Origin of the sequence: Dactylosporangium sp. NPDC006015 (assembly GCF_040614215.1) — a bacterium.
In the GTDB taxonomy this organism is placed as follows: Bacteria; Actinomycetota; Actinomycetes; order Mycobacteriales; family Micromonosporaceae; genus Dactylosporangium; species Dactylosporangium maewongense.
The window spans coordinates 75,082-120,862 of sequence record NZ_JBEXUD010000037.1 but is presented as its reverse complement, the minus strand read 5'-3'; the positions used below and the strand labels follow the sequence as shown (position 1 = coordinate 120,862).

27 protein-coding genes and 1 tRNA gene are annotated in these 45,781 nt (G+C 71.2%); 13 read left to right on the top strand and 15 right to left on the bottom strand.

What is annotated here, in order from left to right:
• Nucleotides 1-339 precede the first annotated feature (339 nt).
• From ABZ321_RS42970 to rpsD, 3 genes are read right to left on the bottom strand one after another with little or no spacing between them, the layout of a single operon-like run.
• Nucleotides 340-768 carry a hypothetical protein gene (locus ABZ321_RS42970; protein WP_344512259.1) on the bottom strand — a complete coding sequence of 143 codons (429 nt, stop codon included), beginning with the start codon at nt 766-768 and terminating at the stop codon, nt 340-342.
• Nucleotides 755-1,903 (bottom strand): N-methyl-L-tryptophan oxidase, encoded by a 1,149-nt coding sequence (gene solA, locus ABZ321_RS42965; RefSeq protein WP_354901504.1) that lies wholly within the window; start codon nt 1,901-1,903, stop codon nt 755-757. The genes ABZ321_RS42970 and solA overlap by 14 nt, the downstream gene beginning before the upstream one ends.
• 12 nt (nt 1,904-1,915) lie before the next feature.
• Complete coding sequence (gene rpsD / locus ABZ321_RS42960) at nt 1,916-2,524, bottom strand: 30S ribosomal protein S4 (RefSeq protein ID WP_344512255.1); 609 nt, start codon at nt 2,522-2,524, stop codon at nt 1,916-1,918.
• Nucleotides 2,525-2,568: 44 nt separating this feature from the next.
• Here rpsD and ABZ321_RS42955 point away from each other — a divergent pair, with 44 nt between their 5' ends.
• From ABZ321_RS42955 to ABZ321_RS42940, 4 genes are all read left to right on the top strand, one after another.
• A complete protein-coding gene (locus tag ABZ321_RS42955; RefSeq protein WP_354901502.1) occupies nt 2,569-3,258 on the top strand; it encodes a DUF2470 domain-containing protein in 690 nt (229 codons plus the stop codon).
• Nucleotides 3,259-3,305: 47 nt separating this feature from the next.
• Nucleotides 3,306-4,112: a S1 family peptidase gene (locus ABZ321_RS42950; RefSeq protein WP_344512252.1), complete on the top strand. Its 807-nt coding sequence runs from the start codon at nt 3,306-3,308 to the stop codon at nt 4,110-4,112.
• 60 nt (nt 4,113-4,172) lie between these two features.
• On the top strand, nt 4,173-5,087 hold the full coding sequence (locus ABZ321_RS42945; protein ID WP_344512250.1) for a TIGR03619 family F420-dependent LLM class oxidoreductase: 915 nt from the start codon (nt 4,173-4,175) through the stop codon (nt 5,085-5,087).
• 67 nt (nt 5,088-5,154) lie between these two features.
• A complete protein-coding gene (locus ABZ321_RS42940) occupies nt 5,155-6,135 on the top strand; it encodes an NAD(P)-dependent alcohol dehydrogenase (RefSeq protein ID WP_354901500.1) in 981 nt (326 codons plus the stop codon).
• A gap of 3 nt (nt 6,136-6,138) precedes the next feature.
• Here the strand turns inward: ABZ321_RS42940 and ABZ321_RS42935 are convergent, their stop codons facing one another.
• The 4 genes from ABZ321_RS42935 to ABZ321_RS42920 all read right to left on the bottom strand — a co-directional run bounded on the left by ABZ321_RS42935 (nt 6,139) and on the right by ABZ321_RS42920 (nt 9,782).
• Nucleotides 6,139-6,966, bottom strand: a complete 828-nt coding sequence (locus tag ABZ321_RS42935; RefSeq protein WP_354901498.1) for a metallophosphoesterase — start codon at nt 6,964-6,966, stop codon at nt 6,139-6,141.
• A 103-nt stretch (nt 6,967-7,069) separates the two neighbouring features.
• Nucleotides 7,070-7,909, bottom strand: coding sequence for a hypothetical protein (locus tag ABZ321_RS42930; RefSeq protein WP_354901496.1), 840 nt, complete (start codon nt 7,907-7,909; stop codon nt 7,070-7,072).
• Nucleotides 7,876-8,988 carry a fibronectin type III domain-containing protein gene (locus ABZ321_RS42925; protein WP_354901494.1) on the bottom strand — a complete coding sequence of 371 codons (1,113 nt, stop codon included), beginning with the start codon at nt 8,986-8,988 and terminating at the stop codon, nt 7,876-7,878. Before ABZ321_RS42925 ends, ABZ321_RS42930 begins: the two co-directional genes overlap by 34 nt.
• Entirely contained in the window at nt 8,985-9,782 is a 798-nt protein-coding gene (locus ABZ321_RS42920) for a fibronectin type III domain-containing protein (protein WP_354901492.1), read from the bottom strand. The genes ABZ321_RS42925 and ABZ321_RS42920 overlap by 4 nt, the downstream gene beginning before the upstream one ends.
• 25 nt (nt 9,783-9,807) lie before the next feature.
• Between ABZ321_RS42920 and ABZ321_RS42915 the strand changes: the two genes are divergently transcribed.
• Complete coding sequence (locus ABZ321_RS42915; RefSeq protein WP_344512240.1) at nt 9,808-10,113, top strand: hypothetical protein; 306 nt, start codon at nt 9,808-9,810, stop codon at nt 10,111-10,113.
• 361 nt (nt 10,114-10,474) lie between these two features.
• On the top strand, nt 10,475-13,285 hold the full coding sequence (locus tag ABZ321_RS42910; protein WP_354901490.1) for a GH92 family glycosyl hydrolase: 2,811 nt from the start codon (nt 10,475-10,477) through the stop codon (nt 13,283-13,285).
• Between the two features lie 129 nt (nt 13,286-13,414).
• Here the strand turns inward: ABZ321_RS42910 and ABZ321_RS42905 are convergent, their stop codons facing one another.
• Complete coding sequence (locus tag ABZ321_RS42905) at nt 13,415-13,645, bottom strand: hypothetical protein (RefSeq protein ID WP_354901488.1); 231 nt, start codon at nt 13,643-13,645, stop codon at nt 13,415-13,417.
• Nucleotides 13,646-13,684: 39 nt separating this feature from the next.
• Nucleotides 13,685-20,596: a polymorphic toxin-type HINT domain-containing protein gene (locus tag ABZ321_RS42900; RefSeq protein ID WP_354901487.1), complete on the bottom strand. Its 6,912-nt coding sequence runs from the start codon at nt 20,594-20,596 to the stop codon at nt 13,685-13,687.
• 430 nt (nt 20,597-21,026) lie between these two features.
• Here ABZ321_RS42900 and ABZ321_RS42895 point away from each other — a divergent pair, with 430 nt between their 5' ends.
• Entirely contained in the window at nt 21,027-25,925 is a 4,899-nt protein-coding gene (locus ABZ321_RS42895; RefSeq protein ID WP_354901485.1) for a LamG-like jellyroll fold domain-containing protein, read from the top strand.
• Nucleotides 25,926-26,162: 237 nt separating this feature from the next.
• Nucleotides 26,163-27,011, top strand: coding sequence for an alpha/beta hydrolase (locus ABZ321_RS42890; protein ID WP_344512230.1), 849 nt, complete (start codon nt 26,163-26,165; stop codon nt 27,009-27,011).
• A gap of 20 nt (nt 27,012-27,031) precedes the next feature.
• Here the strand turns inward: ABZ321_RS42890 and fxsT (ABZ321_RS42885) are convergent, their stop codons facing one another.
• From fxsT (ABZ321_RS42885) to ABZ321_RS42860, 6 genes are all read right to left on the bottom strand, one after another.
• Nucleotides 27,032-30,940 carry an FxSxx-COOH system tetratricopeptide repeat protein gene (gene fxsT / locus ABZ321_RS42885; RefSeq protein WP_354901483.1) on the bottom strand — a complete coding sequence of 1,303 codons (3,909 nt, stop codon included), beginning with the start codon at nt 30,938-30,940 and terminating at the stop codon, nt 27,032-27,034.
• Complete coding sequence (locus ABZ321_RS42880; protein WP_344512226.1) at nt 30,937-32,166, bottom strand: TIR-like protein FxsC; 1,230 nt, start codon at nt 32,164-32,166, stop codon at nt 30,937-30,939. The genes fxsT (ABZ321_RS42885) and ABZ321_RS42880 overlap by 4 nt, the downstream gene beginning before the upstream one ends.
• A 323-nt stretch (nt 32,167-32,489) precedes the next feature.
• Entirely contained in the window at nt 32,490-34,433 is a 1,944-nt protein-coding gene (gene fxsT / locus ABZ321_RS42875) for an FxSxx-COOH system tetratricopeptide repeat protein (RefSeq protein ID WP_354901481.1), read from the bottom strand.
• 226 nt (nt 34,434-34,659) lie between these two features.
• Nucleotides 34,660-34,732, bottom strand: a tRNA-Arg gene (locus ABZ321_RS42870).
• 29 nt (nt 34,733-34,761) lie between these two features.
• Nucleotides 34,762-35,292, bottom strand: coding sequence for a DinB family protein (locus ABZ321_RS42865; protein ID WP_344512222.1), 531 nt, complete (start codon nt 35,290-35,292; stop codon nt 34,762-34,764).
• Between the two features lie 67 nt (nt 35,293-35,359).
• A complete protein-coding gene (locus tag ABZ321_RS42860; protein WP_354901479.1) occupies nt 35,360-35,848 on the bottom strand; it encodes an NUDIX domain-containing protein in 489 nt (162 codons plus the stop codon).
• Between the two features lie 77 nt (nt 35,849-35,925).
• On the opposite strand from ABZ321_RS42860, the gene ABZ321_RS42855 reads away from it, so the two are divergent.
• The 5 genes from ABZ321_RS42855 (at nt 35,926) to ABZ321_RS42835 (ending at nt 45,524) form a co-directional block, all read left to right on the top strand.
• On the top strand, nt 35,926-36,465 hold the full coding sequence (locus ABZ321_RS42855; protein ID WP_354901477.1) for a hypothetical protein: 540 nt from the start codon (nt 35,926-35,928) through the stop codon (nt 36,463-36,465).
• A gap of 122 nt (nt 36,466-36,587) precedes the next feature.
• Complete coding sequence (locus tag ABZ321_RS42850; protein WP_354901475.1) at nt 36,588-41,426, top strand: trypsin-like peptidase domain-containing protein; 4,839 nt, start codon at nt 36,588-36,590, stop codon at nt 41,424-41,426.
• Nucleotides 41,427-41,711: 285 nt separating this feature from the next.
• Complete coding sequence (locus ABZ321_RS42845; RefSeq protein WP_344512216.1) at nt 41,712-41,888, top strand: hypothetical protein; 177 nt, start codon at nt 41,712-41,714, stop codon at nt 41,886-41,888.
• A gap of 8 nt (nt 41,889-41,896) precedes the next feature.
• A complete protein-coding gene (locus ABZ321_RS42840) occupies nt 41,897-44,218 on the top strand; it encodes an FxsB family cyclophane-forming radical SAM/SPASM peptide maturase (RefSeq protein WP_354901473.1) in 2,322 nt (773 codons plus the stop codon).
• Nucleotides 44,219-45,248: 1,030 nt separating this feature from the next.
• On the top strand, nt 45,249-45,524 hold the full coding sequence (locus ABZ321_RS42835; RefSeq protein WP_354901472.1) for a hypothetical protein: 276 nt from the start codon (nt 45,249-45,251) through the stop codon (nt 45,522-45,524).
• Nucleotides 45,525-45,781 lie beyond the last annotated feature (257 nt).

Sequence of the window (45,781 nt, the reverse complement as noted above, 5' to 3'; positions counted from 1 at the left end):
CCTCGGACACGACAACAAAGCCATGTCACGGGGTCAATCAATTGGCACTGGCTTAACAAGCACCCTGTTGAGTTCTCAAACAACCAACACACACCTTGAAACCGCCTCTTTGTTGAGGCGCTCTCTCGGGGCCTTCGTAACTGTAGAGCGTCTCGGTCGATTTCGCCAAATCGCGATTCCCAGGGGATTCGCTAGCATCGCCCGATCACACCCGCGCTGACGCACACCGAAAGGTGAGTGAAATTGCGGATGGCCTCGCACACCGGCCGATGATCGCGTTGCGACACATCCGCCCGGCTCGTGCTGGCTGTGCAAACTTACTCTCCCCCGCCAGCCCTGTCAACATCCACCCAGGACCCTGCGCATCGCAGGCACAATTTCCGCAGGTGAGAACCGGGTTGCGGCGAGCGCCTCGGCCCTCGCGACGGTCTCACCGAGCGCGGCGGCGGGCGCCGAACGGACCACCGCGAGCAGCCACGCCTCCAGCAGCGTCCCGTCCGAGGGAAGTTCCAGCTCAGGTGGCGGGACCGGAGCAACCGGGGAGGTCAGGGGCTCGCCCGCGGACGCGTACAGGCCGGGCATGACGCCGACCCGGAACGGATGCACGCACGTCGGCACCCCTGTGTCGGCCGTCACCCGATAGCCGAGGGAAGCCGAGAACGGGACGGTGGGCGACGGCCGCGCGGCGACGTCGAAGGCACCCAGCGGCAGGCGCTGCCCCGGACATGCGACGCACGTCTCGTCCCGGAGCTCCTCAGGGGTGAGCATCGGAGAAGCGCCGGGGGTCGAAGAGGCCGAGTGGATGCCGGGTCGCGCCGGTGAGCGCCAGGTCCGCCAGGATCTCGCCCACCACGGGGACGAACTTGAACCCGTGGCCTGAGAAGCCGCACGCGACGGTCACGTTCGCGTGCCCGGGATGCCGCCCGATGACGAAGTGCGCGTCCAGGGTGTTGGTGTACATGCAGGTCTTGCCGCGCAGGTAGGTGCCGGCGACACCGGGCACCCGGTCGGCGAGGTGCGCGGCGACGGCTGCGATCTCGTCGGGGCGGATCGACCGGTCGATCGTCTCGGGCGTGGTCACCTCGCCGCCGCGGAAGAACGCGACCTTCACCCCGCCGGAGGGGCCGTCCAGCGCCGGGAAGCCGTAGACCTGCGTTTCCGGCGGCCCCTCCCAGATGAAGATCGGCTGGCGGTCCGGCAGGTACGCCGAGACCCCGCCGACGGGCTGGAAGAAGAACTGCACCTGCCGCTCCACGGAGAACGGGATGCCCAGATCCGCGAGCAGCGAGGGCGCCCACGGCCCCGGACAGATCACCAGGGCTCCGGCCGAGTAGGTGCCGCGAGCCGTCCGCACCTGCACCGCGGAGGACGATGACGTCCACTCGGTGACCGGCTCCTCGAAGCGCAGCGATGCGCCCAGCGCCGAGGCCCGGTCGAGGTTGGCGCGGACCGTCTCCTCGGGGCGGACGAGTCCCGCCTTCCGCTCGTACAGGCCGACCTCGTGCGGCTGAGGTCGCAGGTTGGGGAACCGCCGGCGGATCTCGGCCGCGTCGAGCATCTCGTGCGGCAGCCCCCACTGCTCCGAGCTGCGCCGGCTGCCGGCGACCGTGAGGCTGTCGGGCGAGCCGATCATGATACCGCCGCACAGGTCCATCAGGTCCCGCCCGGAGTCCCGCTCGAGCGCCGCCCACAGCTCGTACGAGCGCAGCAGCAGCGGCACGTAGGCCGGGTCCTCGAAGTAGGTCTGCCGGGTGATCCGGGACCCGCCGTGGCTGGCGCCCTGGTCGTGGGCGGGCCCGAAGCGCTCCAGGCCGAGGACGCGCCGGCCGCGGGCGGCGAGATGGTGCGCCGCGGCGCTGCCCATCCCGCCGAGCCCGATCACGATGACGTCATAGGTCTCCACTGGTCGTCGAGACTACCGGCTGTAGAACTCCACGATGAGCTGCTCGTCACACAGGACGGGCACCTCCCGGCGCAGCGGCAGGCGGATCAGCGTCGCGGTCAGCCCGGAGATGTCGACACTGAGGTACGGCGCCGTCCGCTCGCCCACGTGCGCGCCCGCGGCGGCCACCACGAACGGCGTCTTCTGCCGGCTCCGCTCGGCCACCTGGATGACGTCACCGGGGCGCAGCCGCGCGGACGGGCGGTCGACCCGGCGGCCGTTCACGGTGAGGTGCTGGTGGGTGACGACCTGACGGGCCTGGTAGATCGTGCGGGCGAAGCCGGCCCGCAGGACCAGCGCGTCGAGGCGGGTCTCCAGGTCGACGATCAGCTCCTCGCCGGTCTTGCCGGGCCGGCCGGCCGCCCGTTCGAAGGCGTGCCGCAGCTGGCTCTCCCGCAGGTTGTACTGCGCCTTCAGCCGCTGCTTCTCCAGCAGCCGGACCTTGTAGTCGCTGTGCTTCGGGCGGCTGCGTCCGTGCTGGCCGGGCGGGAACGGGCGACGCTCGAAGTACTTGACGCACTTGGGGGTCAGCGGCATACCGAGCGCCCGGGACAGACGGACCTTCGGCCGAGACTGGTTCATTTGCAACCTCTCTACTAAGGTAAGCCTAACCTTAGGAGGTCTCCTTGCCCGGGATCAAGCTCCCCACCGCCGCGGAACGGCTCCGCACGCTGCTGGCCGCCGCGTCATCCCTGACGCTGCACGTCCCCGGTCACCGCTGCGACCTCATCGGCCGCCATCACGTCGACGAGACCGGCCGGGTGATCGTGGAGCTGCCCGCCGGCAGCCACGTCGCCCTGCTCGTCGAGGCCGAGCGTGACGTCGCCGCGGTGATCGAGATCACCGACGTGGCACCGACGCCCGTCAAGGGAAGGGTGCGGTCCAGGGCCGTCTATCAAGGGTGGCTCCAGCACGACGGAGACCTGCGGGCCGTGCTGGAGCTCGTTGAGGCGACCCTCGCCGATCCGCTCCTCGGCGAGGTCCGGGTCGACGCCGGCGAGTTCGCCGCCGCACGCCCCGACCCCCTCGCGACGGATGAGGCGGACCTGCTGTGCCACCTGACCGGCGCGCACCCGGAGGCGATCGAGCACCTGTCGCGGCTGATCCCGCCGCACCACCTGCACGGCGTGCGCCGCATCGTGCCCATCCGGATGGACCGCTTCGGCGTGGTGCTCCGGCTGGAGTTCGCCGCCCGCCACCGCGACGTGCAGCTGCCGTTCAGCGCGCCGCTGCGCACCGCCGAGGAGGCCGCGCCGCGCATGCACGAGCTGCTCGCCCGGGCCCGCTGCTGCCAGCGCAACCACTCCGGACACTGAGGCACTACCATCTATAGATTTATATCTCTGGATGGAGGCCCAAACCCATGCGCCGAATCCTGCTCAGCACCCTGGCGGCCGCGGCGATCCTGCTGCCGTCCCCGGAAGCATCGGCCGCGCCCGTCACCAGCTGGACCAGCACCCCGGGCACGGCGTGGTGGACCGACGCGACGCTCACGGTCAGCATCGACGACTCGGTCCGCCCGTCCGTCGCGGCCGCGCTGACCAGGGCCGTCACGCTCAAGGGCGGCACGGTCCTGCGTGAGCCGGGCACGTTGCGGCCGCACATCGCCGGCGGCGACTGGTTCAACACGACGAGCGGTCGTTGCCTGCTCGGCTTCAACGCCAAGGCCGGCGCGACGTACTACTTCCTGGCGTCGGCGCACTGCGTCCCGGCGGTCGGCGCGACCGTCTACGCCGGCACCGGGACCGGCACGGTCCTCGGCGTCGTCGCGGCCCGGGACCCGAGCTACGACTACGCGCTCGTGCGGTACACCAACACCACCATCGCCAAGCCCAGCGCGGTGAACCTGTTCGCGGGCGGCCTGCAGCCGATCACCTCGTTCGGCTCCGGCACGGTGGGCCAGGCCGTGCGCCGCACCGGACCGAACGGGGTCCGCACCGGCACGATCACCTCGCTGAACGTGACCATCAACTACGCCGGCGGCACGCTGTACAACATGATCCGCACCACGGTGTGCAGCGAACCCGGCGAGAGCGGTGGCCCCCTCTTCGCCGGATCCGTGGGCATCGGCATGAACTGGGGCGGCAGCGGCAACTGCGCGACGGGCGGCACGAGCTACTACTCCTCGGCCCGGCGCGCGGCGACGACATACGGCGTTGCCCCTTACTAAAGTCCCGACCCCGTGCCACGTTTGAGCGGAAGGATTTCGATCTACGAATAGGGGAAGCGGATGCGGCTCGGCGTCCAGTTACCAACCTCCGGCGCCCTCGCGGGGCCCGCGAACATCGCGCGGGTCGCGAAGGAGGCCGAACGCCTCGGGTACGACTCGGTGTGGACCTACGAGCGGCTGCTGCGGCCGATGGCGGAGATCTCGATGTTCGGCGCACCGCCGGCGCGCATCCCCGAGACCTACCGGCTGACCTACGAGCCCCTGGAGACGCTGAGCTACGTCGCCGGGATGACCGAGACCGTCAAGCTCGGCACCAGCGTGATCGACGCGCTGCTGCACCCGCCGATCGTCCTCGCCCGCCGCTTCGCCACGCTCGACCAGCTCAGCGGCGGGCGGGTGATCGCCGGCCTCGGTCAGGGCTGGATGCCTCAGGAGTTCGAGGCGGCCAATGTACCGATGAAGCGCATGGGCGCCGGGATGGACGAGGTCGTCGCGGCGATGCGGGCCTGCTGGGGGCCCGACCCGGCGGAGTACCAGGGCCGCTTCTACAAGATCGAGGCCTCGGAGGTGAACCCGAAGCCGGTGCAGCAGCCGATCCCGGTCCTGTTCGGCTCCACCACCCCGGCCGGGATCGCGCGGGCCGCCCGGATCGCCGACGGCTTCAACCCGATCGCGTTCTCGCCGGAGCAGCTGACCGAGACGGTCGCCACGTTCCGCCGGCTCGCCACCGAGGCCGGCCGGGACGCCGCCGCGCTCACCGTCGTCGCCCGCGCCAACGTGCCGCTGACCGACGACCCGATCGGTGAAGGCAGGCCGTTCCTCGGCGGCTCACCCGAGCAGGTCGCCGAGGACGTCGCCCGCCTCGAGGGCAGCGGCGTCGACGAGATCCTCGTCGCCAGCATCCGGCAGACGGACATCGACCTTGAGCTCCGCCTCCTCGACCGGCTCCGGAAGGCGGTCGACAGCTCCGCCTGATGCCAGTCCTTGCTTTCGCGTGTAAGAATTCTCTTACAGGTGTCGAGCAAGGATGAGAGGTGGCGTCGTGAAGGCGTTGGTCCAGGACGCGTACGGGCTCCCGCGGGACGTCCTGCGGCTGCGGGAGGCCGACCCGCCGGAGCCGGGCCCGCGGCAGGTGCTCGTGCGGGTCGCGGCCGCGTCGGTCAACCCGGCCGACGTGTTCCTCAGCACCGGCAGGCCGTGGCTGGTGCGGCTCGGCGCCGGGCTGCGCCGGCCGCGGCGCACCATCCCCGGCGGTGACGTCGCGGGGGTGGTCGAGGCGGCCGGGGCGGAGGTGACCCGCTTCCGCCCCGGCGACGCCGTCTTCGGCCGGTGCGTGGGCGCCTTCGCCGAGCTGGCCGTCGCTGCCGAGGACGACGTGGCCGCGAAGCCGGCGGCGATGTCGTTCGAGGCGGCGGCCGCGGTACCCCTCGCGGGCACGACGGCACTGCAGGCGCTCCGCGACGTCGCCCGGGTGCGGCCCGGGCAGCGGGTCCTGGTCGTCGGCGCGGGCGGTGGGATCGGCGGGTTCGCCGTCCAGCTCGCCAGGCACTTCGGCGCCGAGGTCACCGGGGTCTGCGGCACCGCGAGCGTGGACCGCGTCCGGTCGCTGGGGGCCGGCCGCGTCATCGACCACACGCGCGAGGACTTCACGGCCGGCGACGACCGCTACGACGTCATCCTCGACAACGTCGCGGCCCGGCCGCTGTCGCGGGTCCGGCGGGTCCTCGCACCGGCGGGCGTGCTGATCCCCAACAGCGGCCGCGGGCGGCTCGCCGGCCTGGACCGGATCGTCGCCGCCCGGCTCACCGGCCTCGTCGTCCGGCAGCGCATGGCGACGTTCATCGCCCGGGACAGCCGCGACGACCTGGTCACGCTCGCCGGGCTCGTCGAGGCGGGCGCGCTCGTGCCACCCGTCGGCGCCACTTACCCCCTGGCGGCCGCGGCCGACGCCCTCGCCGAGGTCGCCGCCGGCCACGCCCGCGGGAAGCTGATCGTCAGTGCCCTGAGGGGCAGCGTTCCGTGAAGGTCAGCGCTCCAGGACGGGGACGAGGCGCCCCGGCGGCGTCGCGCGGCGGCTCCACTCCCTCGGGTAGCCGACCGAGACCTCCTGGTGCCGCACCCCGTCCTGCCAGGTGGTGCGGGGGATGTGGAGATGGCCGTACACGACCTCCCGCGCCCTGAACCGGGTCGGCCACTCCGCGGTGAGGTCGGTGCCGCACCACAGCGCGAACTCCGGGTAGCGCAGCACGTCCGTGGGGTGCCGCACGAGCGGGAAGTGGTTGACCAGCACGGTCGGCAGCTCGGCGGCGGCGGCCTCCAGGCGCGGCTCGGTCTGCTCGACCCTGGCGCGGCACCAGGCGTCGCGGCCGCTGTACGGGTCGAAGTGCAGCAGCACCTCGTCGGTGCCGACGATGCCCGCGGCCTGCGCGGTCGCCATGGCCTCCTCGGTGCTCGACGTGCCCGCGGGCCACCACGAGTAGTCGTAGAGCACGAACAGCGGTGCCACGATCACTGGCCCGCCCTCGCCGTCCCACACCGGATACGGGTCCTCGGGCGTGACGACCCCGAGGTTGCGGGCCATCGCCACCAGCCGCTGGTAGCGCTCCTCGCCGCGCGACTGGTCCGGGTCGTCGCGGGTCGTCCACAGCTCGTGGTTGCCCGGCACCCAGATCACGTTGGCGAAGCGCTCCCGCAGCGTCCGGAGCACCCACCGGACATCGGCGACCTTCTCCCCCACGTCGCCGGCCACGATCAGCCAGTCGCCGTCGTCCGTCGGCTTCAGCTGCTCGACGATCTCCCTGTTCTCCTGATACGACACATGCAGATCACTGATCGCCAGCAGTCGTCCGGTCACGATTGGACCTTAGCCGCTGGCATCGCCCGGTGACGATCTCGTGCGTGCGGGACACGACGCGGGGCCCGCACCGGTGCGGGCCCCGCGGGTGGTCGACGACCGGTCAGCCCACGGTCGGGATCGGCACCACGGTGTCCGTCGGGACGGGCACCACATCGGTCGGCACAGGCACCACGGTGTCGGTCGGGACGGGCACCACGGTGTCGGTCGGCACGGGCACCACGGTGTCCGTCGGGATGGGCACCGGGACGCTGGCGCACGACGGCGTCGAGCCGGGCACCGGGGTCGCGCCGGTGGTGTCCCCCGGCGACGGCGTCGCGCTGGTGTCACCGGGCAGCGGGGTCGAGTTGATCCCCGGCAGCCCCGTCGAGGTGTCGCCGGGCAGCGGCCACGGGTTGGTGCCGGGCTGCACCGACGTGGTGTCGGCGGGCAGCGGCACCGTGCCGGCGGCACCACCGGTCGGCACCGTGCCGTCGCCGGGCGTCGGCATCCCGGTGTCGCCGGGCAGCGGCACCGTGGTGTCGCCCGGCGTCGCGATCGGCGTCGACCCGTCCATCCCGGGCGGGATGATGATCGGCGCGCCGGTGTCGGACGGCGCCGTGGTGGGTCCGCCGGGCAGGTTCGGGTCGGGCGTCGCGCCCAGGCCGCCGGGCGTCGTCCCCGGGTAGACCGGTGGCAGGCCCGGGTCGACGGTGCCGCCGGGCGTCGGGGTGCCGAACGTGCCGGCGCCCGGGCTCGTGGCACACGGATCCGGGACCGTGAACGGGCCCCCGTTCGGGTCGGTGGTCATGGATGGGTCCGGCGGCTGCGCGATGCTTGGGTCGGTCCACGGCGGCATGGTCTCCGCGACCCGCGCCATGCCGTCGCCCGTCGCTTCGTGCGCGCCCGCCGTCTGTACGATCCCGCCGGTCAGCGCGACGAGGAACCCCGCCGCTCCGACCACGACCGGAATCCGGAGCCGGCCGCCTTTCGGGCGCTGTCGTGTCTGAGACATCTCGTAGAAACCCCCGTTGGTCTCGCTCGATTGCCCTTCACCCTACGTAGTTGGCCAACTACGGATCGCTGAAACGCGGGATCTTTGTCGTATCTCGCGACGCGCCGTAGCGCCACGCCGGCGAAGAGCAGCAGGAGGCCGGTGACCAGGGACGAGCCGACCGGTGGTCCCGTGGTGGCGAGCCCGCCGGTCCGGGCCCGGCGCACCGGGGGCGCGGCCGCCGGGCCGGTGCCGGGGCCGCCGGTCACGGGGGCGGTCACCGGTTCGGGCTCCGGTCCCGGCAGCGGCCCGATGTCCGGCGCCGAGCCCGGCAGGTCCGCCCACAGCAGGAGGCTCCGCACCGTCCCGTCGGGAGCGACCCCGCGGGCCAGGAACGCCAGCCGCATCCCCGCGGTCGCCACGACCGCCGTCCCGTCCGTCGTGGCGGTGGGGGTGCCGAGCAGGTCCACCCGCACGTCGTCGGCGGCGCCGCCCGAGGTGTAGGCGGCGAACCGCACCGACGAGTTGGGCGCGAACCCGCCGCCGTCCAGCGTGATCGGGTCGCCCGGCTCCATCACATCGCGGGCGCCGCCGCGGCTGCTGTTCAGCGAGCCCGACGCGATCAGGTCCGTCGCCTGCGCCGGCATCTCCGGAAACGTCGGCGTGGTCCAGACGGCGGCCGGCACGGGCGGGGACTCGCCGCCGTACTCGCCGTGGGCGACGACGGAGACCTGGTAGTCGGCGCCGATCGGCACGAACATGGTGCACCGGTCGGCGGTGCCGTCGAGGGTGGCGCAGCGGCCGTTGCTCGTGGAGGTCGCGGAGTAGTGGCTGATGCCGGAGCCGGCGTCGGCGGGCGGCCGCCACGACACCATGAGCCCGCTGTCGCGGGCCACGGCCGTCACCGCGAGCGGCGCGCCCGGCGCCACACCCGGGTAGACGGCCGTGCTGGGCATGCTCGGCGGCGAGTCGGCCGGTCCGCTGCCCGGGGCGGCGTACGCGACGACGGTGAAGACGTGGGCGCGGCCGTTGGCGAGCCCGGTGATCACGCACGCGGCGCCGGTCGTGGTGCAGGTGAGCCCCCGGGCACGGCGGTGACGGTGAACCACGCGGCTGCCGCGCCGGTCGTGGCCGGCACCCAGCTCACGGTCGCCCGCCGGTCCACGGGCCCGCCGGACAGGATCGGGCCGAGCCAGCTGACCTGCGCGGAGTTGGGCAGCGCCACGACACCCACGCCGGGCGGCGGGCCGGGCGGGCCGAGCACTGTCAGCGCCGACAGGACGCTCGCCGGCGAGGTGCCGGCGCCGTTGATCGCGGTCGCGACGACGTTGAACGTGTAGCCGCCGCCCGCGGTCAGGCCGGTGACGGTGCAGCTGAGGCCGGTGGTGGTACAGGTCGCGCCGCCGGGGTAGGCGGTCACGGTGTAGCCGGCGATCCCGGCGCCCGGGTTGGCGGGCGCGGTCCACGACACGGTCGCCTGCCGCGCGCCGGCGGTCACGTTGATGCCGACCGGCTGGCTGGGCGGGTTCAGCGGATCGGTGACGGTGGCGGTGACCGGGCTCGACGCGACGGAGGTGCCGCCGAGCCCGGTGGCGGTGACGGTCACCGACCACGTGCCGGCGGGGACGGTCGGCATGGTGCAGTCGAGCAGCGCGGAGGTGCAGGTCCTGGTCAGGGCGCTGCTGGTCGCGGTCGCGGTGTAGCCGGTCGCGCCGCCCGATCCGAGCCAGCTGACGACGATGGTGTTCACGCCGCCGACCGCACCCACGCCGGTCGGGGCCGAGGGGGCCGCCTGGATGCCGGCGATGCCGTCGCCGGCGGACGGTTTGGCGGACGCCTTCACTGAGTCCTTCGCAGAGACGGACGCCGTGGGGGCGGGTGGCGCGCGCGAGCCGCTCGGCCTGACGGGGATCGACGAGGGTGGCACGCCTGCCGGCGTCGGCGGGGTCGTGGTCGCGACCGGGTGGGAGGCGGCCGCCCTGGCGGGGGCGGTCCGCGCCGCGGGCACGGCGCTGGTGGCGGGCGCGGACCGGCCCGACGGCGAGGGCCGCTGGGCCTCCTGCGCCCGGACGGGGGTCTTGCGCGGGATCCTCTTCGCGGGCGCCGGCGACGACCCGGCGGGCCCCGCGGGAGCACCGCCGGGAGCACCGCCGGCGGCGGCCGCCGGTCGCTGAGGTAAGGCTTCTCCGGTGGGCTGGGGCGCCTCGGCGGCGCCGGCCCGATACGCGAACGCGAGAACGGCCAGGCCGACGCCCGCGGCGACGCTCACGCCCAACATCACCAGTCGCGACACCTCGCGACCCCCGCAAGCAGGCAATGTGCACCTCCTCGAAGATCCACTTCGAGAATCGCCCACAAATCGTTGGTGTGCCTTGCGAATTCGTGACGTCTGATCTTTCGCCACCCGGGTCGCGCCGCCCGCTTTCGGGGTGAAGACGGTGCCCTCGTGAAAAGAATGTGCCAACGATGACAGCGCCGTTGACCAGCACCTACTGATGCTCATAGGTTTCACATCCTTGGATGGATGGAGGCACTATGAGGTTGAACAGAGGCGGGCGGGTGCTCGCCGCGGTCGCGACGCTGGTGGGGGCCGCGGCGGCTCCCCTGGTGGCGACCCCGCCGGCACTCGCGGTCACCAACCCGGCGAGTTATGTCAACACGCTCGTCGGCACCAACGGCGGCGAGACGTTCCCGGGCGCCGACACGCCCTACGGGATGGTGCAGTGGAGCCCGGAGAACACCGCCGGCAACCAGACCCGGACCGTGCGGCCCGGCGGCTACGGGTACAACGCCACCCGCGTCCGCGGGTTCAGCCTGACCCACATGTCCGGCACCGGCTGCGCCGGCGGCTCGGGTGACATCCCCTTCATGCCCTACGTCGGCGCCGTGAACTCGTCGCCGACGGCGGACACGACCGACGCCAAGTACGCGAGCAACTTCTCCCACGCCGACGAGACCGCCACCGCCGGCTACTACCGGGTGGGGCTCAGCTCCGGCGTCAACACCGAGCTGACCGCGACCACCCGCACCGGGTCGGGGCGCTTCACGTACCCCACCGGCAGCACCGCCTCGATGCTCATCCGCACGTCGAACTCCGAGGTCGGCAGCAGCGCCGCGACGGTGAACATCGACGCCGCCAACCGCACCATCAGCGGCTCGGTGACCAGCGGCAACTTCTGCGGCTACATCAACGCCGTCGGCCGGCGCAGCTACTACACGCTGCACTTCACGGCGGTCTTCGACAAGCCGTTCGCGAGCGTCGGCACCTGGCAGGACGGCACGCTGCGGGCCGGCACGACCAGCGCCTCCGGCGGCACGACCTACGGCACCGACGGCTGGCCGGTCGCCGGCCGGGGCTCCGGTGGCTACGTCACGTTCGACCTCAGCCAGGGCACGGCCGTCGGCGTGCGGGTCGGCATCTCGTACGTGAGCCAGGCCAACGCGCAGGCGAACCTCGCCGCCGAGAACCCGGCCGGCACCACCTTCGACACGGTGCGCCAGCGGGCCACCGACGCGTGGAACACCGAGCTCGGCCGCATCGACGTCACCGGTGGCACCACCGCCCAGCTGCAGACGTTCTACACCGCGCTCTACCACGCGCTGCTGCACCCGAACGTCTTCAGCGACACCAACGGCCAGTACGTCGGCATGGACCAGCAGGTGCACTCGGCGGCGAGCGGCCACGCGCAGTACGCGAACTTCTCCGGCTGGGACGTCTACCGCGGGCAGGTGCAGCTGATCACGCTGCTGCGTCCCGACGTCGGCGCCGACATCGCCCAGTCGCTGCTCAACCAGGCCACCCAGAACGGCGGCGTCTGGGACCGGTGGACACACAACCAGGGCGGCACCCACGTGATGACCGGCGACCCGGCGCACGCGGCCGTGCCGAGCATCTACGCGTTCGGCGGCACCGGCTTCGACGCGACCGGCGCGCTCAACTCCATGGTGCACGCCGCGACCACCGTCACCGCGGCGGACCTCAGCCGGGACGGCTGGAACGTCATGGTCGTCGGCGAGCGCCCCTCGCTGGACAAGTGGCTGTCCATCAACTACATCCCCGCCAACGGCAACGCCTGGGGCGGCGCCGGCGAGACCCTCGAGGACTCGGTCGCCGACTTCGGCGTGTCGCAGCTCGCCCAGCGGCTCGGCAGCACCACCACCGCTTCGCAGTTCCTGGCCCGCTCGCAGTACTGGAAGAACGTCTACAACCCCGGCAACGGCGGCTACATCCAGGACCGTAACGAGAACGGCACCTGGCCGTCCTTCAGTCCCGGCAGCTCCAACGGCTTCGCCGAGGGCAGCGCCGCGCAGTACACCTGGATGATCCCGCACAACGTCCGCGGCCTCTTCGACAAGATGGGCGGCAACGCCACCGCCGTCAGCCGGCTGGACAGCTTCTTCCACAACAGCGACGGCAGCTGGGCCCTGACCGGCGCCGGCGGCACCAAGTCCGAGATGGACAACGAGCCGTCGATCGGGGTGCCGTGGCTCTACAACTTCGCCGGCCGCGCGGACAAGGCGCAGCAGACGATCCGCCAGGTGCTCAACGCCCTGTGGACGCCGACCCCGTCCGGCATCCCCGGCCAGGACGACCTCGGCGCGATGTCCGCCTGGTACGTGTGGTCCGCCATGGGCATGCACCCGCTGACCCCCGGCCGCGCCGAGCTGCTCCTGTCCGCGCCGCTCTTCCCGGGCGTCACGGTCAAGCGCGGCAACGGCAAGACGATCACCATCACCGCACCCGGCGCCGCCACGTACGTGCAGAGCCTCACCGTCAACGGCACCGCCTCCACCCGGGCGTGGCTGCCGGAGTCCTTCGTCGCCAACGGCGGGACACTGGCGTTCACGGTCGGCACCACCGCCAACCCGTCGTGGGGCAGCGCTGTTGCTGACGCCCCGCCGTCGTTCGACACCACGGTCACGCCGCCTGCCACGAACCTGGCGCTGAACCGGCCCGCCACCGGCTCCGCCGCCTGCAACACCAACGAGGGCCCCGCCAAGGCCGTCAACGGCAGCGTCTCGGGCGGCACCAGCGACAAGTTCTGCTCGACCGCGGCGACGAAGTACCTCCAGGTCGACCTCGGCAGCGCCAAGGCGCTCACCTCGGTGACGGTCCGCCACGCCGGCGCCGGCGGCGAGAGCGCCACCTGGAACACCCGCGACTTCGACGTGCAGGTCTCCTCGGACGGGACCACGTGGACCACGGTCTCCCAGGTCCGCGGCAACACGGCAAGCGTCTCCACGCACCCCTTCACGGCGACCGCCCGCTACGTGAAGCTCAACATCATCACCGCCGAGCAGGGCTCCGGCGGCGCGACCCGCATCTACGAGTTCGAGGTGTACTGACAGCTCACCGGCCGGCCTCGCGCAACCGCGCGGGGCCGGCCGCCCGTCGCCGCTGCGAGACGAAGAGCCACGCACTCGCCTCGCCCGCTCCACGTTTGTCCCAATGCCGGACAGGAAAGTCCCGTTCAGCTACGTAGGCGTCCTGCGTTGGTGCGCCTCGAGCGTGGCTCGCTTGATGAAGATACGGTAACTGTCACTCCGGCGATCCGCATTCTGCATGGGGTCGACCCTGAATTCATCGTCCGCAATGTCCGAAATTTGAACTCCGAAATCATTGAGCAGGCGCAGTGCAGCCTCATTCTTGACGTCGGTGAGTACGTCACCACGGGCGAGCAGGAGCCATTCGCCACCATTGTCCATGCGCGGACGCCACCCTTCTCCGATTTTAGGCACACCGCACTAGCGACGCCGCCGCATGGAATGTCTCATGATATCCAGCGCCCACTGCTCGGCCCCTGCATGGTCGGCCGGGGCCTCAAAAACGGCATGGGCCAGCTCGTGACCGATGGTCAATGCGGCTGTACGCGGCGAGCGCAGCGCCATATCCGTGAGGTCAGTGGTCGACCTCCCACCCGGTGTCCGAATCACCCTGTCTGCAAAATTGAAATGGGTCCAGGCGTACCTGTTTGGCTCCCAATACGGGTCATCCCTGGGAATGTATCGCAAGTCCATGCTCTGCGTGCCGATTCCATAAGATTCGGCAGCTGCCCTTGCCTCGTCGACCGTCAGCGGCGGCCCGTCATAGGTGTCCTGCTCGGCAGTGCAGGAGCAGGAAATTCCGTTTGGTGCCTGACCCGAACCACAGTTGTGAACGAGTACCGACGCTTCACCAGCAACCACATAGTACGTGTGGACATCGGCGACGGTGAGGTCGTGCATGATCCGCGTGGCGTTAAGAAGCGTGATGCCGAGGACGACCGCCACCTTGCCGTCAAGCGTGTGGACGCGCTCGCCCGGCAACAGATCCGCTGCGTCCACCCACGTTCCGCGCGTCTCGGACCAGAACGGATGCCGCTGCGTGGTGCTCATGGTCTCGATGCCGTCGTCGACGGCGATGATGACGTCGACCAAGTCGCTGTCCAGGTTGACATGCTTGCGCGTCACCACCCGCGCAGTCGTGTCACCGGTCTCCGGGTCGGTGGCGAGTACCTCGTCACCTGCTTGAACGTCGCCGATGGGTTCAGTGGAACCATCGGCCATGCGGACCGGTGTGTCCGCATCAAAGCTGTGCTTCCGGCATCTGCGGCCGCCCGAAGTGCCGGCATTCGCCGCACCGCCGGCCGCATTACTCGCCTCGTCGGCCACGCCACCCGCGGCGTTGTCGGCCTTCTTGGCGCCGGCGCCGATGTTGGCGGCGAGTTCGTCGGCCTTCTTCCTCGCCGCGGCGATGAGGTCGTCGGTGCGTTTGATGACGTCGTTGGCGATCTTCATCGCCTTTTGCCACGACTGGTAGGCGGAGAACGCCCGTTCCACGCCCTTGACGATCGACTTGAGTGACTTCAGGACGCGGCCGGACGGGAAGAGGCCGATCAGCGCGTTCACGCACGAGCTGACCTTGCCGGATCTGATGCAGTCGACGATGTCGGTGATGCCGAGGAAGTCGAGGAGGAACGCCAGCCCCTGTTCGAGGATGATGTCCATCAGTGACTTCTTCTTGGTGGCCTCGGCCTCGGCGCGCTCGGCCAGTTCCTTCGGCGTGAGACCGGTGCCTTCGGCCGGGGGGTACAGCTTCATCTCGTCGGCGGTCTGGTGGGTCGGGTCGCCCGGGAACGCCTCGCCGGTCGGGTCGGCGTTCACGATCGGGGCGTTGTTGCCGTAGGCGTAGCCGTTGAGCCGCTGCGGGTCCTGCGGGATCGTGAGCGGGTCGACGGAGATGAAGCGGCCCAGGGTCGGGTCGTACTCGCGGGCGCCGAGGTGGGTCAGGCCGGTCGACTGGTCCTTCGTGCCACCGATGAAGCCCTTGTCGCCGGGCCAGCCGACGACGGCCGCGCCGCGGTCCTCGCCGAACGGGGTGGCGCGCCGCTTCTGGAAGGTGCCGGTCGACGCGTCCATCGCCAGGGTGGCGGTGCCGTGCGGGTCCGATGCCAGGTAGGTGAGCTTGTTGTCGTCGGTGCGCACGGCGACGGTCATGCCGCCGTGGCTGTAGTAGCGGGTCGCGGTGTTGACGCCGCTGGTGCTCTTGTGGATCTCCTGGCCGGGCAGGTAGAGCGTGGTGCCCGTGTCGTCGCGGCGGATGAGGCGACTGCCCGCGGCGTCGTTGAGGTACTCGGTGACCTTCGTGCCCTCGGTGACCGTGGCGAGCTTGCCCTCGGAGTTCCACTTGAGGGTCTGCGTGCTGCCGCCGACCACCCGCTGGGTGGTGTTGCCGGAGGCGTCGTACTGGTAGGAGGTGAGGGTGCTGCCGCCGACGGTGGTGCTGCCGAGCTTGTGCCCGGTGCCGTAGACGTAGTGCTTCGTCGGCTCGCCGGGCAGCTCGTGCTTCTGCTCGGTCGTGCGGTTGCCGGTCTTGTCGAAGGTGTAGCTGCTCCAGTACGGCGCCGGACCGCCCAGGTTGGCGGTGGTGCGATTCGCGGTGGTGCAGTCCAGCGTGGCGGGTGTCCACGCCTCGGTCATCCGCCGCAGGTAGTCGTACTGGAAGCACTGGTGGTCCTGCGGCTGGCCGGTGAGGGCCGGCTGGTCCGAGGCCGACGTGACGTTGCCGACCGCGTCGTAGGTGTACTTCGCGTTGTAGGCGGACGCCCCACCGTTCGGCCGGGCCGACGACGTGAGCAGCCGGCGGGTCGCCTCCTCGTAGGTGAACTGCAACAGCATCGAGCGGTTGCCGGCGCCGGTGGCGCCGACGGTCACGCTGAGCGGTTCGGCGAAGGAGTTGTAGGCGCTCGCCTGGACGTAGGAGGAGGCGCCGGCCAGGGAGATCGGCAGACCCCAGGTGTTGTACCCGTAGGTCAGCGTCTCCGCGGCGAGGCTGCCGGCCGCCGGGAGCTTCGTCGTCTTCGGCGAGCCGTCGAAGTTGAAGGTGTGCTCGTACGTATAGGTGCCGGCGAGACCGCCCTCGATCATGGGGATGCCGACCGACGTCTTGACCGGCCGCAGCGCGTGGTCGTACTCGACGACGGAGTTCCGGTACTCGTCGGCGCCGACCCAGCGCGACGACGACGTCAGCAGGCCCTTCTTGAGGGTGTCGTACGTCCAGGTGGCGAGGCGCTTCTCCGGCGTGCTCGTCACGTCCTTGAGCTCGAGCGGGCGGCCGACCGTGTCATAGGTGATGCCGAGGGCGTAGTTCCGCGCGTCGATGGTCTTGACGACCTCGCCGTACTGGTTGTACTCGATCTTCGACGTGCCGCGGTCCGGCTCCCGGGTCTCCTTCGTGCGGTGCAGGTCGTCGTAGAAGTACTCCCACTTGTTGCCTGCGGAGTCCTCGACGACGCTCTGCTGGCCGTCCTTGGCGTAGCTGTACTTCGTCTCGTCGTAGCTGGTCGGGTCCGACGGGGTCGGCACGCCGGTCTTGTACTGCCAGAGCTTCGACACCCGGCCCTGCGGGTCGTAGGTGACCGTCGCGGCGCCCGCGCCGGCCGGCGGCGTCGTGCTGATCTGGTCGCCGTTGTACGTGGTCGTCGTGCGCCACTTCTCGAACAGGCCAGACGAGTTGTGCCCGAACAGGATCTCGGCGGTGACGCGGCTGGCGCCGTCGTAGGTGGTCTGGATCTGGTTCGGCAACGACGCGTCTGCCAGCGGCAGGTAGTTGAAGCCGGAGGGCGCGTCGTTGTTGATCGGCCCGGAGCGCTTCACGATGCGGTTCTGGCTGTCGTAGTCGATCGTGTTGACCGAACGCCCGCCGGAAGGGCTGGCGATCTGGGTCTGCCGCAGCCGCAACAGGCCGTCGTAGATCTCGTACTTCGAGGTGTACTGCGGGGCCAGGGTCCCGGCCGGGGAGCCGGTGACCTGTGACGGTGACTGCAGCGTCGTGGACATGACGACCGGCGGGGCGTTCCGCTGGATGAGGTACTGGTAGGTGGTGTTCGGGGTGTCCGCCCCGCGGATGCGGGTCGGCCCCCAGACCTTGAGCACCCGGCCGAGCGCGTCGAGCTCGACCTCGGTCTTGACGTCACCCTGCGCGGTGGCGTTGCTCGAGTCGCCGTTGACGACCGGGGCGCCCCACGCGGGGTCCGAGTCGAGGTAGGTGACGTGGCCGATCGGGTCCGTCGTCGTGATACGGGTGATCGGGCCGTTGCCGGAACGGGTGTAGTCCGTGTGCGTCCAGTTCTGTTTGACGTCGTACGAGTCGGTCATGTTGCCGCCGGCGTCGTAGACCGTCTTCGACTTCGTCTGGTAGGTCACGCTGCTCGCGTTGGCGCCGGTGAAGCCGTTGAACTCGTCGACGCGGGTCACGAGACCGCGGGCGCCGACGTAGCCGAGCGTGTCGGACCCGTCGTAGTAGGTGCGGCTGTCGGACAGCACATCCGCCTTCGGCGGGTCCGCCACCGAGCATGCGGCGCTGAGCTTCTGGGCGCGGACCGGCCGGTTCGGCAGGTACGCGACGCTGCTCGACGCGAACGTGTACTTCGTGCACTCGTCGTCGTTGACGTCGCCGACGACGCCCATGTTGTGCACGGCGGTGATCGTGCCGTCTGCGGCGAGGGTGTTGACGACCCGCGTCTCGCGGACGTTCGTCGGGCTGAGATAGGTGAACGAACTGGTGGCCGTGGTGGCGACCTTGGTGGCGTTGATGACGCCCCACGGCCGGGTCTGCGACGCGGTCGCCGCGGAGACCCAGAAGTCGGCGATGGAGGTGCTGAGCCTGGTCGTGGCGTCGAGGAACTGGGTCGTCTCCCGGGTCATCCCGGTGAAGCGGTCCTCGTCGGGGACCGACCCGCCTCTGGAGTCGGTCACGTTGACCGTCTTGAAGACGCCGGCCGTGGCGGTGCGGTCGCCGTGCATGCCGCGGTAGAACCGGGACTCGGTCTTGCCGCGGGTGCCGTCGACGCCGTCGCCGGTGTAGGTGACGACGGTGCCGTAGCCGCGCCACTGCGACCAGGTCTTGTCCTCCTCGGGGGTGATGCCGTCGAGCTCGTCGAAGCGCCAGGCGGCGTCGCCGACGTAGTCGTAGTCGGTGACGACCTGGGTCACCGCGGGCACCGTGTAGCCGGAGACCGACTGCGTGACCCTGTCCACGATGTACTTGTGGAAGTAGTCGATCCGGTTGGGGTACGCGTCGTCGCTGCCCTTCACCGGCATGCAGCGCTGGGTGTTGGTGGCCGGTGACGCCGGGAGGTTGGTGCGGGAGCAGTTCGTCGGCGCGTAGCGGACCGCGAGGGTGCCGCCGTTCTCGTTGGTGATGCCGATGATGCGGCGCCAGTTGAGTGGTGCGATGTTGTTGGCGAGGTCGTCGACCCGGTTCGGCATGAACGTGCCGTCGAAGGTGACCTCGGGCATGACGATCTCGGGTGTGGCGCCGCGGCCGGTCTGGGTGATCCCGTCGAGCCACAACGCGTAGCCGGTCGCCGCGTCGCCGCTGACGTAGGAATGGCGCAGCGTCCAGCGGTCGACCGGCCGGTAGCCGACGCCGTTGTTGTTGAGGACCTCGGTGTCGACCTGCTTCAGGCGGCGTTTGGTGAAGAACGCCGGCGAGAACGTCTGCGTGCACGGCGCCGCCGAACAGTTCAGGTCCATCGGCGTGTCCGGCCAGTTCCACGCGTCGTTGCAGTTCGTGTTCGGCAGGCACCGGTCACCGGTCTCGAACAGCACTCTTGCCAGGGCCGGCGTGCTGGTGACGGCGTTGCTGCGCTGGCCGTACTCGATGCGCTTGAGGTTGCCGCCGCGGGTGTACCAGTCCGGGCTGTTCGCCTCGCCGTAGCGGGCGTACTTGTTGGTCTCCGGGTCGTAGAAGTACGACATGGTGTTGCCGTTGACGTCCACGACGTAGTCGACGTTCCACTTGTACCCCTGCCGACAGGCGGAGTTCTGGAACGACGACTGGTAGCAGGCCTCACCGGGGTGGTTGCCGTACACCGGCAGCGTGAACGTCGACTGCGTCGTCTCGCCGCCGCTCCAGCCGGGCAGCCGGTTGTAGCCGAGGTAGTACTGCGTGCCGTCCGGCGACGTGAACTTCCAGTACTCGCCGTTGTCGTCGCCGTTGCCGCGCCCGGCGTCGAACAGCTGCTCGACGATCGAGCCGTCGTCGTCCTTCAGCTTCCAGAAGTTCGTGGTGCCGACCTGGACGAGCTCGGAGGAGTGGCCGTTGAGCGAGATGGTCGCGTTGTCGGAGAACCAGCACATGTCGCCGGTCGGGCGGGTCTTGTTGTTCGCCGCGCCCTCCATGTCGCTGGCGCACGGCTTGTAGCGGCGCTCGATCTGCCCGGGCGAGAACTCGAAGCCCATGCCGATCCACGACGTCTGGTTGTTGGCGGCGTTCGTGCGGCCGTCGACGCCGCTGGAGGCATAGGACAGGCTGATGCTCGGGCTCGGACCGCCGTTGGCCGGCGGCACCCGCAGCGGGTAGGACCAGGTGAACTCGCCGGTGGCGCCGCCCGCACCCCACGACGACGAGGTCGTCAGCGACGTGGCACCGAAGTTGCCGGCGCTGCCCTGGACGCCTGCCTGGACGGCGAGCAGCTTGGTCGCGCCGCCGGCGAGGGTCACGTCACCGCCGATGCGCGCCGCCCCGGTGTCGTTGGTGGCGGCCAGCTTCCGGCCGGTCCGGCAGGCGCTCAGCTCGGGGGTGGTCGCAGCGCAGTCCGGGAGCTCGACGAGGCGCAGCCGGGAGCTCCAGGCGCCACCGTACGCGGCACGGAAGCCGCTGTAGTCGACCTCGACCGCGATCGTGTCGGTGCTCATCGTCCGGTCCGGCCGCGACACCCGCAGCAGCAGCCCGTCCACCCCGGACTTCGCGGTGCGGGCCCGGTCGTACACCTCCACCTGCACTGCCTGCGGCCCCGCCAGCGGCACCTTCCGCAGATCCTCCCGCACGCCGCCGCGGGCGTCGCCGACGAAGACCGGGCTGCCGCCCGCCCGCGTCGGCCCCGCCTTGGCCGGGCTGACGACGTCGGCGTTGGTCCGCGCCGGCTCCGCCGCGAGACGCCGCGCGGCCAGGTCGACCGTCGAGGTCTCGGCCCTCGGCCACACCACCGGCGGGCTCGCCTTGAGGGCGATGTCCTGCTCGGCGTCGGCGATCGGCTTGACGACGTTCCTGCGGCTCTTGTCCTCCGGGACGATCCGCTCGACCTGGTTCGGCTGGGCCGCGAAGGGGTCGACCGGCGCGGCGTGCGCCGGCAGGACCGACACGGCACCGCCGGCGAGTGTGACGCTGAGCACCCCGATGAGCGTCGAGACAGCCCAGCGACGTCGGCGACCGCGCTGACGAGCCGGCGGAACTTCGGGCCGCACAACAGAAACCACAGACCAGGCCACGGCATCCTCCCCGTTACGAGCCGTAGAGCGATACCTCACGGAGAGGGGTCGCCGCTCGATCATGCATGTGCATGTGGAGATCCGCAAGACATTGAAATTTTTATGCATATCGTTCTAGGCTCCGGCACGACGACACCGCGGAGCAGTGCAGCCGGCCCTCCAGCCAGCGCATATGCACCCGGCCGGTGTCGACGTCATGAACAGCGGATGTCGTGTGGGTCGCCCAACGGGCGACCCACACGGCGTTGCGGGCGCGGCGACAGGCACCCACGGGGAGGGCACTCATATGGCGACACAGGGGACGCGGCACAGCCGTGGCCGGCGATGGCCGGTCTTGTCCATCGCGGCGGTTCTGGCCGCCGCGGCGGTGATCAACTGGCCGCAGTTCGTCCGGCCGGAGCCGCCGGCGTCGCAACCGCCGGCCGCCGGGCGGCAGGCCCAGCAGCAGCCGGGCGCGACGGCGGCCGACGTGCCGACCGCGCAACGGTTCACCGAGGCCAAGCGCACCAGCCGGCCCGTCGAGATCCTCGAGCGGCGCACCGAGACGACCGAGTACTTCGCGAACCCGTCCGGCACCTACACGATGCGGCAGTACACCGTGCCGGTGCGGGTCAAGCAGGGCACGACGTGGGTGCCGGTCGACCTGACCCTGCAGCGCGCCCCCGGCGGCGGCGTGCGCTCGAAGGCCGGCCCGGTCGACGTGACGTTCTCCGGCGGTGGCAACGGCGACGTCGTCCGCGTGCGGGACCACGGCCGCGAGTTCACCCTGACCTGGCCGAAGGCGCTGCCCGCGCCCCGGCTCGACGGCGACTCGGCCGTCTACCCCGACGTGCTGCCCGGCGTCGACCTGCGGGTCACCGCGCAGCGGACCGGCTTCAGCAAGCTCTTCGTCGTGAAGGACCGCGCAGCCGCCGACAGCGCGGCGTTGCGCAGCCTCACGTTCGGCGTGAGGACGAAGGAGCTGAAGCTCACCGGTCGCGCCGACGGCGGGTTCGTCCTGAAGGACCGCGAGGGCAACCAGGTCTTCGCCGGCGACGCACCGTCCATGTGGGACACCCCGCTGCTGCCCGCCGGCGCGACCGAGGAGCAGCGGCTGCAGGCGCAGCCGGCCCACACGGCGACGGCGGGCTCACGCGTCACCGGCCACGACATCACGATCGTGCCCGACCGCGCGATGCTCGCCCGGTCGGACCTCAACTTCCCGGTGTTCGTCGACCCGTCCGCGATCGTGGTCACCAACGGCAACTGGACCCACATCAACCAGGCCAACGGCAGCAAGTCCTACTGGTCGGAGGACCGCGACCGGGCGAAGGTCGGCTACTCGTACTGGGCCTCGACGAAGACGCCGTGGCGGTCGTTCTTCCTCTTCGGCACCCCGACGCTGAGCGGCAAGCAGATCACCCGATCGACGTTCTCCATCACGCTGGACCACTCCGGCAGCTGCAATGACACGCTCGTCTACCTGTACTCCACGGCGAACGTGTACAGCTCCAACGCCGTCACGTGGAACAACTCCTCCGGCAGCGGCACCTGGAACTGGCACCTCGGCGCCCAGTCCGGCCACGCCAACCAGGGCAACGGCTGCGCCGGCGGCAACCAGCCGGACATGAACATGTACTGGTCGAGCGACCAGTACCCGGCGATCAACTCCGTCGTGCAGAACGCCGCCAACGGCGCCTACGGCGCGCAGATGACCTTCGGCCTGCGCGCCGCCGACGAGGGCGACCGGTACCAGTGGAAGCAGTTCATGCCGTTCAGCGCGGCGCTGACGGTCGAGTACAACAGCACCCCGAACGTGCCGTCGGAGCTCGACACCGTCCCGCCGTCGGGCTGCGGCTCCGAGCAGCGGCCCACCCGGATGCCCGCCGGGATGCTGACCCCGACGTTCACCGCGCTGCTCAACGACACCGACGCCAACACACTGCACGGCGAGCTCAACGTGCTGCAGGGCGCCACCGAGACCGTCGTCTTCGCCGCCAAGACGTCCGGCGTCGCCAACGGGTCGTCGGCCGCCTGGCCGCAGGTGCCGGCCGGCACGCTCGCGGCGAACACGCTGTACTCCTACCGGGCCCGGACCAACGACGGCACCGGCGTCAGCGCGTGGAGCAACCGGTGCTTCTTCATCGTCGACAACCAGGGCCCCGATGTCCCGGTCATCGACCCGGCCGTGCGCCCGGTGACCGACCCGGCAGGACCCGAGGACTTCCCGAACGGGGTCCCGGTCCGCAACACCGGCGAGTCCGGCAGCATCGCCTTCCGCCACGCCGCCGGTGACACCGACATCGCCGGGTACCGCTACGGCTTCGCCGCGGACAAGCTGACCGGCTGGGTGCCGGCGCAGGAGGACGGCAACGCGACGGTGCCCATCACGCTCTGGACGAACCCGGAGACCGGCTTCCCCGAGTCCGAGCTTTATGTGCAGGCCGAGGACCGGGCCGGCAACGTCAGCCAGACCACCGCCGGGCCGTACTACCTGGTCGCCAACGACACCGGTGCGGTGCCGGCCGCCAAGCGCGGCGACGTCAACGGCGACGGCAAGGGCGACATCTCCGCGATCATCGACGCGGGCGGCGACCGGCTCCGCGCGTGGACGCTCACCTCCGACGGCGCGGCCCCGGACGGCAACATCCAGCTGTCCACCCAGACCGTCGGGTGGGACACCGGCCGCGACGGCTCGTCGTTCGTCACCATGCGGTTCGTCAGCGGGGACTTCACCGGTGACGGCCTGAGCGACCATGCGCTGTTCCGGCAGGACCCGGACGGCCGGCTGCGGCTGTACCTGCTGCAGTCCAAGGGCAACCGGTTCGACGTGGTCGACGGCGTGCTGTGGACCAGCCCCGCCGGCGATCCGCTGTGGAACCTGGCCGGCATCAAGGCCCAGTCCGGCGACTTCGACGGCGACGGCGACACCGACATCGCCGTCCTGCGCGACAACGGCTCCGGCGGCTGGACCGCCTTCCGCTTCAACAGGGACCCGGCGACCGGCCAGTACGTCCCGACCCAGTGGTACACCCAGGCGAGCGGTTGGGTGTGGGGCCAGTACGACATGCTCACCGGCGACTTCGACGCCGATGGTTACACCGACCTCGCGCTGGTGAAGGAGGCAGGCAGCGGCATCACGAGCCTGCAGAAGTATCTGTCGAGCTCCACCGGCCCGCAGACCCCGCCTTCGCAGCTCATTTCGGTCGCCTACAACCGCAGCCGCTTCGTGGCGGGGAACTTCGACGGCGACACGACCAACGGCCGCGGACGCACCGACATCCTCGTGCTGACGGAGACGTCCTCGAACACGAGCAACCTCACCGTCGTCACCTCGACCGCCACCGGATCCACCGTCGGCGCCGCATGGCCGGTCGACACCGCGTTCGACTCGCGGAAGGTCAACCAGCTGCAGTCGGCCGACTTCAACGCCGACGGTCGCGACGACCTGGCGGCGTTCGCCGGCGGCCAGGTCGCCGGGGTGACGCAGCTGTGGACGGCGCTGTCCACGACCACCGGGTTCGCGGCGCCGACCATGCAGCGCACGTGGACCGTGTCGGAGAAGCCGGAACGCCGGGCAGCCTGGCGCTTCGACGAGACCGGCACCGGCGTCTCCGACGACTACGGCGACAACCCGGCCACCGTGTCCGGCGGCGCCGCCCGCGGAACGGGCCGCACCGTGCGCGCCGGCGACCGCAGCCTGGTGCTCAACGGCACGAACCAGTACGCGTCGACGACCCAGCCGGTCGTGCGCACCGACCGCGGGTTCAGCGTCGCGGCCTGGGTGAAGCTCGCCAGCACCGGCGGCTACTACACCGCGGTCGCGCAGGAGGGTGTGAACCAGCCCGGGTTCATCCTCGGCTACGCCCCCGGCCAGTGGCGGTTCCTGTTCACGGCGGCCGACAACACCACCCCGACCTACCTGGGCGCCATCGCGGCGGTCAACCCCGTGGCGGGGGTGTGGACACACATCGCCGGCGTCTACGACGAGAGCGGGCTCATGCGGCTCTACGTCAACGGCGTGCTGGCCGCCACCTCGTCCCCCCGGTCCACCGTCTGGAACGCCTACGGTCCCCTGCAGATCGGCCGGACGAAGCTCGGCACCTCCACCGGCGGCCAGGACTACTTCCCCGGCAGCATCGACGACGTCGACATCTTCGACCACGCCGCGACGGCGCACGAGATCGCCACCCTGGCGACGACCGGCACCGTCACCGGCAGCCCGACCGCGTCCAGCACCGTCACCGCCGGGCGCAGCCTCAACATCGCCAACGGATACAGCGACTTCCAGCGCGACGACTACGGCCACATCATCCGGTTCACGACCTCGGTGACCGTCGGCGTCACGATCGAGGACTGGGGTGGCAGCGCCGCGAGCCAGCCGGTGGTCTACCAGGTCGGCCCCGACCTGGACGTGTTCTTCCGCGGCACCGACAACCACCTGTGGAACTTCCGGTGGTCACCGGCGAACGGCCTGACCAAGACCGACTGGGGCGCCGGCGCGACGGGCGGCGTGAGCGGGTTCGCCTACAACGGCGAACGGCATGTCTTCACACCGGCCTCCGACGGCACCCTCCGGCACTGGTACCAGAAGCCCGGTCAGGCGCCGGCGTCCGAGACCTGGAACGGCACCCCGGCGGCGGAGGCGACCCCGTCAGCGTTCCTGACCACCGACAACCGCTTCGAGGTCTTCGTCCGCAGCACCGCCAACCACCTCCTGTGGTGGGAGCAGCCCCGGACGATGACCACCGCACCGGCACCCGTCGCGTTCGCCGGCGCCCAGACGGTCGCCGGGGACCCCTCCGCCGTCGTCGTCGCCAACCAGATCAACGTCTTCGCCCGTGTCGGCACCGGCACCGGCGGCAAGCCGATCCACCGCTGGTACTTCACCAGCAGCGGTCCCTCGACCCCGATCAGCGACGTGACCTGGGGCGGCGGCGCGCTCGGACAACCGACCGCGGTGTGGTGGTGGACCAACGAGATCTGGGTCTACGCCCGGGGCACCGACGGCCACCTGTGGCGCTGGAACGGCCGCTCCGGTGCGCCGAGCACCATCACGTACACGTCCTTCGGCGGTGGCTTGCTCTCGTCGGGCTTCAGCGCGCCGAGCGTCCACACCGACGTCGGCGCCCAGCATTACATCTTCGACCACGGCCAGGGCGGCACCCTGCAGTACTGGTACTGGTACTACACCGGCGAGATCGGCTGGGGTGACTGGAGCGGCAACCTGGGCGTCCTCAGCCAGGGTTCGTAGTACACGCCGGTGGTGCCGGGATCCCCGATCGGATCCCGGCACCACCGGCGGGCACCGCCACGGCCCCGCGGGGCCGGTGGATGATTGCCGCACCGTGCGCGGCGCCTACCGGGTGCAGCCATCGACGGATAGGCTTGGCCGACCGTGAAACTGCGGCCGGCACCGAAAGGCAACTCTGTGACCGACGTCGATATGGATAACCGCGAGGTAATCACTGCGGACGGTCGCAAACTGTTCGTGGCGGCGTCCGGAGCGCCCGGCGGGACGCCGGTCGTGCTGCTGCACGGGACGCCCGGCAGCCGCTTCGGGCCGCGCCCCAGATCGAGTGTGCTCTATCGGCTCGGCGTCCGGCTGATCTCCTACGACCGCCCCGGCTACGGCGACTCCACCCGGCACCGCGGGCGGCGCGTGGCCGACGCCGCCGCCGACGTCGAGACCATCGCCGACGCGCTCGGCCTGGACCGCTTCACCGTCGTCGGGCGCTCCGGCGGTGGCCCGCACGCCCTCGCCTGCGCGGCCCTGCTGCCCGAGCGGGTGACCCGCACGGCGGTGCTGGTCGGCCTGGCCCCGCGCGACGCCGAGGGCCTCGACTGGTACGACGGGATGACCGAGGCCAACGTCGACGAGCACACCGCCGCCGACGCGGACCAGGCGGCGCTCACCGAGCGCCTGGACGAGCTGGCCCGCCGCACGGCCGACGACCCCGAGTCGTTCATGGACCTGCTCTGGGAGCAGATGACGGAGGCGGACCGGCGGGTGGTCAACGGCCTGCCCATCCGGCGGCAGTTCCTGGACACCTATCGCGAGGCGCTGCGCCGCGGCCCGTACGGGTGGATCGACGACGATCTCGCATTTCAGAACAACTGGGGATTCGCGTTCGAGGACATCACCGGACCGGTCCTGCTGTGGCACGGCGCCGACGACAATTTCTCGCCCGTGAATCACAGCCGCTGGCTGGCCGGCCGGATCCCGCACGCCGAAGTGCGGGTCCAGCTGGAGACCGCGCACTTCGGCGCCGTCGAGGCGCTGCCGGAGGTCCTGGTCTGGCTCGCCGCCGACCCCGTCCCGACCGGCGACGCGCTGTAGCCCGCCGCCGGGCGGCGGTCTTAGTACGGGTGCGGGTCGATGATCCGGTGGACCAGCTCCCGCCGGCGCAGCGCGTTGACGGTCGGATGCTGCTGACCCACCCGCTCCTCCAGCGCCGCGACCCGGTCGACGAAGTCTCCGCCGCCCACCTCGGCCAGCTGTCGCACCAGGCTCAGGTTCGCCTGGCAGCGCAGTGCGTTCGGGTGGTCGGGCAGCAGCACCACCTGCATCTGCTCGGCGACCCGCTCCAGGGTCTCCATGGCGTTGTCCAGCCCGCCCGGCGTCTCCGCGACGCAGACCGCCCAGTTCATCCGCGTCGACAGCGTGTACGGGTGCTCGTCGCCGAGCTTGCGGTGCAGCCCCTCGACGGCCTCCTCGGCGAGCCGCACCGCCAGGTCGTGGTCGCCCTGCGCCCGGGCCAGCAGCGCGAGGTTGCCGATGCAGACCAGCGTGTGCGGGTGCTCGTCGCCGAGGTTGTCGCGGTACGTCTCGTACACGTCGGTCAGCAGCTCCCGGGACTCGGCGAACTTCCCGAGTGACAGCAGGGTGACCGCGAGGCTCAGCCGGCTGCTCAGCGCGTCCGGGTTGGTGCGGCCGAACGTGACGGACAGCTGGCTGCTGGCCGACTGCAGCAGCTCCGCGGCCTCCGCCGCGCGGCCGGCGCTGTGCAGGGACACGGCCAGGTTGGTCTGGCACACGAGCATGCCCCGGGAGTCCTCGGCGCGGGTGACCTTGTACTGCTCGTACACCGACGCGAGCCAGTCGACGGACTGGTCGTAGTCGCCCGCGTCGCGGATGTCCCGGCCCAGGTTCGTCGCGGAGTACAGCGTGTACGGGTTGGACTCGCCGAGGATCGACTTGCGGGAGTTGTACGCCGCCTCGTCGCGGGCCCGGGCCTCGTGGAAGTCGCCCATGAGCCGGTAGGAGATGGCGAGGTTGCTCAGCGCCGCGAGGGTGCGCGGGTAGTCCTCGCCGAAGTCGTCCAGCCACGCCGCGTAGGTCGAGATGTCGGTGTCGAGGGCTTCCCGGTACCGGCCGAGACCACGCAGGTCGCGGGCGAGACCGCCGGCGGTCATCAGGGTGTGCGGGTGGCGCGCCCCGAGCAGCTCCTGCTGGGTGGCGAGGACCGCCTCGTCCAGGCGCAGCGAGTCGGTGAAGTTGCCCTGCGAGCCCAGGATGTTGGCGTGGTTGAACCGCAGGTGCAGCAGCTGCCGGTGCAGCGTGCGGCGCTGGTCCGGGTCCTCGGTCTCCTCCAGCATCTGCGACCAGATGGCGTCGAACTGCTCGGCGCTCTGCCGGGCGCCGACGAGGTCGCCGCGCAGCCACTGGTACCGGACCCGGTCGATCATCAGTGCGCGGACCGACTCGTCGTCGCTCAACGCGGCCTTCGTGACCTCCACGTGCGGCCACAGCATCCTGTACTGCGGCCACGCGTCCGGGTCGTCGACCTCCTGGTTCTTCGGCCGGGCGGCGGCCAGCACCCGGTGGACCTGCCGGCGGGTCTGGGTCAGCTCGTCCTCGCTCATGCGGATGCGCACGGCGTGCTGCAGGAGCCGGTGGACGAACACGGTGCCCGTGCGCTCCCGGCTGCCCGGCTCGCCGCGCAGGTCGAGCCGCAGCAGCGCGAGCCGGTGCACCTGCTGCACCAGCGACGCGCGGAACATGTAGTCGGACACGTTCGGGTCCAGCGGGCGCAGCGCCGCCGCGAACTCGTCGCTGTACACCAGGTCGAGCGCGATCTCCGGGGCGAACACCGAGCACATCTGCAGCAGCCGGTACGCGGCGGGCGAGCGCTGGTTGAGCCGCCGCAGCGACAGGTCCCAGGTCGCCTCGATCGGGGTGTCGGACTGCGGCTCGCGCAGCCCCCGCGGCCCGGACCGGGCGATGTGCACGAGGTACTCGTCGACCGCGTTGCCGGTGTCGGCGAGCCACGCGGCGGCGGCCGCCACCGCGATCGGCAGGTCGCCGAGCAGCTCGGCGATGCGCCCCGCGTCCACGTCCTGCATGGTCGGCACCCGCTGGCGCAGGTGCTGCTTGCTCTCGTCGCGGGTGAACACGTTGACCGGCAGCAGCTTGACCCGCTCGCCCCAGGTCGACATGCGCGACGTGATGATCACGTGGCCGGTGCCGGTCGGCAGGTACTGCTCGATGCCCGGGGCGTCCTCGGCGTTGTCGAAGACGATCAGCCAGCGCTTGTCGGTGTGCTGCAGGCTCTGCAGCACCGCGCGGGCGTACTCGGGCGTCGACTGCCGCGCCGGCACGCCCAGCAGCGTGCCCAGGTCGGCGAGCTCGGTCTCGATGACGTTCGACTGCTCGACGTTCATCCAGAAGATCACGTCGTAGGCGGCCCGGAACCGGTACGCGTACTCGATGGCGAGCTGGGTCTTGCCGATGCCGCCCATGCCCTGCAGCGCCACCGGCTCGTTGCCGGCGAGCACCACCGCGGTGCCGGCGCGGAGCTGGTCGCGCAGCTGGCGCAGGTCCTGCTCGCGGCCGGTGAACCGGATGTTGCGGCTGGGCATGCTGAAGACCAGGTTGTCCCGGCCCGGGAAGCGCGGCCCGCCGGCCACCTCCGCCTCGACGTGCTCCACGTCGGCGCCGATGAGCCGCAGGATCCTGTCCACGGCCACCTCGGCGGTGGCTCCGAAGACGGTCGCGGTGTTGGCCTGCGGGATGCCGGCGAGGCGCCGGACGTCGGCGACGTAGACGGCGAACGGCGCCCGGTCCGCGGCCCGGTCCGGGACCACGTGGGTCGCCTCGCGCTCGACGTTTGCCTGCGAGACCAGCACCAGGGTGCGGGTGAACCCGTCGACGGTGGTGTCCTTGGGGTCGCCGTCCCACGGGTCGATGACCTGGACGCCGGCCTGCTGGAGCACGTGCGTCACCCACTCCGCCCAGACGCGGTCCTGCCGCGCGTACCGCAGCAGCACCTCCCGCTCGGCGACCACGGCCTGCCGGATGAACCGGGCCCTGGTCCGCTGCCGGGTCACCTCGTCCATCGGCGGGAGGCTCGTCACGTCCCCGCTCGTGATCTGCGCGGTCAGCGCCTCGTAGGCGGCCAGCAGCGACGTGCGCACGCCCGGCTCGTCGCCGAAGACGGCGAGGACCTCCTCGTAGGCGTAGAAGGCGCGGTACGGGATCTCCACCTTCTTCCAGTACTCGCCGCGCTGGTCCGGGTCGAGGCCGACCGGCAGGCCGGCGAAGCGCTGGATGGCGACCCGGCGGCCGATGTCGGCCTTCTCCTGCTCCGACGGGTCGACGCGCATCGGCACCGGCAGGACCCTGATCTTGCGGTGCCGGCGGTCGACCAGCCGCGCCACGTCGGCGGCGCCGTCGATGCCCTGGTCGTTGAGGGTGAAGCAGGTGACGAGGGTGTCCGGCAGGTGGATCGTGCAGATGTCGGCGACGTCGCTGAAGCCGGTGCGGCTGTCGATGAGCGTGTAGTCGTAGTGCCGCTTCATGTCCGCGCGCAGCGCGTCGAGGAACAGCCCGCCGCGCTGCCGCTCGTAGAACGCGTCCCAGTCCATCGCGGCGAGGTTGCTGGAGTAGTCGTTGTTCTGCTGGCCGGCGGACAGGAAGTCCAGCGTGCCCTCGTCGGGGAAGCCCGGCCAGCGCAGCGAGAACGAGTACTTCTGGACCCGCGCGTACTCCTCGTACCAGCGCTCGTCGTCGCCGCGGTGCCGGGTGGTCGCCCACTCGTACTCGCGGATCATCTCGATGACGCCCTCGGTGCTGTCGAGCGCGGCGCGGTCCAGGAACGGGCTGAAGTACCGGGCGAGGCCGGGCGACTCCAGGTCCCAGTCCACCACGAGCACCCGCTTGCCGTTCGCGGCGAGGATCCAGGCGACGTTGGCCAGCGCCATCGTCCTGCCGGTGCCCCCCTTGTACGAGTAGAAGGTGATGACCTTGCCGTCACGGTGGTCACTCATGCTTCCTCACCCTCGCTGGAGGACGGTGTGCCACGCCCGGCCTCCGGCCGGCCGAGGCGGGGCCTGGTGCCGGGCGGGCTGGCCGGCGCGTAACTGGGTCCGTTGTTCATGTACTCGCGGCGCATGCGGCTGACGATCTCGGGCATCTCGCTGCGCCAGCTCGCCACCGTGGTGAACCGGATGAACCGGTCGGTCCGGCGCAGCAGCGACTCGAGCTGGCTGAGGTACCGGGTGCCGTGCGGCTCGAACCGCGGGTGGTGCTCGTCGACGACCGCCGCGATCGTCACCCACGAGTACGGGCAGCGCAGCGTCGAGCGCACCAGGTCGCGTCCGCCCGGGGTGGCGAGGATCCACGGATCGATGAGGATCATGCCAGGGTAGTCGCGGTACATCGAGTCGTCGGCGGTGTAACCGACCACGTCCACCGGTAACCGCAGCCGGTCGGCCTCGGCGGCGACCTCGTCCGCGACGGCGTGCCCGCCCGCGAACGGCTTCCAGTGCTCGGCGCGCAGGCCGTAGCCGTGCGCGGTGCCGCGGCCGTCGGGCAGCGGCAGGTCGCCGCTGGTCGGTGCGAGGACCGCGATGGTGAACGGCGCGGTCGGCCACACCCGCACCCGGTAGGCCTCGACCATGTCCACGGTCTGCGTCGCGACGAGCGGGGACCGGTCGGCGATGCGCACGACCTCCTCCGCCATCCGCCGTAGCACGCGCTCGTACTGCTTGCGGAACGTGCCGATCCGGCACAGGACGCTCAGCCCGTTCATCACGTACTCCGGCACGTCCTCGGCGAACCGGCGCGCGTCGGCGACCTCGGCCCGGTAGACGTTGCCCGGCAGCGGCGCCCACAGCACCGGCAGGATGTGCTCCTCGGCGGGCGTGCCGTTCGCGGCCGACGCGAGCCGGCCCATGAACGTCGCCCGGTCGCTGCGCGCCTCGCGGCTGACGAGGTACTTCTGCGAGTACAGCGCGACGAAGACGTCCGCGGACGCGAGCGCGGCCTGGATCTCCGCCTGCCGGTCACGGTCGGCGGGCACGGCCACGTCCGCGAAGCCGATCGGGGTCTTGCCCGGGCCGACGATCGCACGGATGTGCTGCACGAGATCCTCGTAGAACTGCTTCACCCAGTGGTCCGGGGTGACCATGGCCGCCGTCGCGCGAGGGCGGGCATAGCTGAGGTAGAAGTACCGGCGGACAGGCTCGTCGACGCCGTCGTCCGGCTGGCTCACGGGGCGCGCTCTGACATCACTCGAGGCACTCCCGTCGTCACCCGGCGCAAGGTACGACCAGAGTAAATGCGTGACTCAACCTCACGCCACCCTCACGAAGCGGCGTGGGCTACGCGAAACTACGGCTGGTTCGTTTGCAACTCTCCCACCAGGGGCCGCGTGCCTCTTGTCGTATCCCAGCGTGTGCGCCCGCTGGACCCACCAGGGGATCAGGTCCCGTTCGAGAGTGAAGCCGTGCAGGCCTCCCGCGGCTCCGCTCACACACAGCGCTCATCCGTCGGCGCTGGCGAGCCAGCTGCCGTCGGGCGCGACTGCGGGCTGGCTCATGTGTCGTCCTCCGGTGGCGGTCGTGTCGATGGTTGGTGCCGAGGCGGGGGCAGGCGGTCCATCCTGAAACGGATGGCGCGTACCTGGGGGTGGTCGGGGCCGTGGGCTGCCTCGCTGATGCGCAGCGCCTGCTCGTACTGGTCGCGGGCACCGGCCAGATCCCCCAGGTCCTCCAACACGCGGCCCAGCTCGTCGCGTCGCCAGGCGACCTCGGCGTGGTCTGCGCCGAGCGCGGTTTCGGTGACGGTGACGGCTTGTTCGGCGAGGGGTTTGGCCTGCCGGTACTGGCCGCGTTCCCGCAGATAGGTCGACGCACGGTCCAACAGCCAACCCGCCTCCTCTCCAGCTACGCCGAGGCTTTGGGCGTGTGCGGTGACGGCGAGCAGGTGCGGTAGCAGTCGTTCACACTCGGGCCAGCGTGCCACTTCCCAACTATCGTCAGGGAACGCGACACGGATGACCTCCACCGCCGTCGCGGCCCAGGCCCGTTCACCGGCCGGGCCGAGCCGGGCGTGGATCACCGCCTGCACCAACCGGTGCAGCCGCAGCTCACCGCCGCTCGCCGTGGCGAGGGAGTAGCGACCCACGGCAGCCACGAGCCGGTTGTACGCCAGCCGGTCGCGGACCGCCGTCCTGAGGGGCTCGGGCAGCACCTGCGGCTGCTCAGCCGGCAGCATCCGGGGCACCTCCGGGGCGAGGAACGCCAGCAAGTTCAGTAGCGCCCCCGCTGCCGGGGCCTCGACGCTGACCCGGTCCAGCGACACCGACCACACCGTGGCCACCCGACGACGATCACGCTCGTCCACCTCACCGCCGCCGTCTCCGGGATGGTCGAGCCCGAACAATTCCCGCGCCCGGCTCCGCAACAGCTCCAGATAGTCCGCCAGGCTCTCCCCGGTCTCCTCCAGGTATGCGACGACCTCCTCCAACGCCAGCGGTAGGTCCCCCACCAACTCCGCCAACTCCGACCAGGCCACCTCACCGTCGGCCGTGTCCCGGCGCACCGCAACGGCTGACCCAGCGCGTCGGCGCAGGAACTCGACGGACTCCTGGCGGGCCAAGACGTCCAGCGGCAGCGGCGACGCCAGCGCCGCCCACGCCGCCCACCGCGACGTCACCAGCACCTGCCCACCCCCACCAGAAGGCAGCAACCCCGCCAGTTCAGCCGGAGACTCCGCGTTGTCATACACCAACAGCCACCGATCCCGGCCCCGCAACAACTCCAACACACCCATAGCCAGGTCCGTCTGGTCCGCCACGTCCGGCACGCCCAACCTGCGCGCCAACCCCGCCAACGCCGCAACCACCGCACTCGGCTGCTCCGCCGGAATCCACCACACCACGTCAAAGTCGCTGCGGTACCGATGCGCGAACTCCACCGCCAACTGGGTCTTGCCGACCCCACCCAACCCATGCACCGCCCCGACCGGCAACACCGCTGCCACCGAAACCGTTCGAAGCACCCCATACAGCTGCTCCAGCGCGGTGTCCCGGCCGCAGAAGTTGCCGTTGCGCGCCGGAAGGTTCGACACCCGCGGCCCCAACCCCGGGAACCGTCCCCGCCCATCCACCGCATCACCCTGGCCCGGCCACGGCGCCGTGACCGGGCGAGGCCGCCCCCGATCGACCGCCGCGAGCAGCTTCCGCCGCGCACCGACCTCGTCCACACCGACCAGATCCACGTACACCCGGGTCGCCAGCAACCCCGGCGGCTCACACGGCTGCACCCGTACCGGCAGCAACAGACCGGACTCACCCGTCGGATCCTTCGCGAACGCCACCCGCCACTCCGCCTCACCAAACCGTGAACCGAAGTACGCCGGCGACAACACCGCGATCGTGCGAACCGCCGAGCTCACCGCACGCTGCATCTCATGCACAAAGTCCGCACCCGGCCGGAAGTCGAACCCGCGTCCGGGCGCCGCGGTCGATTGGTCCACTGGCGCGATGGCGTATCCGACGCGCCAGTGCAGAAGACAGAGCCTCCACGTGATCCCGAGAGCCAGCCGAGCGAACTCAGCGACACCGTCGAAAGGTTGTGGTCCATCTAGCCGACAGGTCAGCCGGCCTGACGCAGGGCGCGTGGCGGGAGCGAAAGTGGGAGCGGAGAGCCTCGCTCAGGTGCGGTCCGAGGCTCGGCGGGTGGGGGTCGTGGGCCGTTGGAGGCAGTGCCGGCCGGATTCGAACCGGCGTCCTTCCGATCCGGAGTCGGGCGCGTCGACCTCTGCGCTACGGCGCTGCCGTCGCTGAGTGTATCGAGGGGGGCGGCTACTCGGCGGGGGCGAAGCGGTCCAGGGCGGGCATGTAGCGGCGATAGGGGCCGACGTCGTCGCGGTGGCGGCCGGCGAGGACCTCGGCGATCTGGGCGGTGTGGGTCAGGTCGTGGGCGACCCAGGCGGAGAGGACCTGGGAGAGGGTCACCGTGCCGAACTCGGGGTGGGTGCCGGAGCGGGGCAGGTCGGAAGGGGTCAGGCCGAGCGCGTCGAGGTCCTCCAGCGAGCGGGACCGGACGGAGCGGAAGCGGTCCAGCAGGTCGGCGACGGGTTCGCGGTCCCAGGAGAGCATGGCGACGCGGTTGAAGGGTTCGAAGGGGCGGTCGGTGCCGTGCTCCATGATGAGGCGGATGCGGGGCAGCCAGTTCGTCTCGTCGCCGTGCAGGAGGTGGCCGGCGATGGCGTAGGCGCTCCAGGTGTCGGGGCCGTCGTCGCGGTGCAGCCACTCGTCGGGCAGATCGAGCAGCAGCGCGGAGACCGTGGTCGGGGTGCGGGCCAGCAGGGTTGTCGCGTCGGAGATTCGCATGTGGCCCATGCTCGGCGCGCCGTGGCCGCGGGGACAGGGCCACCTCGCGATGACTGGCCTGGCGTCCTCAAGGCGATGGATGCCCGGGTTCCAGGTGCTGCTCGAGCCGGTCGAGGAAGGTGGCCTGGGCCTTGACCAGCTTGGTCCTGGCGGGCTCCAGGCCGAGCCATGCGACGCGGTCCAGCTCGGGGAACGACTGCATGACGCCCGAGCCCTTCGGCCACTCCATCTCGAAGGTGTTGCTGACCGCGGTCTGCTCGTCGAAGTCGCCTTCCAGGGCGAACACGGTGACGACCTTGCCGCCGCTCTGGCGGACCTCGCCCAGGCTGATGGGCGTGCCCGCGGGGGCGGGGGCGCCGAGCTCCTCCTCGAACTCGCGGAAGGCGGCGGCCTGGGCGTCCTCGCGCTCGTCGTACTCGCCCTTCGGGATGGACCAGGCGCCGGCGTCCTTACGGGCCCAGAACGGGCCGCCCATGTGCCCGACGAGCACCTCGATTCCCTGGTCTGAGCGGCGGTACAGCAGCATCCCCGCGCTCAGCCGAGCGGGCTTCGCCATGTCTGGCCTCCCTGTGCGCCGGCCGGTCCGATGTCTTGATGCAAACACAGCCGGGCGGCCCTGGCACCCTTGGGGCCATGGATGAGATCGACGACGACGCGCTGCGGGGGCTGGTGGCGCGGATCGCGGCCGCGCGCGGGAAGGTCGTCGCGGTGGAGCTGCCGCCGGACCGGTTCCAGGGCCTCGTCGACGAGCTGCAGGTGGCGGCGTACGAGCACGAGGCCGACGTGCGGATCGTGCTCGGCGCGGCGTGCACCACGGCCGCTCGCACCGTCGAGCACCTCGCCGGCGTGCTGCAGCTGCCGTATGCGGCGAGCCGTGGATGGCTGGACATGCTGGAGGCGGTCGGCGACCGGGCGGCCTCGCTGCGGCAGTGCCTCGTGGTCGCCGACGCGGCGGATCTGGTACGGCACGAGGACGAGGACCGGTGGCACGAGCTGGTCGGCGCCCTGTTCGGCGGGCCGTACTGCCTCGGCGGCGGCTGGAACACGATCGTCCTGGCCGATCATCCGTGGCGGTGGGAGGGCACGCCGTTCCGGTCGGCGGCTCAGGCACAAGAGCGGGCCGAGACGGGCCGACGGTCCATGCACGGGGAGCATTCGTCCATGTTCGAATAGTGACCGTCGTTGCTATGATCCAGAGCCGGGCACCGATGCGTGGCGCGAGCGGGAGGTGGGCATCATCCTGACCAGGGTCACCATGGTGTGGCACCGCGCGGCGCTGGAGACGACCGGCACCGATGACGGGCACTGACGGCGTCGCCGTCGTCCGGATCAGCGGGTCCGGGCGACCGGTGGGCATGGGCGTGCTGGTCGGCCCGCGGCAGGTGATCACCTGCGCGCACGTGGTCAACGCGGCGCTCGGTCGGGACCACCGCAGCCAGCCGAGGCCGGACCAGACCGTGACCGTGCAGGTCGAGTTCCCCCGGGTCGGGGGCAGGCCGATCCGGACGGCGCGGGTCGTGGCGTGGAACCCGCCGCCGGAGTGGGGCACCGGTGGCGACGTGGCCTGCCTGGAGCTCAACGAGGCCGCGCCCGCGGACGCCCCGCCGGCCCGGTTCGCGGAGACCCCGACGGGGCCCGACGACCGGCTCGTCGTGTTCGGCGACCCGGAGGCGGTGTCGCGGCCGAACGGGGTCTGGGTCGAGGTCGGCCTGGTCGGCGCCGTGGAGGGCGGGCTGATCCAGGTCGAGAGCCTGGAGCGGCAGAGCATCCGCGCGCAGCCGGGCTACAGCGGCTCGCCGGTGTGGCGCGCCGACGGCCGGGTGATCGGGCTGCTGCACGCGACCGCCCCGCCCGACGAGCCGCACCGCGACGCCTACCTGCTGCCGCCGGAGCTGCTCGCCGCCACCTGCCCCGACCAGCTGGACTACCTGCTGATCCCGGCCAACCCGTACCGCGGCCTGGAGAGCTTCACCGAGGCCCACGCGGACGTGTTCTTCGGCCGTGAGGACGTCGTGACGGCCCTGGCGCAGCAGGTGCGGCACCAGCCGGTGACGATGCTGGTGGGCCCGTCCGGGGTCGGCAAGTCGTCGCTGGTCCAGGCGGGTCTCATCCCGAGGCTGCTGGCGGAGCACGCGTGGTCGGTCGCGGTCATCCGTCCGGGACGGGACCCGTGGCACCGGCTGGCGATCGGTCTGCTCAGGGCGCTCGACGACCGGCAGCCGCAGGCGGCCCAGATCGAGGCGACCGTCGCCCGGCTGCGCGCGGACGGCCTGGACTGGATGGCCCGCCTGCTGAGCAGCCAGGACCGCCCGCTGCTGCTCGTCGTCGACCAGTTCGAGGAGCTGCTGCTCGGCGACGCCCCACCGGAGCAGGAGCTGCTCGACCTGCTGCTGCCACCGGGCGAAGACCTTCACGAACGCCCGCCGGGCAAAGACCCTCACGAACGCCCGCCGGGCGAAGACCTTCACGAACGCCCGCCGGGCGAAGGCCCTCACGAACGCCCGCCGGGCAAAGACCGGGATCCCGGGTTCCGCACCGTCCACACGCTGCGCGCCGACTTCGTCCCGGCCCTGCTCGGCATCCCGGGCGTCGGCCCGCGGCTGGTCGAGCGGCTCTTCCCCCTGTCGAAGATGACACCCGCCGAGATGCACGCCGCCGTCCTGCGCCCCGCCGAGGCGCGCGGCGTCACCTTCCAGCCGGGACTGGTCGACAAGATCGTCGAGGACGCGGCCCGGGGGTCGCTGCCGCTGCTGGAGTTCATGCTGACGCGGCTGTGGCAGACGCAGCGCAAGCGGCTGATCGACTACACCGGCTACCGGCACCTGGGCGAGATCGGCGAGGTCCTCGACCAGTTCGCGGACAGCCAGATCGCCAAGGTCGCCGACACCCCGCGGGCGCTGCTGGACCAGGTACTGCTGAGCCTGGTGCAGCTCGTCGGCGACGACGTCGACCGGGCGATCCGGCGCCGGGTGCACCTCGCCGGGCTGCCGCCCACCCACGAGCGGGTGCTCCAGCACCTGGCCCGGGAGCGGCTCGTCGTGTTCGACAACGAGCCACAGTCCGGCAGGTTCGCCGAGTTCGCGCACGAGGCCCTGATCCGGTCGTGGACCTACCTGCGCGACCTGGTGCGCGGCAACGCCGAGTTCCTGATCTGGCTCGACATCACCCAGCGGAGGATCCGCGAGGACGACCCGCTGCCCGAGTCGCGGATCGCCGAGGCGACCGCCTGGATCGAACAGCGGCCGGAGGAGATCCCGTTCGACGTCCACGACTTCGTCGCCAGGAGCCGGGCGGCCGCGGAGGCGCGCAACCGGGAGACGGAGGACGCGCGGCAACGCGCGGAGGCGGCCACGGACCAGGCCGAGGCGCTGCGGTTGGCGGCGGACTGTGAGCTGGTTGCGCGGCTGCCCAGGGTGCCGACCCATGTGGCGCTCGCGCTGGCGGTGGAGTCCGTACTGACGAAGCCGACGCTACAGGGCAACCTGGCGCTCCAGCACGTGCTGCGGCAGCACCCCCGGACGCTGCGGCAGATCGACTCGGGGGTCCCGCCGACGGCGGTGGTGTTCGACCGTGAGGGGACCCGCATGGCGATGTGCGGCTCCGGCGGCGAGACCCTCGTGTACGACACGGACACCGGCGAGGTGGTGGCCGCGCTCACCCACCCGTCGGCGGTGGTGGCGGCTGCCTTCGACGCCGACGGTGACCGTCTCGCCACGTCGGGGCAGGACCAGGTCGTGCGCGTCTACAACCTGGCGGACGCGGAGCCGGAGCCGCTGGAGATCCCGCAGCTCGGCGAGGTGACGTGGATCGAGTTCGACCCGGGCAGCGCGCTGCTGGCCACCGCCGACCGCAACGGCACTGCGCGCGTCCACGACGCGGCGACCGGGGCGCAGGTGGCCGAGTTCGGGCACGAGGGGCCGGTCTCGAGGGTGACGTTCGCGCCGTACGGGCAGCGCCTGGCCATCGCGTCGCACGACGGCACGGCACGCGTCGTGGACGCGAGGACCGGCCGGCGGCTGCTGGCGGTGCGGCACACAAGGGAGGTGCTCGACGTCGCGTTCGCCGAGGACGGCGCGCGGCTGGTGACGGCGAGCGGCGCCACGGCCCAGGTGTTCGACCTGCTGACCGGTGCCCCGGTGGCCCAGTGCCAGCTGGAGCGCCCGGTGACCTCGGTGGTGTTCAGCCCGGACGGCACCCTGGTCGCGGCCGCCGGACTGGACTGGACCGCGCGGATCTTCCGGGCCGGCGGCAACGGCTCGCTCGTGGTGCTGCCGCACGACGGCGCGGTCCTGGCGGTCGCGTTCTCGCCCGACAGCACCCAGGTCGCGACGGCCAGTTTCCGGTCGGTACGGGTTTTCGACGCCGCGACGGGCACCGAGCGGGCCCGCCTCGACCACGACAGCGAGGTGTTCGCGGTGGCGTTCACCGCGGGTGGCCATCGGGTCGTCGCGGCGGCGAACAACGGCTCGGCGCTGGTCGTCGACGTGACCTCCGGCGCGGAGCGCACCCGGTTCCGGCATTCGGGTGAGGTACGGGCGGTCGCCTTCGACCCGGGCGGCGCCTGGCTGGCCACCGCCTCCAACGACATGACCGCCAGGGTGTTCGACGTCGGCACCGGGCGGGAACGGGCGCGGATGCACCACCACGCCGAGGTCCTGGCGTTGGCGTACGGGCCGGACGGGCGGCGCGTGGTGACCGGCGACCGGGAGGGGTTCGCCCGCTCGTTCGACGCCCGCACCGGCGCGGAGCTCATCCTCGGCCGGCACGGCGCCGAGGTCCCAGCGGTCGCCTTCGCCGAAGCTGGCGAGGGTGACAGCGACCGGGTGGCGACGATCGGCAAGGACGGGTTCGCGCGGATCTACGACGCGCGGACCGGCGTCGAGCTGCTCGAGCTGCCACACGACGGGCCCGTCACGGCGGTCGCGTTCGACGGCGCCCGCGACCGGGTCGTCACCGGCGGGCACAACGGGGTGACCCGGGTCTTCGACGCCACCACGGGACTGGAGACCGTCGAGTTCGTCCAGGACCGGGCGGTGGTGGCCGTCGCCGTCTCGCCCGGCGGCGCGTACGTGGCGACCGCCAGCTACGACGCGACCGCGCGGATCTTCGAGGTGGCGACGGGGCGCGAGCTGGTCCGCCTGCCGCACCACGACGACGTGGTCGCCGTGGCCTTCTCACCCGACGGCAGGCTCCTCGCCACCGGCAGCTTCGACAAGTCCGCCCGCGTCTTCGACGTGGAGACGGGGATCGAACGCGGCCGGATCGACCACTTCGAGGCGGTGGTGGCCGTGGCGTTCTCGCCCGACGGGGCCCGGGTCGCGACCGCCAGCCACGACAAGACCGCCCGCCTGATCGACGCGGCCAGCGGCGCCGAGCTGGCCCGGTTCGACCATCCGGACTGGGTGACCGCGGTGGCGTTCTCACCCGACGGCACGCTCGTCGCGACCGCCTGCCGGGACGGCTCCGCCCGCACGTTCGAGGCCGACCAGGCGCTGTTGCTGGAGCGGGCGGTGCGGCACATGGTGCGGCCGATGCGCAACGGGGAGCTGCGGCAGTACGGCCTGCGCCCCAACTGCCGGCACGTCGAGCACTGGGCCCGGCACAGGGCGGAGGCGGGCGACGTCGAGGAGATGCGCCGGCTGCTCACCATTGTGCTTTCCCGCCGCGACGAGGTTTCTCTGGCCGAGGCTGAGGCACTGCTCGAACGACTCGAAAACCAGCCCGAAATCGACCTGAGTCTTGAGCGTGGCGGGTTGGCGGTCCGGCGGCACGCGTTTGACGAGGCCATTGCCATCTGGCGGCGGGCGGCACACGCCGGAAATGTCCAAGCGGTCGCGCGACTCGCGCCGATTGCCGCCGCGGACGGCAATCTTGAAGAAGCGAAGCGGCTGCTACTCAGAGCGGTGGAAGACCTTGATCAAGCCACCACGTACCTTGCGGTGGTGAGCCGCAAGCTCACGCAACGGCAGCGTAACCATCTGCGAGCGCTCGGTGGCCCTGCGGATACCGACGCGATCAACTTCCTGGGCCTCGCGGAGTACCTGGACGGCCACCCGGTCGAGGCCGGCAAGCTGTGGGCGAGCAGCGCTGAGCTGGGCAACTGGAGCGCCCCGATCCTGCTGTCGCGGCTGTAGTCCTCCCTTGTATCGCCCCGGTCCGCGATGAGCCGGACGAAAAGCGGGAATGACTACGCATGGTCACGAAACGGTGAGATGATCCAGGTGGAATACCCGATCCAGCTCCACTGGGCCACTGCGGGGTGACTGCCCGCGAGCCCGCTATGGCGCAGGCATGCATTCGGCTAGAGTGGCGGAGTTCCAGGCGCGCGTGATGATCAATACCACGGCGTTTGGTGCCTACCTGCATTATAGCAATCGCCTGACCAAGGCACCTACAGCTTCCCTAGAAGGATCAACTTGATGAAGACAAGTGTCGAAGACCGGCCGCGTCCGGCGGGTAATGCAACCGCTGTTGCCGCCCGAGTCCCGCTGACCCGTCTTTCCGACGACGACAGCCGCCGTATTGTCGAGCGCATCCTCGAAGACGTCGACGGCATTACGAGCCTCGACGTGGCCGCCTTCAATTCGTCGATCTAGCCACCACAGTGGACAGTGGCGGGCGGGTTGCGAGCGGCCTGAGCCAGTTCGTGCTCAAGGTCCACTCGCGATGTGATCTTGCCTGCGACCACTGTTACGTCTACGAGCACGCCGATCAGTCGTGGCGCCGCCAGCCGCGGACGATGGACCGCGACGTCGTCCGGGCGACCGGCGCCCGCATCGCCGAGCACGCGAAGGCGCACGGCCTCGCGAGCGTGCGGATCGTCCTGCACGGCGGGGAGCCGCTGCTGCTCGGTCCGCAGAGGATGCGCGAGCTGGTGGGGGAGCTGGTCGCCGCCCTCGATCCGTTCGTCCACGTCGACCTGCGGATGCAGACCAACGCCGTGCGGATGTCCACGGAGTTCTGCGACCTGTTCCGCGAGTTCGACATCAAGGTAGGTGTCTCCCTCGACGGCGACCGAGCCGCCAACGACCTGCACCGCCGGTTCCGCAACGGCGGCAGCAGCTACCGCGAGGTCGTCGCCGGGGTCGCACTGCTGCGCCGGCCCGAGTACCGGCGCAGCTACGCCGGCCTGCTCTGCACGGTCGACCTCGCCAACGACCCGGTCGCGGTCTACGAGGAGCTGCTGCGGCACGAGCCGCCGCGGGTCGACTTCCTGCTGCCGCACGGCACGTGGGACCACCCGCCGGCCCGCCCGGGCGGGGAGGCCGCCCCGTACGCCCGGTGGCTCGCGACGATCTACGACCGGTGGCTGGCCGACGGCCGGCCCACCGGCATCAGACTCTTCGAGTCGCTGCTGTCCACCGCCGGCGGCGGACCCAGCTACAGCGAATGGGTCGGCCTCGACCCAGCGGACCTCGTCGTGGTCGAGACCAACGGCGAGTGGGAGCTGGCCGACAGCATCAAGATCACCTACGACGGCGCCCCGGCGACGGGGATGGACGTCTTCACCCACAGCGTCGACGACGTCGCCGGCGCGCCCGGCGTCGCCCGCCGCCAGCTCGGCCTCGCCGACCTGTCCGCGACGTGCCGGGCCTGCCCCGTCGTCGCGCAGTGCGGCGGCGGCCTGTTCGCCCACCGGTACAGCACCGGGCGCGGCTTCGACAACCCGTCGGTCTACTGCCCCGACCTCATGGAGCTGATCCAGCACATGCGGCACCACCCACCGGCGCCCTCCGAGCCCGCCGCCCCCGTCCCGGACGCGATCGCCCTCCCGCTGGAGCACCTCGACGCGATCGCCCTCGCCGGCGACGACGTCACCGCGGTCGAGGCGCTGGCGTCGGCCCAGCTGGCCATCACCCGCTCGCTGCTCCGGGAGGTCACCAGGCGGTGGCCGGACGACCCGCACGTGCGCGGCGGATGGGACCTCCTGACCGCCGTCGACCAGCAGGCGCCGGAGCCCACCGATGAGGTGCTGCGGCATCCGTACGTGCGAGCCTGGGCCGTCGGATGCCTGTCCGGCACCGGCTCCGCCACCCCCGGCTACCTCGCGGTCGTCGCGGCGGCGGCGGCGATCAGGGCCGCGGCGACGGTCACGGTCACGGTGCCGGCGCAGGCCGGGCAGCTGTACCTGCCGACCCTCGGCACGGCGGTCCTCGCCGGACGCGCGCACTCGTCCGCGGTCGTGGCCGTCACCGCCGGCGGGTTCACCCTGAAGGCCGGCGACGACGCGGTGACGGTGCCCGACGCCGGCCGGGAGACCGCCGGATGGCGCCCGATCCGCCAGGTCATGCCGGGCCTCGCCCTGGAGGACGCCGACCCGCACCGCGACTGCCACAAGTGGAAGCCCACCGACCGGCTCGACGACGACACCGCGCAGCGCTGGCGCCAGGCCCTCACCACGGCCTCCCGGCTCATCGCGGTCGAGGCGCCGGCCCGCGTCGGCGGCCTGCGGGTGGGCCTGCGCACGGTGGTCCCGCTGCACGCCGCCCCCGGCGGCGACAGCCGGGCGTCGACGACGAAGCAGGCCTTCGGCACGATCGCCGCGACCCTCGCCTCCCCGGCCGAGCTCGCCGTCGTGCTGGTCCACGAGTTCCAGCACAACAAGCTCAACGCCGTCCTCGACGCCTGCGACCTGGTCGACCGCACCGACCCTCGCCGGCTCAAGGTCGGCTGGCGCACCGACGCCCGCCCTGTCGTCGGCGCCCTGCACGGCACCTTCGCCCACCAGGCCGTCGCCGACATCTGGCGCGCCAGAGCGGTCCGCACCGACGCCGCTGATGCCGCCGACGCCTGGCGCAACTACCGGATGTACCGCGACTGGACCGCCGACGCGGTCGACACCCTCCAGGCTTCCGGCGCCCTGACGACCCTCGGCACCCGCTTCGTCACCAGCATCGCCCGCTCGATGACCGCCTGGCCCGACTGACCCGACGAACCCCTACCGGCGATCCGCTCCACCTACCTTGAACGACTGTCTGCTGAACGAGCGGACTGTTCCACCAACAGCGGCATCCACGCCCAAATGTTGACGTCCGTCGTGATCGACGAATACGCCATCACCGATGACGACGCCGAAGCTCAGTCGTCGCGCCGAACCTGGCGCCGGCCACCGCTGTGAACTACGACATGTTCGTCCGGCTCTCCATCGCTCTCGGCCTCGGCGGCATGCGCCTGGAGTAGCCACTGACATCCCGAAGCAGCAGGTCAGCCGACTCCGTCGAACCAACGTGTCCCCTTGGCCCACCCGAGAAGCAATCTGCGCTCGGAGTCCGGCCATGCCCGAAGGCTCTCGGCAAGCCTGGCGCGGCCCCTCTGGTCCTTCACTGAGTAGCCGAGACAACACGCGGCTATCCAAGCCAGCGTTACCGAACCAAACCACCTGCTCGCCGCGAGGTCCGCATCGCCGACCCAGCCGAACAGTCTCTCCTGCAGCTCAGGCTGCCCCTCTGCCCGACGGCCGACCTCGAGTGACGCCCGACCCCGTAGGACCACGGACGCCGAACCATTGCCGATCATGAGAACAAGTTCGTCGACACCAAGGTCGCGGAACTCGGGTCCTCCTTATCAATTATGGTGCCTGACTCAGCCGCCGAGAATCCCTTCTCCACGTCATGGTGACCCAAAGACTTGGGCCCCGCGCCATCACGAAGCCCATCGCTCGGCACAAGGTCCGCAAGCCCGAACCGCCGCGCCGATCGGTCCCACGTTCACCTCGCCGGGCTTTCACCTGAGGCGTTGCGTGCGGCTCACAAACCGACGTGCCAAAGCGATCGGTCAGCTCGCGTCGGGCCTGAGACCGAGAACAAGGGCCGAGGGTCCTCTTGTCGGGTCACGACTGGAGGTTACGGCGCCGGGGCGGTCAACGTCGTTCAGCAATCTGTAGCGTCTCGGCGACGTCGCTCACCGCGGCAAGGTTGTTCCCTCTGAGCGCAGCGTGAATAGGCTCCCGGCTGCGCTTGAGCACCGACGTGATGGGCCGCTCGGCTCTGAGTACCCCGGACCCAGGCCTGAAGGTCGCTGGAGTCGACGACATAGCCGAGCTGGAACGCCTCACGGTTGTACGCCTGCTGTCGCTGGCGAAGGTCGCCAAGCCCCGAACCCGCAAACCCACCGCGTGGACCGCCGAGGAGGCCAAGACCTTCCTGGAGGCCGCCCAGGAGGCCTCGGACCCGTTCTACGCCGCGTACGTGCTGATCCTGGTACAGCGTGGGCCCCCGAGGCGGCGCAGCTGACGAGCCCACCGATCAGAGCGCCACGCGACGGTCTTGAGGAGGCGTGGGTGGAGCAAAGCTCCCCCAATGGAGAGCGCGGGCCCCCGAGGCGGCGCAGCCGACGAGCCCACCGATCAGAGCGCCACGCGACGGTCTTGAGGGGGCGTGGGTGGAGCGAAGCTCCCCCAATGGGGAGCGCGGGCCCCCGAGGCGGCGCAGCCGACGAGCCCACCGATCAGAGCGCCACGCGACGGTCTTGAGGGGGCGTGGGTGGTGCG

Bases quoted from the DNA above. Each gene is read 5' to 3' on its own strand.
- ABZ321_RS42970 (WP_344512259.1), bottom strand. From the start codon at position 768: ATGCTCACCCCTGAGGAGCTCCGGGACGAGACGTGCGTCGCATGTCCG.
- rpsD (WP_344512255.1), bottom strand. From the start codon at position 2,524: ATGAACCAGTCTCGGCCGAAGGTCCGTCTGTCCCGGGCGCTCGGTATG.
- ABZ321_RS42950 (WP_344512252.1), top strand. From the start codon at position 3,306: ATGCGCCGAATCCTGCTCAGCACCCTGGCGGCCGCGGCGATCCTGCTG.
- ABZ321_RS42945 (WP_344512250.1), top strand. From the start codon at position 4,173: ATGCGGCTCGGCGTCCAGTTACCAACCTCCGGCGCCCTCGCGGGGCCC.
- ABZ321_RS42910 (WP_354901490.1), top strand. From the start codon at position 10,475: ATGAGGTTGAACAGAGGCGGGCGGGTGCTCGCCGCGGTCGCGACGCTG.
- ABZ321_RS42905 (WP_354901488.1), bottom strand. From the start codon at position 13,645: ATGGACAATGGTGGCGAATGGCTCCTGCTCGCCCGTGGTGACGTACTC.
- fxsT (WP_354901483.1), bottom strand. From the start codon at position 30,940: ATGAGTGACCACCGTGACGGCAAGGTCATCACCTTCTACTCGTACAAG.
- ABZ321_RS42865 (WP_344512222.1), bottom strand. From the start codon at position 35,292: ATGCGAATCTCCGACGCGACAACCCTGCTGGCCCGCACCCCGACCACG.
- ABZ321_RS42860 (WP_354901479.1), bottom strand. From the start codon at position 35,848: ATGGCGAAGCCCGCTCGGCTGAGCGCGGGGATGCTGCTGTACCGCCGC.
- ABZ321_RS42855 (WP_354901477.1), top strand. From the start codon at position 35,926: ATGGATGAGATCGACGACGACGCGCTGCGGGGGCTGGTGGCGCGGATC.
- ABZ321_RS42850 (WP_354901475.1), top strand. From the start codon at position 36,588: ATGACGGGCACTGACGGCGTCGCCGTCGTCCGGATCAGCGGGTCCGGG.
- ABZ321_RS42845 (WP_344512216.1), top strand. From the start codon at position 41,712: ATGAAGACAAGTGTCGAAGACCGGCCGCGTCCGGCGGGTAATGCAACC.